A 56,122-nucleotide genomic window follows, 5' to 3' on the forward strand; every position below is an offset into this window, starting at 1 on the left:
GGCTCGCTGCTGATGCTGGCCACGTTCCGGTTCCACGCGCGTCGGTGGGTGCTGGGCGCGGCGGGCGTGTGGCTGGCGGTGATGGGGTTCTTCTACGCGGGCGACGGCTTCACGCTGATGTTCTGCCTGGGCACGGCGGTGGTGATGGCGCTGGGCGCGCGGTTCCTGCCGGATGGACTGGTGGACGCGGTGAACCTGTTCCTCGCGGCGTTCACGGCGCTCTACGTGCTGTTCGACCTGCGCGATGACCTGTGGAACAGCGCGGTGCGCGCGCACAGCGACGCGGCGCTGCTGGCCGAGCTCACCTGGGTGCCGTCCATCATCTGGGCCGCGGTGTGGTCACTGCTGTCCGTGGCGCTGCTGGGACTGTTCGCCTACTGGTCCCTGCACGCCCGGCCGCGCAGCGGAGTGCAGATGCCGCCCGTGCCCCGAGCCCGGCGGGCCTGACCCCGGGCCTCCTGAGCGAAGTCCTCGGTCCTGTCGCGGCCGGAAGCACACTGCTGGCGCGCCGGCACCGACATGGCCGCGATGCCCCCGCCCAGAATCACCGTCCCCGGGTCGCGGTGAGGCCCGCGGAAGAAATCCTCGAGAGAAAGCCCCCCGCCCAACAGGAAGATGAACGCGAAGACGCCCACCTGCATCCAGAGCTGGGGGCACGCCGCGGGGGCGAAATACGCTTGCCACCACCCGAGCATCCTCGGACCTCACTTCCTCGGGCGCATGCGGAACGCGACGAACGAGGCCACGTCCGGGAACGCGAAGTAGGGGTTCGTCTTGCGCACCAGGTCCATGCCGGCCACGGGCACGTCCGCGTAGTCATGTCCCGGGAACAGCCGCGCGGTGTCCGGCACCTTGCCGAGCACCTGCGACAGCGAGCGATACATGTCCTCCGGATTTCCCCCTTTCATGTCGCACCGGCCGCACCCACTGATGAACAGCGTGTCCCCGGACACGAGCGCGTCCTGAGCCAGCAGGCAGTGTGAGCCCGGGGTATGACCCGGCGTGTGCAACGCCTGGAACGCGCGTGCACCCACGAGCACGGAGTCCCCCGCGCCGAGCCGGCGCAACGCATCACCGCCCACGTCGCGCAGCTCCGGTGAGAAGTCCACCTCCGCGCCCTGCGCGTAGACGGGCACGTCGTGGCGGGAGAGCAGCTCGCCCAGCCCATTCATGTGGTCGAAGTGGCTGTGAGAGATGAACGCGCCCGCCACCCGCTTGCCGTCGGCCGCGACCGCCGCCTCGATGGCGGGCACGTCCCACGCGGGGTCCACCACCACGACCTCGGAGCCGTCCGCCGGCCCCACGAGGTAGACGAAGTTGTCCATCGGCCCGAGCTTCAGTTGGCGCACGTACGGCGTCGGCATGGTCGCCTCCAATCGGCCCACTCTACGCGGAAGGCTTGAAGGCGAGGGCCGCTCCCACTTGAATGCGTCCCCTGCCCCGCTCCCGCCAGGAGGTCTCTCCCGTGATTCGTCTGCCCGCGCTGCTCGCCTGTACCCTGCTCCTTGGAGGGAGCGCCGCCGCCGCGGGGAAGACCAACGTCACCTTCCGCTACAAGCCGCCCATGGACGAGGAGCGTCCCGTCATCACCGACGCCACCGTGGGCCCGCAGGGCAGCGACTTCGCCATGCGCCTGCGCTTCGACAAGCTGCCCTGGGGCGACGACTGCAAGAACCGCTGCGCCAACGCCACCCTCTTCCTCGACACCGACGCGAACCCCCACACCGGCCTGCGCCTGGGCAACGGCGCCCCGGAGAACGGCGCGGACCTGGCCGTCATCATCCAGGGCGCTCGCGACTACAAAGAAGGCGGCACCTCGTCCGCCTTCCTGCGCGTGAAGGTGCGGCAGCTCGGAGACGAGGCCAAGAGCGCGGATGACGGCGAGCTGCTCGCCGAGCTCAACCACCGCCAGGACCCCGAGCGCGTCCAGTCGGACGGCACCACCGTCTACGTGCTCGTGGACGCCACCACCGCCACCCTGCCCTCCGGCCGCAAGGTCCGCGTCATCTACCACCCGCCCGGAGCCAAGCCCGTGCAGGGCACCGTCTCCGGCATGCTCGGCAGCGGGGCGGGCAGCAGCGTGCAGATCTTCAAGGGCACCAACAACGGCAAGACGAGCGGCAAGGCGGGCAACTGGAGCCGCGCCCCCGCTGCGGGCACCAAGTAGCCCCTCGGTCCTCCGCCTCCCTTCCGCCCCCCCAGCGACGGCCCTCCAGGCCGGTCGCCGGGCACCCTGTTCCCCACGATTCCCAGGGGTTGCGCGAGAGCCCGGGCCGCGGATAGAACTGAACAAAAGTTCAGATAAAGCTGCGCGGAGATGACGCAACCTCCCGAATTCGTTCTCAATGTCGGGGGGGCGTGGTAGTTCCGCCGCCCTCATAGAGTTGTGCCACCCAGCCCGCGGAGTGCGGAAGGCGCCCACCGCGTTGGGTACGGAACGGACCCATCTGGATTCCATGACCATGCTCGCAGACGCCGAAACGAAGACGCGAAAGAAGCAGGGGGCCTCGGGCAGCGGCGGAGGCGGCTCCTCCGCGTCCGGCGGCGGCGGTGACGGCAACGGGGTGCCCGCGTCCCTGGGCGAGGAAGCGCGCCGGCGCTACCTCAACTACGCGCTCTCCGTCATCACCTCGCGCGCCCTTCCGGACGTGCGCGATGGCCTGAAGCCGGTGCAGCGCCGCATCCTCTACGGAATGTGGAACGACCTGAACCTGTCGTTCGACACGAAGTACCAGAAGTGCGCGCAGGTCGTCGGCGCCATCATGGGTCGCTACCACCCGCACGGCGACGCCTCCATCTACGACGCGCTCGTGCGCATGGCGCAGGACTTCTCCCTGCGCTACCCGCTGGTGGACGGGCACGGAAACTTCGGCTCGCTCGACGGCGACTTCGCCGCCGCCTACCGCTACACCGAGTGCCGCCTGGAGAAGCTGGCCACGGAGCTCTTGCGCGAGCTGGAGAGCAAGACGGTCGACTTCCGGCCCAGCTACGACGGCACCCGCAACGAGCCCATCGTCATCCCCGCGCGCGTGCCGCAGCTGTTGATGAACGGCACCACGGGCATCGCCGTCGGCATGGCCACCAACATCCCGCCCCACCACCTGGGCGAGCTGCTGGACGCGTTGATGGCCCTCATCGACGCGCCCACCCTGGCCACCAAGGACCTGCTCAAGTTCATCAAGGGCCCGGACTTCCCCACCGGTGGGCAGATCCTCAACAGCAAGCCCGAGCTGCGGGAAATCTACGAGACGGGCCAGGGCAGCGTCCGCATCCGCGGTGAGTGGAAGACCGAGGAGCTCAAGCGCGGCGGCCTGCAGATCATCGTCACCTCCATCCCCTACACGGTGAACAAGTCCACCCTGGTCGCGAAGATTGGCGACCTGGTGCGCGAGCGGAAGCTGCCGCTCATCGTCGACGTGCGCGACGAGTCCACCAAGGAGGTGCGCATCGTCCTGGAGCTGAAGAAGGACGCCAATCCCGAGCTGGTGATGGCGTACCTCTACAAGCACACCCCGCTCCAGACGAACTTCGCGGTCAACCTCACGTGCCTCGTGCCCTCGGAGAACCCCGAGGTCGGCACGCCCAAGCGGTTGGACCTCAAGACCATCCTCCAGTACTTCCTGGACTTCCGCTTCGACATCGTGACGCGGCGGCTCCAGCACGAGCTGGCGGAGCTGAAGAAGCGCGTCCACATCCTCGAGGGCTTCGAGAAGGCCTACGACGCGCTGGATGAGATCATCCGCATCATCCGCCAGTCCGAGGGCAAGCAGGACGCGGCGCAGAAGTTGATGGCGCGCTTCAAGATGGACGAGCTTCAGGTGGACGCCATCCTGGAGATGAAGCTCTACAAGCTGGCCCGCCTGGAGATCCTCGTCGTCCAGAAGGAACTCAAGGAGAAGCGCGCGGAGATCAAGCGCATCGAGGGCGTGCTCAAGGACAAGAAGAAGCTGTGGGGCACCGTCAAGGACGAGTTGGGCGAGATTCGTCCCTACGCGGACAAGCGGCGCACTCGCGTCGGGGGCGCCGGGGCCGAGGAGATGGAGTTCTCCGCGGACGCGTTCATCGCGGACGAGGACGCCCACGTGGTGCTCACCCGGGACGGGTGGATCAAGCGCGTGCGCGAGGTGAAGGACCCGTCCACGACTCGCTTGCGCGAGGGCGACGCGGTGATGACGGTGCTCGCCGGCAGCCTCAAGGCGAACCTGGTGCTGCTCAGCAACTTCGGCACGGCCTACGTCACGCGCTTCAACGACGTGCCCGCATCCACGGGCTACGGTGACCCGGTGCAGAAGTTGTTCAAGTTCGACGACGGCGAGCGCGTGGTGGGCGCCCTCTCGCTGGACCCGCGGCTGCATCAGCCGGAGAAGCTGGTGGCGGTGACCAAGCAGGGCCTGGGGCTCCGCTTCCTGCTCGCGCCGCACACGGAGGTCTCCACGCGCGCCGGACGGCGCTACGCCAAGACGGGCGAGGGCGATGAGATCATCGGCACGCAGCCGGTGGGCGAGCGCGACCTGTTGGGCGTGCTGACGGAGAAGACGCACGCGCTCGTGTGCAAGGTGGCGGAGGTCAACGAGCTGGCCGGCCCGGGCAAGGGGGTCACCGTCATCAAGGTGGAGGACGGCGACCGGGTGGTGGACTTCCTGGCCGTGGCCCCGAACCAGAAGGACGCGATGCTCGAGTTCGAGACCCAGAAGGGCCGCAAGCTGCACCTGACGCCCGCGAAGAGCGAAGTGACGGGCCGAGGCGGCAAGGGCCACGAGATGTCTCGGCGCGACGCGGTGAAGGACGTGCTCCGGCCCGTCACCTTCGTGCCGCTCCCCGAGAAGAAGGAATAGTCGGAGGACCCCATGGCGAAGAAGGAAAGCTACACAGGCGCGGACATCCAGGTCCTCGAGGGCCTGGAGCCGGTGCGCAAGCGGCCGGCCATGTACATCGGGGGCACCGACAGCACGGGCTATCACCACCTGCTGTGGGAGATCCTCGACAACTCGGTGGACGAGGTCATCAACAGCTACGCCACCACGGTGGAAGTCACCCTCCACAAGGACGGGCGCACCATCACCGTCGTGGACAACGGGCGCGGCATCCCCGTGGACATCATGCCGCGCTTCAAGAAGCCGGCCCTCGAGGTCATCCTCACCACGCTGCACTCGGGCGGCAAGTTCGAGCAGGGCAACTACATCCACTCCGGCGGTCTGCATGGCGTGGGCAGCTCGGTGGTGAACGCGCTGTCGCGCAAGATGCAGGTGGAGATCAAGAAGGACGGGAAGAAGCACGTCCAGACGTACGCGCGCGGCAAGGCGACCTCCACGCTGAAGGTGGATGGCGCGGCGCGCGGCACCGGCACGTCCATCACCTTCGAGCCGGACCCCGAGATTTTCGGCGAGAAGCTCAAGTTCGACGCGGAGCTGGTGCGCGAGCGGCTCGAGGCCAAGAGCTACCTGCACAAGGGCATGACGGTCGTCTGGAAGGACGAGACGGCCAGCCCCGTGGTCAACGCCACGTACAAGCACGACGGCGGCATCGCCGAGTACCTCACCAAGGTGGTGACGGAGCGCAAGAAGCCGATGGTGCCGGAAAGCAGCACGGCCTTCTACCACTCGCGCGACAACGGGGTGCGGCTGGAGGCCGCGCTGGCGTGGACGGAGGCCACCGACGAGCACATCCGCAGCTACGTCAACGGCATCCCCACCGGCATGGGCGGCACGCACGAGGCGGGCCTGCGCAGCGCCGTGGTGAAGGCGGTGCGCAACTACATCGAGACGCACGACCTGACGCCCAAGGGCGTGACGCTCACCGCGGAGGACATCCGCGAGGGCATCACCGCCATCCTGTCCGTCTACGTGGTGGAGCCACAGTTCCAGGGTCAGACGAAGGGCCGCCTCAACAACCCGGAGGTGGCGGGTCAGGTGGACGGCGTCATCCGGCCGGCGCTGGAGAAGTGGCTCAACGACAACAAGTCCATCGCCGAGACGGTGCTCGCGCGCATCATCATCGCGGCCCGGGCCCGCGAGGCGAGCCGCGCGGCCTCCGCGGCGGTGACGCGCAAGACGGCGGTGAGCCACCGGCTCAATCTGCCGGGCAAGCTGGCGGACTGTTCGTCCACGGATCCGAGCGTCAGCGAGCTGTTCATCGTGGAGGGTGACTCCGCAGGCGGCTCGGCCAAGCAGGGGCGCGACCGGCGCACCCAGGCCATCCTTCCGCTGCGCGGCAAGGTGCTCAACGCGGAGCAGGCCTCCACGGACAAGGTCGCCACCAACCGCGAGTTGCAGGACATCGTCAGCGCGCTGGGCTGCGGAATCGGCGCGGAGTTCGACAAGTCCAAGCTGCGCTACGGCCGGGTCTTCCTCCTGATGGACGCCGACAGCGACGGGCACCACATCGCCACGCTGCTGTTGACGTTCTTCTACCGGCACCTGCGCCCGCTCATCGACAGCGGCGCGGTGCACATCGCGCAGCCGCCTCTCTACCGCGTGGACATCGGCAAGGAGACATACTGGGCGCTGGATGAGCCGGACCGCGACCGCATCATCCGCGAGAAGGGCCGCTCCAACTCCAAGCCCAACATCATGCGGTTCAAGGGACTCGGCGAGATGACCGCCGACGAGTTGAAGGAGACGACGCTCGACCCGAAGAACCGCATCACGCTGCGGGTCACCATTGACGATCCGCTGGAGACGGATCGCATCATCAACGACCTGATGGGCAAGGACGTCAGCGCTCGGTACAAGTTCATCACCGAGCGCGCCGGAGAGGTCCAGGATCTGGACGTCTAGGCAACGCGGCCGGGGGGCGGTCGGAGGCCCATGGTCTTCCGCCCCCCGTGTCGGTTAGCATCGCCGGCCGTGCCCTTCGCTCGCCTTGTAATGTTCCTCGCGCTCGCGATCTCGCTGAGCGCTCCTTCCGCCGATGCCGCTTCCCGGACGCGCCGGTCGAAGGCGGCCAAGACGTCCAAGTCCACCAAGAAGCCCTCCGCGACCAAGTCGTCGGCCGCTGACTCCTCCGAGGCCTTCGAGCCGCCGGAGAGCGTGACGCCCTCCGAGCCGCTCGCCGAGCCCGCCCCCACGACGGCGAAGACTCCCGCGACCTCGACGAAGACGGGCCCGGCCGTGGCCACGCCCGTGAAGACGGCGCCGGAGCCCGCCGCGCCGCGCGTGAAGGAAGCGCCCGCGCCCGCGGTGGCCTCTCGCCAGGTGGCGGTGTTCGCCACCGCGCGCCAGCCCCAGGCCGCGGAGGCCGCGGCCAAGCTCGAGGGCGAGCTGATGCGGATGCTGCGCTCGCGCAACGACGTGGAGTTCGTGAGCCTGGCCTCGGCCTTCCCTCCCGCGCCCGCGATGCCGACGCCGAAGGCCGACGCGCTCTTCGATGAGGGCCGCTCCGCGTACGACAACCTGGACCCCGAGGCCGCCGCCGCCAAGTTCAAGGCCGCCGCGACCGCGTACACCCAACAGCCGGCGGACATGCGCGCCGAGAAGCTGGGCGAGACGTACCTGATGCTCGGCGCGTCGCTGCTGCTCAACGGCGACATGCCCGGCGCCCGCGCCGCCTTCACCCACGCGCTGGTGGCCGAGCCGACGACGCGGCCCGACACGGCCCTCTTCGGCCAGGACGTGCAGAAGGCGTTCTCCGAGGCGCAGGCCGAGCTGGCCAAGCAGGCGCCGGGCACGCTCACGGTGGAGTCCGTCCCCGAGGGCGCCACGGTGCTCGTGCGCGGTCGCGAGGTGGGCACCACGCCGCTCAAGGGCGTGACGCTGCCTCCGGGCGGCTATCCGGTGGTGGTGCAGCTCGCGGGCTACACCGCGTACGCCACGTACACCGAGGTGAAGGCCTCGGGCGCGGCGGACGTGAAGTCCAAGCTGGAGCCGTCGCCGGCACACTCCGCGCTGCGCGAGGCCGCCGGCCGCGCGTCCACCGCGCAGGCCTTCGACGCGAAGGAGGCGGCGCCCGAGGTGGGCGCGCTCGCCGAGCGGCTGGGCGCGCGCTACGTGGTGCTCGCCGCGGTGAGCCAGGACAAGAAGGGCCGCTTCCAGTCCGAGTTGCAGGCGTGGGACCTGCGCACGAAGAACCGCCTGCGGGGCCTGGAGGTGGAGCTGGCCGCGCGCGATGGCAAGCACAGCCTCACGTACGCGGCGGACCAGGTTCACACCTTCCTCACCGGTCCGGTCGTCCCGGTGGACAGCGGCTCGACGCCCACCGCGTCCTCGGCGGTGTGGCGCAAGCCGTGGTTCTGGGCGGCTGTGGGTGGCACTGCGGCGGTCGCCGCTGGAGTCGTCTTCGTGGCGACGCAGGACAAGGGCCGTGGCTTCAACCCCATCAGCGGCATGCCGGGCGGCGTGACGTTCTGACAGCAGCCTGCCAGGATTCCCAGCCATGAAAGTCCTCGCGCTCGCCCTCCTCCCGGCCCTCGCGCTCGCCGCCGCCCCCGCCGCGCCCAAGCGCACCGCGGCGCTCCTCATCCCGATGGATCCGCCCTCCGAGTCGGCCAGCGTGCAGATGGAGGGCTACATGAGCGACGCGCTCGGGCAGTTCGCCAACTTCTCGGTGCGCAAGTCGTCAGACCTGTTCGGCCTGCCGGATGACGAGGCCGCCCAGGCCTCCCTCCAGCGCGCGAAGAAGGGCTACGAGGAGAGCGTCAAGTCCTTCGACGCCAAGGACTACGAGGACGCGGAGCACAAGGTCCGGGCGACGATGAAGGAGCTGCAGACGGCCACGGCGGCCATGCGCTCCTGCTCGCCCCTGTGCGACTCGCTCGCGCTCTATGGCGCCATCCTCCAGCTCCGCGGCGACGTGGAAGAGGCGAAGCTGGCCATCATCGACCTCATCGCCCTGGCGCCGACCTTCGAGCTGAATCCCAAGCGCTTCAGCCGCGACTTCATCACCTTGCGCGTGCAGGTGGCGACGAGCCGCACCTCGCAGCTTCGTGGCAGCGCGAACATCAAGTCGCGCCCGGCCGGCGCCCGCGTGTACGTGGACGGCGAGCCCCAGGGTTACACACCGCTGACCATCTCCGCGATGACGGTGGGCAAGCATCTGGTGCGAATCGAGCGCCCGGGCTTCCGCCAGCACGGCGAGGTCATGGAGGTCACCCCGGACGACGTGGAGGTCAACGCGAACCTCTCCCCCACCCCGGCGTACAAGGCCTATGACGCACAGCTCGACCGGGTGGCGGGGGACGTAGGCCGCACGAACGTCCCGAGCTCCGCCGCGGTGATGAACCTGGGCAAGTCGCTGAAGTTGGACCGCGCGCTGCTCGGCACGGTGCGCGCGGTGGGTGACGGTACGTCCGAGCTGACGGTGTCGCTCTTCGACACCACCTCCGGCAAGCGCCTGGGCTCGCGGCGCATGGTGCTCCAGGGCGACGAGTTCGGGCAGCTCAAGTCGGAGATGGAGCGCGTGGTGAACCAGATGGTCAACACGGTGGAGGGCGGCGAGAAGGTCGTTCGCAGCTCGGATCCGCTGGACGGCCGCGCGGGCACCGAGGACTGGGGCGCCGAGGACCGCGGTGGTCGCACGCGACAGTCCGAGAAGAAGCGTTCCGGCAAGGACCCGTTGGACGGGGTGTCGGGAACCGAGGAATGGTGAGGCGCGGCGCTTGTCCCCGGGGCCTCGCGGCCTAGAGTCCCGGGGCGTATGCGCCTCCTCCCCCTGCTGTCGCTGCTGCCGTCGCTCGCGCTGGCTCAGACGAGCGACATCGTCCAGGACGCCGTTCCACCGCGCGGGGTGACGCTGCCCCCCACGGGCATCGCGCTGTCGGACGAGGCTCCGTCCTTGACGCTCAACCCGGCGGGCCTGGGCTTCATGGACGCCGCGCAGCTCTTCTACCTGCACGAGCGCGACGTGGACCGGGACGCGCTGGGCGATGGCGTCTACCTGGGCGCGCGGCTGCTGGGCCTGGGCGCGGGCTTCTCGCTCGAGTGGATCCGCGGCCACGGCGAGCCGAACTACCGCAAGACCTCCTTCGGTCTGTCGCTGGGGCCGCGCACGCTGAAGCTCGGCTTCGCGTACCACGACTTCAGCTCGGACACGCGGAGCATTGACCGGCTGTCCACCTGGGACCTGGGCCTCACGGCGCGCCCCAGCCGCGCGCTGTCCCTGGGAGCCGTGGTCCAGGAAATCAACGCGCCGGACGAAGACGGCCTGAAGCTGCGGCGTCGCTACGGGTTCGGCGTGGGCCTGCGCCCCCTCGATGAGCGCTACACGCTGGGCATCGACTGGCGCTTCACGGAAGGCGCGTTCCGCCGAGGACAGGCCACGTACACGCTCCAGGCGGAGATGACGCCGGGGCTGCGCGTGGGCGCGGGGGTCTCCCACGGCTTCGAGCACGGCGTGCCCCTGGCGCTCCAGGTGTCCGCCACCCTGGACCTGGGACATGCGGGCCTCACGTATGCGCTCGGCGGCTCCGATGGCGGGCTGGACCACGTGATTGCCGTGCGCCTGTCCAGCGAGCGCTACCGCGGCCTTCGCTCGCCCGGTGGGGTCGTCACGCTGTTGGATCTCAACGATGCGCTGTCCAGCAACGTAAGCCCGGCGCTCGCGCTGTTGGGCGTCAGCGAGACGGACCCGTACCTGCGGCTGATGCGCTTCCTAGATCTGGCCGCGCGCGACGAGCGGCTGCGCGGCGTGGTGGTCAAGATGGAGGGCCTGCCCGGCGTGGGCTGGGGCACGGCGGAGGAGCTGCGGCAGGCGTTCCTCCGGCTGCGCGCCGCGGGGAAGAAGGTCGTGGCGGTGTTGCTGTCCGCGGACGACAAGGCGTACCTGGCCGCGTCCTCGGCGGATGGGGTGTACGCGCTGACCGAGGCGTCGCTGCCCATCAACGGGCTGGCCGTGTCCATGATTTCGCTGGGCGGCACGATGGAGAAGCTGGGCGTCACCTGGGACGTGGCGCGCGTGGGCGAGTTCAAGACCGCGCCCGAGCAGTTCACCCGCACGGACCTGAGCCCCGCGCAGCGAGAGACCATCAACGGCTACCTGGACACGCAGGTGGCGCACTACGAGCAAGCCGTGGAGGCCGGGCGCAAGCTGTCCCCCGAGCGTCAGCGCGCCGCGTGGGCCCAAGGGCTGCTGTCACCTCGGCGCGCGTTGGCCGCGGGCCTGCTGGACGGCGTCATCTCCGCCACGGAGCTGGACGCGCGCGTGGCCGAGTGGGTCCCCGGCGCGAGTTTCGATCCGACCTACTCCCCGCGCGACGAGCGAGAGAACCGCTGGGGCCACCGCCGCCGCATCGCCATCGTCCCGGTGATGGGCGACATCACGGGGGGCAGCAGCCGCGAGGATCCGTTCGGACTGGCGCGCATCGCGGGCGCGGAGACGGTGCTGCGCGGGCTGCAGGACGCGCAGGATGACCCGTCCGTCGTCGCCATCGTCGTGCGCGTGGACTCGCCGGGCGGTGACGTGCTCGCCTCGGACCTCATCTACCGCGCGGTGCTCGAGGCCCGGAAGCACAAGCCCGTCATCGCCTCCATGGGCGACGTGGCCGGCTCGGGCGGCTACTACGCCGCGGTGGGCGCCGACGAAATCCTCGCCGAGCCCACCACGCTCACCGGCAGCATCGGCGTCTACTACATCAAGCCCGCGCTCCAGGGGCTGGGCGCCAAGCTGGGCGTGAACGAGGAGACCGTGGTGCGCGGCCCCATGGCGGACCTGCTCGGCACGTGGCGGCCGTGGACTCCCGACGAGCAGGCCGCGGTGCAACGGTGGGTGGAGGACTCCTACGACGTGTTCATCACCGAGGTCGCGGCCCGTCGGAAGCTGGACAAGGCGCGGGTGGACGCGGTCGCGCGCGGGCGCGTCTGGAGCGGCCAGGACGCGTTGGCCCGAGGACTCGTGGATGGCATGGGCGGCCTCTTCGATGCCGAGGCCGCGGCGCGCAAGCGGGCGGGCGTGAAGGAGTCAGAGGAGTTGGACGTGGTGGTGATGGGCGGCGCCAAGGGGCTCCTGTCCCGATTGGACGGAGAGCCGGGCGTGCACATGCTGGCGGGCCTGCTGCTCCCCCGCCCGCCCCCGGGTCCCCCGGAGGCCTTGTCCGCGCTCGCCCGCGAGCTGGGGTTGGACTCTCCCGAGGTGCTGCGCGGGGGCCTCAAGGCCATGGTCCCCTTCACGCTCACCTTGCACTGAAGAGGTCCGACGGCGAACACGCACGCCGGGAACGCGAAATTCTGGGAGCCCCCGGCCCCGGCCTCTGTTAGGGTTGCGAATGCCTCCCGGCCGGCTCTCGGGCCGCCGGGGTGCTCCAGGGACGGGCGGTTCGGCCTCCTCGAAGGCCCCGCGTCCGTCACCCTGTCCCACCAACCTGCATCCTGGCGTCCCCGGCCTCCCTACGGGAGCGCCCACGCAAGACGCGCAGCGTGGAGCCTCATGAGCGAGAATCCCGACAACGACCCCCGCGTCCCCCCACCGCCCGCCGCGGCGGCTCGACCGCCTCCGCCCCACGACGCGGACGACGACGGGGGTGACGACGAAGGCGACGACGGCCCCGATGAGGGCGAGTCGCCCGCGGGCGGCCCCGCACAAGCAGGCGGCCCCGGCGGGCAGCCGAGCGGCCGCCGCCGCCGCCGCCGCCGCCGCCGCCGTGGTGCCCAGGTGCTTTTCACCCCGGACGGGCAGGCGTACCGCATGCAGGCGGGCCCGGACGGCCAGCAGGTGCAGGTGTTCCTCACCCCGCAGGAGCTGGAGCAGTACCGGCAACGCCAGGCCCAGCAGCAGCAACAGCAACAGCAACAGCAGCAACAGCAGCAGCAGCAGCAGGGAGGCGGGCAGCCCCAGCAGACGCAGCAGCAGCGTCCGCACCACGGCGGAGGCCAGGCCGCGCCCCAGCAGAACCTGTCGCCAGTGGAGGGCGTGCTGGACACGGAGGCCAAGGGCCCCAACGCCTTCCTGCGTCAGGTGAAACGCAACCTCTTGCCGGCGCCGGACGACCCGGAGCTCCCAAAGAACCTCGTGCAGAAGCTGCGGCTGCGTCAGGGGCAGTACCTGACCGCGTTCGCGCAGATGCGCGGCCACAAGGGCATGGTGCAGAAGGTGGACACGGTGGACGGCCGCCCGCTGGACTCCGCGCCGCGCCTCCCCCACTTCGCCGACCTCACGTCGGTGGACCCGCTGGAGCGCCTGAAGCTGGAGAGCGGCCACCGCGAGATGGTGACGCGGGTGTTGGATCTCATCTCGCCCATCGGCAAGGGGCAGCGCGCGCTCATCGTCGCGCCGCCCAAGACGGGCAAGACGATCATGCTCCAGCGGATCGCCCAGGCCGTCATCACCAACCACCCCGAGTGCCACGTCATGGTGCTGCTCATCGACGAGCGGCCCGAGGAAGTGACGGACATGCGCCGGAGCATCAAGGCCGAGGTGCTGGCCTCCAGCTCGGACCGGCCCACGGGGGACCACCTCAAGGTCGCGGAGCTGGCGCTGGAGCGGGCTCGCCGCCTGGTGGAAGCAGGCAAGGACGTGGTCGTCCTCCTGGACTCCATCACGCGACTGGCGCGCGCCTACAACAAGGAAGTCGACAGCTCGGGCCGCACCATGACGGGCGGCGTGGACAGCCGAGCCCTGGAGCGCCCCAAGCGCATCTTCGGCGCGGCGCGCGCGACGGAAGAGGCCGGCTCGCTCACCATCATCGGCACGGCGCTCATCGACACCGGCAGCCGAATGGACGAGGTCATCTTCGAGGAGTTCAAGGGCACGGGTAACTCCGAGGTCACGCTCGACCGGCTGCTCGCGGAGAAGCGCGTCTTCCCGGCCATCAACATCGCCCAGTCCGGCACGCGCAAGGAGGAGAAGCTCTTCACCCAGCGCGAGTACGAGAAGGTGAAGAAGCTGCGGCAGATGCTCTTCGCCGTGAAGCCGGTGGAGGCCATGGAGGCGCTCGTCAAACGGCTGTCGCGGTACACGTACAACGACGAGTTCCTCGACGAGCTGTAACCCCTCGCGGGGGTGGTGTGGCGGGCCCGGGTGTGCGTAAGGTGGAGCCATGATTCAGGGCTCGGGCCGCTGCCACTACCACCCGGACCGCGCCGGCCTCGGCGTCTGCGTGGAGTGCCGGCGGGTCATCTGCCGCGAGTGCACCACGCAGTTCGAGGGCATCAATCGCTGCGCCACCTGCCTCCAGCGTCGCCTCCAGGCGATGGAGGGGCCGGCCGCGCGCAGCGATTGGAGCGCGGGCCATGTCCTGCTGGCCTTGGTGGGCGTGGCCCTCGTCTGGGGCGGCATCTTCCTCGCCGCGCACGTGGTGAGCTGAGCGATGGCCGTCTCCGCCCTCGAGCTGCGCCCCCGAGGCGCGGTGGACCTGATGGACGCGGCGGTGCGCCTGTGCTCGCGCAACAGCGGCGTGTGGGCCCTCACCCTCCCGGGCGGCGCCGCCGTGGTGGCCGCCCTGCTGCACCTGGTGGACGCGGTGAAGCGGGGCTTGCCGCTCGCGCTGCCGGCGCTGGGCCTCACGCTCGCGTGGTTCCTGCGGGGACTCTGCCAGGGCGCCGCCACGCACTATGTGCAGGAGCTCCTGCTGGGGAAGCAAACCGAGGTCGCGCTGGGCCCCTCGCTGCGCGCGGCGCTGGACCGCGCGCCCAGCCTCTTCATCGCGGTGGCGTACCTCGCCCTGTTCCAGGTCATCACCGTGCCCCTGACGCTGGGCATCTCGCTCATCGTGATGTCCGCGCAGTCCGTGGGCTACGCGGTGACCATGCACGGACGTGGCAATCCGCTGCGGCTCTATTCCTTGTGCACCCAGCTGCTCGGCCCGGCCCGAGGCACGGCGGTGGGCGTGCGCTTGCTCATGACCGTGCAGCTGTTCGCCCTGCTCAACCTTCACATCGGCGCCAACTTCCTGCTGCTGCTCGGGCGTCAGCTCCTGGGCGTCGACCTCACCTTCGCCGAGCGCTTCGCCTCGCTGGACAACACGTCCTGGCTGCTGTTCCTCGCGGCCATCACCTTCGCGTTGTTCGAGCCCGTGCGCGCGACCACCGCCACCCTGTTGCTGGTGGATGGGCGCGTGCGGCAGGAAGGGTTGGATCTCCTCGCCGCCGTGCAACAGCTCCCGCCGCGGAGCGCCGCGCGCTCGCACTCGGGTGTGGCCGCGCTGGTGTTGGTGCTGGTGGGCGCGCTCTTCGTGGGCACGCCCGCGAACGCCGAGACCGCGCCGAGCGTGCGCGAGCGCCTGGAGGCCGTGGCGCGCGCCTGCGAGGCCCCCGAAGTTGCGCAGGACGCGCGGCTGGGCACGGTGGACGCGCTGCAAGCCACCGAGCGAGGGGCGCTGGAGCGACTCGCCAGCCGTGTGGAGCAGCTCGCCCAGGACGACGAGGACTGTGACACCGCGCTGAGCGTGATGGAGCAAGGTCTGGAGCAGGCCCTGGCCACCGCGAAGCTGACGCCGCACACCGATTCACGGAACGCGGCCGAGCGCGCGCGCGACATCCTGGCGAGGCCCGAGTTCCAGGTCGCGCCTGCCGACGAACCCAAGCTCGACGACCCGGCGCAGCCTCCTCCTCCCGGCTGGCTCAATCGCTTCATCGACTGGCTGAACGAGTTCTTCAAGCGCCAGAAACCGCCCCCAGCGCCCGACATCCCCATGTCGCCGTGGGTGTCCGGAGACACCATGGCCAACGGGCTGGTGGTGGTGCTCGTCGGCGCGACGCTGTGCGTGCTGGCGTGGGTGCTGATCCGCACCCTGCGCTCGCGCACACCCCAGGATGCCGAGGGCGCGCTGGACGTCACGGCGAACGCCACCGACTCGCAGGCCGCGAATACGCAGAACGCGCTGTCCCGGCCGCCCGAGAGCTGGGCCCACCTCGCGGACGAGCTGGCCGCGCGCGGCGAATACCGCGAGGCGGTGCGAAGCCTCTACCTGGCGCTGCTGTCCCGGCTCCATCGCGACGGCGCCATCTTGTACGACGTGACGCTGAGCAACTGGGACTACCTGCGCACCTTCCGGGGCCGCGCGGAGTGGAAGCCCTCCTTCCGAGAGCTGACGTACCGCTTCGACTTCGCGTGGTACGGCAACACGGCCGTGGGGGCCGAGGGCTATCGCGAGTTCCGCGCGCTCACCTCCCCCTTCCTCGCGCCAGCGCCGGAGGTCTCCGGTGCGTGACCGTTTCCCACTGCTCGTCATCGGGGCCCTGCTGCTGACGGCGGTGCTGGGCACGCTCCTGGTGCGGAGCGCCGCGCGCGCGAGCTTCGCGGATCCGTTGTCGACCTACCGCGCGGAACAGAACGGCACGCGCGCGCTGTTCCTGCTCGCGAAAGAGAGTGGCCTGCCGGTGGTCCGCCGCATGTCGGACCTGCGCCTCCTCAACGGCCCCGCGTCGCTGGTGCTGCTGTCGGTGGAGATGAACGAGGCGCACGAGCAGGACCCCGACCAGACGCAGCTCGCCGCGCAGAACGACGCGGGGCTGAGTGACGAAGAGACGCCCCATACGGGCTTCAACACGTACCGCGCCCACCCCGTGGACGCCGCGGAGCTGAAGCAGCTGCTCGCGAGCGTGGAGGCGGGTGGCACGCTCGTGTACGTGCCGTGGGGCTCACAGGAGAACGCGCTGCTCGACGCCCTCCACGTCACGCTGGACAAGGCGGACACCTCACTGCCCATGCGCACGCTGGTGCCGGCCATGCCCACGCCCTACACACGCGGCGTGGAGCGCGTGGAAGCGCGAGTGCAGGCGTATCTGCGGCTGCCGGAGGACGCCATCCCGGTGCTCGACGACGAGCGGTTGGACCGGCCCGTCGCGGCGCTCGTGCCGCATGGAGAGGGACAGGTGCTCATCCTCGGCGCGCCCGAACTGGCGATGAACCAGGCCCTCGCGCGCGCGGACAACGCGCAGTTCTGGTTGAGCACGCTCGCCGCGATGGGCTCGCGCCCCATTGAGTTCGACGAGTACCACCACGGCTTCACCAACGAGCGCTCCATCATCGACTTCGCGCGCCGGTATGGCCTGCACTTCGCCGTCGCGCAGCTCCTGCTCGGCGTGGCGCTGTGGGCCGTGTCGCTCAAGCGCTTTGGCCGGCCGCTTCCTCCCGCGGAGGCCGTGCGCGTGGGCTCCACCGATGCCCTCTTCGCCATGGGGCGGCTGTACCGCGAGGGGCGCCACCACGCCTTCGCGGCCGGGCTCATCGCCCAAGGGCTGACCCAACAGCTCGCCCTGTACGCGGGGATGCCGGCCCAGTCGCCGGCGCGCGCGGTCTCGCAGGGCCTCTCCGCGCGAGGGCGCGAGGACCTGGCCCAGGGACTCCTGGCCGTCGCGAATGCCGCCTCCTCCGCGACCACCGACACCGCCCTCCAGCACCTCGCCGCGCATGCCGCCCGCGTGCGTGAGCGCATCCACCCGGCCGGGGACTCCCGGCCCCTCACTGGTACGCCATGAACGCCACCCCTCCCGTCCCCTCCTTCGTCCCGGCCGGTTCCGCCGTGCAGGCGGCCCACGCCATCCGCGAGGGCGTGCTCGCCGAGGTGCGCAAGGCCGTCGTCGGTCAGGACGAGCCGCTGGAGCTGATGCTGTGCGGCCTGCTCGCGGGCGGCCACGTGCTGTTGGAGGGCGTGCCGGGCGTGGCCAAGACGCTGATGGCCAAGGCGCTCGCGCGCAGCGTCAGCGCGGACTTCAAGCGCATCCAGTTCACGCCGGACCTGATGCCCACGGACATCCTGGGCACGAGCGTGTTCGACCTGAAGTCCCAGTCCTTCGTGCTGGTGCGCGGCCCCATCTTCACGGACCTGCTGCTGGCGGATGAAATCAACCGCGCGCCCGCCAAGACGCAGTCCGCCCTGCTGGAGGCCATGCAGGAGCGCGGCGTGTCGCTGGAGGGCCGCCACCTGGCGCTCTCTCCCCTCTTCACCGTGTTCGCCACGCAGAACCCGGTGGAGTCCGAGGGCACCTATCCGCTGCCCGAGGCGCAGCTCGACCGCTTCCTGCTCAAGATTGACGTGGGCTACCCCGCCCCTGACGAGGAGGACGCCATCCTCGCGTCGGTGCACCGAGGCTTCGACTCGGGCGACCTGGCGCGCGCGGGCGTGAACCCGGCGGTGACGAAGGAGGGCTTGCTCGCGGCCCGTGCGGCGCTGAGCGAGGTCAACGTGGAGGCGCCCGTCCTGGCCTACATCCGCAAGCTGGTGTCCGCGACGCGGACCTCCAGTCGGATCCGCCTGGGCGCCGGCCCGCGCGCGGGCGTGCACCTGTTGCTGGCCGCCAAGGCCCTGGCGGCGCTGCGAGGCCGAGGCTTCGTCACGCCGGACGACGTGCGCTTCCTGGCGGGCCCCGTGCTCAAGCACCGCCTGCTCCTGTCGCCGGACGCGGAGCTGGACGGCGCCACGCCCTCGGACGTGCTGCGCGAGGTGGTGCAGAGCGTGGAGGTCCCGCGGTGATTCCCACCGGGCGCCTGTGGGCGCTCCTCGCGCTGCTGGCGCTGCCCATGGCGGCGGCGGGCTTCTTCCCGGGGTTGGGAGGCGCGGTGCTGGCCATGGACGCGGTGGCGCTCGCGCTCGCCGCGCTCGACCTGGGGCTCGCGCGACGGGTGCGCCTGACGGTCGAGCGCGCCCTCCCGCAGCGCCTCAACGTCGGTGTGCCCAACAAGGTCGAGCTGCGCTTCGTGCTGCGCTCGGAGCGCCCGGTGGTGGCGCACGTGAAGGACGACGTCCCCGCGTCCTTCACCGCCGTTCCCGAGGACGCCCTGCTGCGCCTCGCGCCCGACAGCCAGACGCGCTGGATGTACCGGGTGACGCCCGAGCGCCGAGGCCGATTCGGCTTCGGCGACGTGCATGTGCGCGTCGCGGGTCCCCTGGGGCTGATGCTCCACGAGCGCACCTATCCGTCCGCCCAGAGCATCTCCGTCTACCCGGACCTGCGCGGTGCCAGTCGGCTCCTCTTGTCCGGCGCGGCGCTGGACCTGGTGAACCTGGGCCTGCGGCAACTTCGCCGCGACGGGCGCGGCAGCGAGTTCGCGCGCCTGCGGGACTACGCGCAAGGCGACAGCGTGCGCGACGTGGACTGGAAGGCCACCGCGCGCCGAGGCAAGCCCGTCACGCGGGTGATGGAGGCGGAGCGCTCGCAGACGCTGCTCATCTGCGTCGACTCGGGCCGCGCGATGGCCGCGCGGGTGGACGGGCTCACCAAGCTGGACCACGCGGTGAACGCGGCCCTGTTCCTGGCCTTCGTGGCGGTGCGCAACGGAGACCGCGTGGGACTGGCCGTCTTCGCGGACGGCGTGAAGACATACCTGCCGCCAGCGGCGGGGCGCGGGCAGTACCGGAAGATTGTCGACGCGCTCTACTCCGTCACGCCGAGCCTCACGTACGTGGACTACCTGGCGCTCTTCAAGGAGTTGAACGTCCGGCTCACGCGGCGCAGCTTGCTGTGCGTCTTCACGGACTTCCTCGACGAGGAGCAGTCCTCCACGCTCGTGGCCCCGCTGCATCGACTGGCGCGGCGCCACGTGCCGCTGTGCCTGTCGGTGAAGGACACCGCGCTGCAGAAGCTGCTGGCCACGCCGCCGCCCAGCGCGGAGGAGGCCTTCCAGCACGCGGTCGCCTCGGAGCTGCTCGCGGACCGCGAGGTGCTCAAGGCCCGGGTGAGCCAGGGCGGCGTGCAGATGCTGGACGTCCAGCCGGACGAGCTGCATCTGGCCGCCGTGAACCGCTACCTGGACATCAAGGCCCGAGGCGTCCTGTAGCGCCCTCGGCCCGCAGCTCGGGCAGCGGCAGCCACCCCACGAAGCGCGTGTCCGTGGCGTTGCCGCGCGCCAGGTGCAGCACGCGCTTGAAGATGGCGTAGATGCGGAAGAACGCCTCCAGCCCCAGGCGCTGGACGCGGCTCATGTCCTGAGCGCTGCACACCACCTTCGGGTCTCCGCGCCCCGCATCGATGAAGCCCAGCACCGCGACGACGCGCAGGCGCACATGGCTTCCCCGGCGCAGCCGAGCGCCCAGCACGATGGCATCCAACGGGTCGCCATCGTCCGCCACGAGGCCGGGGATGGAGCCGTAGTTGTACGGGCACGGCACGGGGGACACGAAGTCGACGGTGCCGTCGGAGCGGCGCTTCATGAACGAGAAGCGCGGGCACTCGATGACGACCTCCGGCGCAACGGGCAGCGGAGGCAGGGACAGGCGAGGCGACTCGGGCACGCGGGCGGTCCTATCACGGGCTGGGCGCCCTGTCCGGACACGGCACGCCCTCAGCTCCGCGCGCGCTCCGCCTTCGCGCCGCGCAGCCCGTCAGACAACAGGTAGGCGTACACGCCCGCGCCCACCACCAGCGCGAAGGAGATCTTGAACGCCACCGAGAGCCTCGGCGGGTGGATCTGCGAGATGGAGCCCTCGATGCAGCCCGCCAACACGAACAACGCGAGCGTTCCGAACAGCAGCTTCACCGCGGTGATGGCCTCCTGCCGGAGCGCCTGGCGGCGAGACAGGCCCCGAGGCGCCACCATTCCCCGCGCGATGACCAACCCCGCCGCGCCCGCGATGCAGATGGCGGTGAGCTCGGGAATGCCGTGCGGGAGGATCCACGCCCAGAACCAGCCCGCCAATCCCTTGGCCGCGTACACCTGCGCGAGCGCGCCGAGGAACAGGCCGTTGACGAACAGCATCACCGCGGTGCCCAGCCCGAGCGTCACGCCGAGCGCGAAGCAGAAGAAGGCCACCTGGATGTTGTGCGTGAAGAGGAAGGACGAGAACTGGGCCTGGTCCTGCACCGTCATGCCCTCGCCCGAGGCCTCGCGGTCGGCGCGCGCGACAGGATCGAGTTCGCGGTGGTCGGCGGGAACCAGGTACTGCGCGGCGTCGGGGTCCACCAGCATGCCCACGTAGCCGAAGCCCACCCCCGCGAGCATGAGCAGCACCGCGGCCACGTACATGCGCCACTCGCGATGGAGCACGGCTGGGAAGCCTCGCGACACGAAGCTCCAGACATCCGCCCACCGCGGGCGCTGTCCCGGATACGTGAGCGCATACGCCCGGCCCACGAGGTCGTTGAGATAGGCGCTCACGTCCGCGGAGCCGCTGCGCGCGCGAACCCAGAGCAAGTCACTGGAGACGGCCCGATAGAGCCTCCCCAACGAGCGGGCGTCCTCCAGGCTCAAGCCACGCAACCCGCCGCGCTCCGACTGGTCCAGCAGGGACTCCAGCTTCTGCCAGCGCGGCCGGCGCGACTCGATGAACTCCGCCATCTCCATGGCGCGCGAGTCTACCGCATCCGGGTGCTCCTTCCGTCTCGCACGAACCTCGTGCGAAAACCCACGGATGACCTGGCGTTCGACCTGGCTGTGGGTGGGAATGGTGGCACTGGCGTCCGGCTGCGCGACGTCTCGCGCCCTGTGTCCCGAGGAGGGAGGCCGACCCTGGCGTGAGGTGCGCAGCCAGCACTTCCGGGTCCAGACGAACCTGGAGTCGAACGCGGCGGCGAAGTCCGCGGTGGAGATGGAGGAGTTCCGCCGCTCGCTGCTCCTCGCCTGGGGCGATGAGTTCGATCCGCCCGGAACCCTGGACGTCATCCTCGTGAGCAACCTCGACGAGCTGCGGGAGTTCGCCCACGACCAGGTGGGCGGATTCGTGGCGACCACCTCCACGGGCTTGACGATGGTGATGACCGGGGCGGGTGGATACCTGTTCGCGGACACGTCGGGGGACAAGGCCACGCAAGCACACGAGCTGGCGCACTACCTGAGCGCGTTCGCGCTGCCTCGCCAGCCGCGTTGGCTCGCGGAGGGACTGGCTGAGTACCTGGAGACCGTCACCATCAAGCCGAGCACCCGCGACGTGGTCCTCGGCCGCGTCGATTTGCGCAACGTGGGCTACCTGCGTGCCCACGGCTGGTTGAGCGTGGAGGAGCTTTGGGATTGGGACAAGAACACCGATCTCGACGCAGCGGAGCAGCGGCGGCACTACGCCTCGGCCTGGCTCTGGGTCCACTACCTCATCAACGAGCACGGCGACCGCTTCGCGGACTTCGAGAACCGGCTGGCTCGAGGCGAAGAGCCGCGAAACGCCTACAGCGCGGCGTTCAAGGGCGTGCCGAACCCGGGGGAGGGCCTTCCGAACTACATCCAGATTGGTCGCTACGCTGTCCTCACCCAGCCGCTTCCCGCGGTGAATTCCCAGGTGGAGGAGCACCCGATGACGCCAGCGGAGGTGCACACCGTCCGAGCGCGCCTGTTCGAGCTGGCGCCCTCGAAGCGCACGCCCCAGGAGACCCAGATACTCGTCGAGCGAGAGCTGGCCCAGGCACTGAAGGAGGACCCCACGAACGTGACCGCCAACCAGATGTACGCGGAGACCCTCGATAAGCCCGAGCAGCGGCTGGCGCGCGCCAGGCCCCTCGTTCAGCAGCACCCCGAGGATGGACGGGCGTGGTTGCTCCTCGCGGAGTCCTTGTTCGCGGCGGGAGGCGACGCCGAGGAGCAGGAGAAGGCCTTCCAGCGCGCGGTGGAGTTGCTCCCCAACAGCCCCACCGCCCACAACGGCCTCGCCTGGTACTACGCCCACACGACGCACCCCGAGCGCGGCCTCGCCGCCGCGGCCCGCGCGGTCTCGCTCAAGCCAGGGGACTCCGCCATCCTGGACACCTACGCGGCGGTGCTCTTCCAGTCCCACCGCTGCCCGGAGGCACTCGCGATCCAGCAGCGCGCCGTGGACATGATTCACGAGCGAGCGTCGGCCAGGTTCCGAGGCGTCCTGGAGCAGCGCCGCGCGGAGTACGCGGCGGCCTGCGCCAAGCCCACCACCGCGAAGCCCTGAGGCCCGCGCGGTCTCGCGCACTCCGCAACGAAGAAGCGCCGGGGGTTCCAGTTCGGGAACCCACCGGCGCTTCGGGTGCAACGGGCCTCCCAAGGAATCCCCAAGGGAGGCTGCTGGCTACTTCAGCAGCTTCTCGAGTGGCTTGGCCTCGGTGGTCGCCTGCTTCTGCGTCCAGTCCACCACCGGCGTCTGCCACGCCATGCCCGTCTCGGTCGGCTCGCTGTCGAACTTCTCGAACTCGAAGCCGTCACCGCCGAAGTAGAGGTACTCGACGGTGGCCACGGTGTACTCGGCCTTCGGGTCGAGCGCCTTGCCCTTCGCGTCCTTGAACTTGCCCTTGCCCGCCGCGGTGAAGCCCGCGAGCAGCGCGTTCGGGTTCGCCAGTTGGGACACCAGGTCCGAGCCCTTCAGCTTCACGGTCATCAGCGAGTTCTCGAACGGCATGACCGAGTAGACGGTGCCGCGGGTGATGGGGCCCGCCGGCAGCGCGCCACGGATGCCACCCTTGTTGAGGATGACGCCGTCCGTGCCGAGCACGTCCCGCACCGAGCCCGCGACCCACTTCGCCATCTGCGGCGAGTCCTGCGCGATGCCCGCCTTGCTGAAGCCGATCTGCTGGCCCAGGACCTCGTCGATCTTCGCCTTCCAGCCCGCGATGATCTTCGCCGTCTCGGCGTCGGGCGTGCCACCGGCCACGTCCACCACCTGGGTCTCCGCGGCCTTCACCTTCTCGCCCGCGGGCTTCGCCGCGTCGAAGGTGATGCGCGTGCGCGCATAGTTCTCGAACCCGCGGCGCAGGGACACGAACGTGGTGTCCCCCACCTTCTTGGGCTCGGTCGGCTGATGGCAGCGGCCACCGGCCACGAGCGCCAGCTTCCACTCGGGGTGGCTCGCGACCGCGGCCTCCAGCTCGGTGGGGCACAGGTCCGCCACGACCACCACGGCGTCGGCGCCCGCCTTGCGCGCCTCGGGAATCGCCACGGCCAGCGCGTCGGCGGCCGGCGTCACCTCGAGGCCCTCGGCGCGGCCGGACATCGCCGTGCGCACCGTCTTCGGCGAGGTGATGCCCACCACCGCCACCTTGAAGCCCCGGCGCTCGAACACCTGGAACGCAGGAACCGAGAGGTCACCCGCCAGCGAGGCGTCCTTCACCTTCAGGTTCGCGGCCAGGAACGGGAAGCCGCCCGCGGCCCGGTTCTTGAGGAAGGGCTCCTTGCCGAACGACAGCTCGTGGTTGCCCAGCGCGGAGGCCGCATAGCCCATGTGGCCCATGACCTCGGCCATCGGGGCGCCCAGGAAGAAGGACGAGATGGCCGGTCCGTTCCAGTGGTCACCCGTCGCGAGCGCCAGCGTCCCGGAGTCCGGGCACGAGGCCTGGCCATCCTTCAGCGGGCCCGGACAGTGCTTCTCCTCGGTCACCCAGCGCCCCATGAGCTCAGCCGCGCCACCCTTGCCATCGGCGGGCAGCAGCTGCCCCCACGCCCCCCCCGTCACCAGCAACGTGACCTCGGGAGGAACCGTAGGCTTGGCCTGCGCCTCGGCCTGCGCCGCGGCGGGCGGAGGCGGTGCCGGAGGAGCACTCTTCTCACAGCCAACGAGCGCGCCCAGGGCGAGGACCAGCGCGCCGGACGACAGCCGAGGCTGGCTTGGGGAACGACGGGACGGACGGAAGGGAGGAAGTTTCTGGCTCACGGCACCGCCTTTAGCACATTCAAGGCATGGTAGCGTGAGGGCGATGGCCGGTACGGAAGGCAAGAATTCCAGGCATTTACGAGGTAACGGAGACGTCTCGGCACGTGCCCAGCAGCTCTGGGCTGAGGTGCGGGATGGAGCGGGTCACTTCCAGTCCTGGAGAGGCCAGACGCCGCGCGGTTGGCTGCGGCAGTTCGTCCATGGGTTGAGTCTGCCCTTCCATATCGTGCGTGAGGTCCTGCGCACCCCGGAGGCGCAGCGCCGCTACCTGCGCGTCTGTCTGACACAGACAGCCGCGACGCTGCTCGTGGCGCTCGTCTTCACGGGCGTCAACAACAGCGACAACGACTCGGACGACGACGTCCCCCGGAAGAACATCCAGGCGCAGGTCGAGAAGCAGCGCAAGCGGGCCGAGATCCTGCGCCAGCGCGCCCATGCCCGCGCCCAGGCGAAGGACCCCAAGCTGGAGGCGGCGGCGCTCGCCACGCAGCGCTCGGCGGAGGCCCTGGCGGATGGCGGCTCGCCGCTCGCGCTGGCACAGGCGGTCAGCGCGCTGGTCCAGGAGGCCACCCGCTCCGCCGCGGAGTCCGCGCAACAGGAGCACGACGCGTCTGGCACGCACGGCCCCCAGGCCGGAGCGACGCCGCTCGAGGGCGAAGCGCTCCCCGCCCCGTCCACGGCGCCGCCACACGCGAACGCCGACGACGAACGCCCCCACTCGAAAGCCCCCGAAGCCGACTCGGACGACGGCGAGGACGACAACGAGGACGGGGCGGACCTGGATGAAGCCATCAACGCGGCAGCGAACTCCCTTGAAGCCAGGATCGACAAGCCGCCCTCGCACGGCTTCACGACCGGGAGCCTCGCGTTCTGGGCCGCGCTCTTCGGCACCATGCACATCGCGCAGTGGATCGTCCTCGCGCTGTCGCGGGACTACCACACGGCCATCGCCCGCGACGCGAGCCTGCTGACCGGAGTCCCTCCCGAGGACGACGACTTCTCGCCGCGCGTCCGCCTCAACACGGTGTGGCTGCGCAGCAAGCTGAAGCGGAGGATCCGCGCACTGCTCCACTTCGCCGTAGGACTCCCCTTCGCCGCGCTGGTGGCGGCGCCCTTCCCGTTCAAGCACGAGGTCTTCACCACCCTCAGCTCGCTCTGGGGACTCTGGTGGCTGTGCGTCTACACCACGGCCAAGAGCGCGCGCGCCTGGGAGAACCCGACGCCCAGGGACCCCTGGTTCCTGCGTGGCTGGGATTGGGTCACCACGCACGTGCCCGGCTTTCGGTGGGGGCTGCCACGCGCCTACGGGAGACTCTTGCGGCGCCTGACCCAGGAGGTCCGCTCCCCCATGGCAGCGATGGAGCGGCTGCCCTGGTCCTACGCGGGACTGGCGCTGGTGCGGTTTGTCGGCTCGGTGCCGCCGCTCAAGTTCTTCACCCGGCCCCTCATCCCCGTCTCCTCGGCCCACCTGCTCGTGGCGCAGAACGCCAGCAAGCCCATCGCGCCCGAAGCCATCTCCTCGGCCGAAGCCACGCTGGAGTAGGCGCCGAGCCGCCTACGCCTCGGGAGTCGTGCCGCCCGAGGGCCCCCCCCCGCCCTGAGCCGTCGGGGCGGGCTGAGCCGCCGCCGGCTGGGTGCCCAGCTCCAGGCGTCCACCCGCCTCGCGAAGCGCGGGCAGGTCGATGACGCTCTGCAACTGCTGGCTCACCGAGCGGAAGAAGCCGGTGAGCAACTCCGGCCGGTCCGCCAAGAGGTCGAGGAAGTCTCGTCGGTCGATGACGAGCACCCGCGTGTCCAGCGCCGCCACCATGTCCGTGGGCCGCGGAGCGCCATCCAGGAGGCTGACCTCACCGATGGCCTCCTTGCTCTGGAAGCGCAGCACGTGCTCGCCGTTGCGCAGGGCATCCACGGCGCCATCGACGATGACGTAGAGCGCGTCGCCGGGGTCGCCCTGGCTGTAGATGCGCTCTCCCGCGCGGAACGAAGCCTCGCGAGCCACGGCGGCGATGGCCGCGATGTCATCCACGTCGCTCTGCGAGAAGACACTCACGCCCTCGAGGGCGAACATCCGTTGGACCACGCGGTCGCTCAAGTCACCCTCCTGCGGCAACACATCCAGCCCGTTCAACCGCGCCACGTGCCGCGCGCACGCACGCAGCACCACGTCCTCGCTCTGCACCAGCGCGGCCAGCCTGCGCCACAGTCGGCCCGGCGCTCCAGGCGGCAATTCGCGGTGATGGGCCTCCACCTGCTCCATCACCAGCTCGCGGTCCGCCTCGTCGACCAGGTTCTCCATCAACTCCAGCGCGTACGCCCGGCGCCGGCCGTCGTGCCCCACGAGGTGCTGGTGGATGCGGCGCATGGCCTGCGGTGGATGCAGGAGTCCCAGCAAGAAGAAGGACAACTCCAGCGCCTGGTCGAGCCGGTCTCCCACCGCGCGCGTCAACAGTGAGCGGTCCCCCAGCGCCGCGCGCACATCGCGGAACACCCCCACCAGCTGCCGGTACGCATCGCGCCGGCGGCCCAGCGCCTCGCGCACGCGCTCGACATCCACCGGATGCTCGGGGTGCTCATCCCGCAGTCGAGACAGCTGCGCGCCGATGCGGAAGTGCAGGCTCGCGTCGTCGCGGACGTTGGAGAACAGCAGCGCGTTGAGCGCGGCCGAGGAGCCGATGCCCCGCAGGACGCGAGGCAGTTGCAGCCGCATGGCCAGGGGCGCGCCCTTGTTGTTGAGCTGAAGCTCCAGCAAGGGAGTCAGCGCGTCTCCCAACTCGACGAGCGCCTCGCGGGCCGCGCGCCGCTCCTCGCGCCACGTGAGGAACGGCAGGAGCCGCGGAGCCAGCTCCACGTAGCCGCCCTCCCCCACCGCCGCCAGCGCCACGCGCCGCACGGACACGTCCATGTCATCCAGGTAGCGCGACAACGGCGACGCGAAGCGCGTGTCCTTGAGCCGCCCGAGCAGCTTCGCCACCTCGCGCCGCTCCGCCACGGGCGCTTGCTCGCCACGCGCCAGCAGCTCCTGCAAGGACTCCAGCGCGGCGGCGCTCCCCTGGGTGCGCACGAGCGCGCCAATGGCCGCGCATCGGAGCCCCGCGTCTGGACTGCTCAGCAAGGGCGGCAGCAGTCGCGCGGCGCGCTCCGGGGACAGGCGCGCCAGGGCCCAGACCGCCAGGTCTCGCGGGCGCCGAGGCCCCTCTTCGACCAACCGCTCCAACGTGGGCGCCAGCTCCCGCGCGTCCAGGTCCAGCGCCAGTTGGACGCCGCGCTCCATCACCCGCTCGTGCGGGTGGCGCAGCAGCGCGGGCAAGTGGGCCCGCAGCGGCACTTCCGCCTGCGTCAGCATGTCCAGCGCGCGCAGCACACGCTCGGGCGAGCTGGCGTTGAGCGACTCCACCAGCAGCCGCTCCTCCTCGCCGCGCAGCTCGACGTCTTCCTCCTCGTGCGCGCCCACCTGCTCGCCCAGCGCGGACACGTACGCGGGCTTGAGGCGCACGAGCAGCAGCACGCCGAGCGCCGCGCACAGGGCCACCACCGCCACCGCCATGGTCAGACCATTGGCGGCGCGCCCCGCGCCGATGAGCAGCAGGCCCGCCAGCACCACGCCGCCCTTGCGCAGCAGCCCATCCACCGCGCTGCGAAGCCCTTCACGGTGGCCATCCGGCAGCGCCGCGTAGAGCAGTTGGATGCCCACCGGAAGGATGGAGTAGCTGACGGCCGTCTCCACCAGCCGCAACAGGTGCACGGGCCACAGGCGCGGCGTGACGAGCGTGGCGATGGCGAGTGGCGCGAGCACCATCGGCACCAAGGACAAGTACGTGAGCAGCCCGAGCCGCTTGAGGAGGCGCTCCGCCGCCAAGAGCTGGAAGGCGACGCAGAAGAGGCCAATCCAGAGCTGGAGCTGCCCGAAGAGCGCCGCCAGCCCGTCCTCGCTCAGCGTCCCCTCCACGCGGAGCCGGAACAGGTAGTCCACGAAGGACGACAGCACCGCGAACGCGATGCCCAGCGCCGCCAACACCTGCGCGTACGGGCTCTGCGCCAGATAGCCCCAGGCCGCGAACGAAGCCGCCAGCGGGCGCGTACCGGGCGGCGGAGGCGGGGGCGCAGTCTTGTACAGGTGATGGAAGATGGCTCCGGCCGCCAGCAGGCTGAGCGCGCCGCTGGCCACCACCGCGGGCGTGCCCAGGGGAAGCGCCAGCCCCTGCACGAGCAGACCGCCCACGATGCCGCCGCCCATCGCGAAACCATTGAGCGCGGTGAAGGCCCGGCGCGCCTCGCGCGCATCGAACGCGGAGGCCATCCGTCCCCAGAAGCGCAGCGACACGAACGTGCTGAACGTGTCCGCGAACAGGTACAGCGCGATCGCCGGCATGCGCTGCCCCGTGGACAGCGCGGCGGCCAGCCCCAGCGCGATGAGCCCGCCCAGGCCCGTCAGGAGGCCGGGAGACTCCGTGGCGGACGACGGCCTCGCCCGGGGCAGCATGGTGAGCGCCGCCGTCATCAACGCCCCGAGCAGGTACAGATACGGCAGGGCCTGGGACTCAAAGCGCGACAACACCAACGCGTTGGCGGCCGTCTTCAACTGGGTCACGCCCGCGATGAGCGCGAACTGGAAGGCGGCCGCCGGCACGATGCGGCGGTTCCAGGCGGATGAGGGGGTCGGGGCGGCCACGGGTACGGGAGTCCTGGGAGGATAGACCAACACCCCGACAGCCGGGAATAACACCCGGCCCCCCTCCAGGGGCGGGGTGCTCGGAACGAACATCGACACCGTGGACCGCCACGGCGCGCGGCGGCTGCCCTACACTGGTCCGGTGACGCCCGCCAGCGATACCCTGCTCGACGGCACCCACACGGTGCTGACTCCTGAATACGTAGAATTCCGCTTCACGCTCGCGGGCGTCTATTCGCGCTTCCTCGCCTGGCTGCTGGACGCGCTGCTCGTCCTCGTCGGGACGGGGGCGGTGCTCATCGTGCTCCAGTTCGCGATGGTCGTCTTCCCGGGCTTCGCGAGCGCCATGGCCATCGTCGTCTACTTCCTGATCGACTGGGGCTATGCCATCGCGCTGGAGTCGGTGTGGAGTGGCCAGACGGTGGGCAAGCGCATCATGGGCCTGCGCGTCATCCAGGAGAGCGGCGTGCGCATCGGGTTCTACCACGCGGCGCTGCGCAACCTGGCGCGGCCGGTGGACCGCCTGCCGCTCTTCTATCTGGTGGGCGGCGTGGCCGCGATGGCCTCGCGCGCCAACCAGCGGCTGGGCGATCTGCTGGCGGGGACCATCGTCGTGCGCGAGCGGCGCCTCAAGGTGCCCTCGGCGCTGGGCACCACGGGGGACGAGGGGCTCTTGGCGGATCCGCTGTTCGTCTCGCGGGTGAAGCGGCTCACCACCGAGGAGCGGGAGCTGGTGCTGTCAGCCGCGGTGCGCCGCGAGGAGCTGGGCATCGAGGCCCGCCTCCGGTTGTTCTCCGCGCTCGGGGCGCGGCTACAAGATGCCCTGGCGATGGAGAAGCCGGCCCACCTCTCGGACGAGAAATGGGCGCTCCTGGTGGCCACGGCCCTGCTGCCGCGCCCGGCGCGCAACGCAGGAACTAGAAGTACGCCGCCACGCCCGCCGAGGCCGTCAGCGACTTCTGCGTCTTCTCGTTGAGGGCGATGTAGAAGTTGTACTGCGCGCGCAGGCCCATGCTCACGGTGTCGCTGACGAAGTAGTCCACGCCGATGTTGGGCCCGATGCCCACGAAGTTGCTCGTCGTGTTCTTGAGGACCACCAGGTAGCTGATGTCCGAACCGATGTAGGGCCGGATCGACTCCTCCATGAACAGGTAGCGGATGCCCAGGGAGGGGGCCAGTCCCACCACGCGCTTATCGTCGGCGACGGAGCGGGGGAACATGATCTTCGTGAGCGACACCAACTCGAAGCCGCTCTCGATGTAGAGGCTCGCGTCAATCCCGAGGAACGGAGTGCCCTCGAGGCCCGCGGTGCGCTTGAAGTCCATGTAGCCGAGCGAGACGCCGATGCTGTGATTGGCGAACTGCGCCCGAGCGGGAGTCGCGCCCAGCAGAGCAGCGACGATGGCAACGGAGAAGAAGAAGGTACGCATGGCAGCGGACTCTAACGCCAGCCTAACCCTCGGAAAACAGCTCGGATTCGAGCCCACCCGGACGTTGCTTCACGGGGGGGCGCTCTCCTACACTCTGCCCGCCATGCGTCTTCACCGCCTTGTCCTCGCGCTGTCGGTCGCCGCCATGCTGCCCTTGGCTGCTTGCTTGAATACCCCTCCGCCGCATGAACGGGCGTTGATCAACAACGAGCTGTGCGCCCAGGAGCTCCAAAAGGGGGACTACCAGCGCGCGACCGTCTACTGCGATCTCGGTCTGGAGTTCTCGCCGCAGTACGCGGACCTCTGGGCGAACAAGGGCATCATCGCCATGGCCCTCGACGACAAGAAGCGGGCCAAGGAGTATTTCATCAAGGCCCTGCGCTACAACCAGGAGCACCTTCAGTCGTACCAGAACCTGGGCACCATCTACTTGGAGGAAGGCGCCTACGGGAAGGCGCACGACAACTTCCGCCGCGCCCTGCAGGTGAACCCGGACAACCTGGAGTCGCGTTACGACCTCGGGCTCACCTTCATGAAGATGGACAAGCTGGACAAGGCGAAGAAGGAGTTCAACACCATCCTCGCCGTCAATCCGAACGTCTCCAACGCGCACCACAACCTGGGCATCATCGCCTTCCAGGAGCACGACCTGGACACGGCCGCGGACCACCTCGCCCAGGCCGCGCAGCTGACCCCGGACGCGTCGGAAGTGTGGCACGACCTGGGCACGGTGCTGTTGGACCAGAGCCGCTTCGTCGAGGCCCGCGAGGCCTTCGGCAACTGCGTGCGGCTGGATGAGCAGAACTCGAGCTGTCTCAACAACCTGGCGGTCGCCCAGCGCAAGGCGGCGCTGACGGACTCGGCCCTCAAGGAGCTGAAGGACACGCAGACGGCGGAGAACAGCGCGCCGGCGCTGTATCTGCTCGCGCGGCAGTACAAGGACAAGGGCCTGCTCTCCGAGGAGGAAAGCGCTTACAAGAAGTGCGTGAAGCTGGACGCGAAGTTCGCGCCCTGCCACTTCGGCCTCTTCCAGATCTTCTCGGAGGCGCACAAGCAGCCGCACGCCGAGGCCGCGTGCAAGAACTTCATGAAGTACGGCACGGCCGAGGAGTTCCCTACCGAGTACCAGACGTGCGAGAAGTTCCTCAACAGCGCCGCCTTCTAGGCCCGCCCGTTCCCTCCGGTATCGACTCTTCGCGATGAGCGTTCGTCTGACCGTCACGCAGCGCAGCGACGCAGGGGCGAGCCCAGGCACCGAGGTCGTCCTTGACGACGCGGTCATCACCCTGGGCCGGGACAAGTCCTGCCAGGTCGTGCTCCCGCAGCAGGCCGTGTCGCGCAACCATGCGCGCATCGTCCAGGAGGGAAGCATCTACTTCCTGGAGGACCTCGGCAGCGCCTACGGCACGCAGATCAACGGCAAGGCCCTGCCCAAGGGCGAGAAGCGCCTGCTGCGCAACGGGGACGTCATCGCCGTCGCGCAGTATGATGTGCGCTTCGAGCGCGTGACGGAGCTGGCCGCGGAGTCGGGCTCGGAGAAGACGTCCTTCATCGCCCGAGGCATGGTGAAGGATGTCATGCGCGGGCTGGCCAACTCGGACGAGCGTTACCTGCGCTACATGAACGGGCCGCGCGAGGGCCAGCGCATCGAGATCTCCGACGCCAAGGAGTTCGTCTTCGGCCGGGACGACAAGGATGCGGACATCGTCCTGAAGGACGACCTCGTCTCGCGTCGCCACGCCAAGGTTCGCCGCGACTGGTCCGGCACGCACGTCGAGGACCTGGGCAGCCGCAACGGCATTCGCGTCAACAAGAAGCGGGTCAACCGCAAGGCGCTCAAGGACGGAGACGAGTTGGAGGTGGGCAGCACGCGGCTGCTCTACGTGGACCCCACCGAGCCCGCGGAAGAGTCCGTCTCGCTGTCGGCGGATGTTGCCGCACCGGCCCCAGCCCCCTCCCCGCCTCGGCCGTCCGCGGTGCGCCGCGACGCCAAGGCCACGGAGGCTTCCGAAGAGTCCGCCCCTGTCGCCGAGGAGCCCGCCCCAGAGCCCGTCGCCGAGGAGCCCGCCCCGCCCGCGGAAGAACCCGCCCCGGAGCCGCCCCCCGAGCCCGAGCCGCCCCCCCCGGAGCCCGAGCCCGAGCCCGCCGCCCCCAGCGGCATCCGGGCCGCCCTGGGAGACAAGCAGAAGCTCGTGCCGCTCGTCGTGATGGGCGTCGTGGGGCTCGTCTTCCTCATCCTGATGATCGCCGTGCTCGTCGGAGCCTGAGCGCTTCGGCGCCGCCCGCACGAACGCGGACAGCGCGCGTCGCAAACCGGCTCCGCACGCGGCGCGCACGGGCGCCTCGCACATGAACGTGTGCTGGGCGGCCAGCACGGCCCACACGCGGACACCTCAGCGTGCCCGCAGGCCGTGCGAGCACGTGGCCTTCAGCGCCTCGCACATGAACGCGTGCGGAGCACGACACGGGCAACGCAGCGTGCTCGAAGGCCGTGCGAGCGACCTCCCCTGTGTTGAGACAGGCTGGAGTCCGCGAGGCAGCGCGGGCCGGCCCACCACGAAGGGGGCCGGCCATCGCGCGAGGCGCTACCGCGAGGTCGAGATACGGGCGACCGGCTGGATGTTCAGGTCCGGCGACAGCTCCTGGTAGCTGAGCACGGAGAACGACGGCGTGAACTCGTACTCGAGCAGCTTGCGGACGTAGCGCCGGATGTCCATGGCGGTCAGGATGACCGGGCGCTGCGCGCTGGGCGGCAGGTGTCCGCACTCCGAGCGCACGGCCTGCACAATCTCCGCGGCGATCTCCGGCTCCAGCGCGAGGTGCGCGCCCGCCGAGGTCCGCTTGATGGAGCTGCGGATCGCCTCTTCAATCTGCGGGTCCAACAGGTAGACGACCAACGTCCCCGTTCCACGCGCGTACTTGTGCGAGATGTACCGGCGCAGCGAGGCACGGACATGCTCGGTGAGCATGACGTTGTCCGCCTCCACCTGCCCGTACTCCGCCAGCGCCTGGAGGATGCCACGCAGGTCGCGGATGGAGATCTCCTCCTCCGTCAGGCGGCTCAGGATGTCCGTCAGCTTGAGCACGTTGACGACCTTCGGCACCACCTCCTTGACGATGGCGGGGAAGGCCTTCTCCAACTGCTCCAGCATCGTCTGCGTCTCCTGCACTCCCACGAACTCGCGAGCGTTCTTCCGCAGCAGCGCGGCCATGTGCAGGATGATGTAGCCGGGCACGTCCCACGTGGTGAGGCCCGCGGCCTCCAGCGTCTCGCGGTACTGCTCCGGCACCCACGCGGCGGGCTGACGCGTGGCGGGGTTCACCGCCTCGAAGCCCTGGATGTTCATCAACCGCAGGCGCTCCACCGTGTCGTTGACCAGGATGTGGCCCAGCGTGGCCTGGCCCGTGACGATGGGGACTTCGTTGAGTTGAATCTGATACGCGCCCGGCGGCAGCGAGCCGTTACCGCGCGCCCGCACGCCCGGGAAGCGAACACCCAGCTCCACGAAGAGACCGTCGCGCATGAACGGGACGAGCTCGAAGAGGAACTTGCCGTTGTCCTGCCGCGAGTCCACGTAGGGCACGAGGGCATCGGACACCTCGAGCACGATGGGCGTGACCACCGGGATGAACAGCTCGGAGTCCGGATTCATCGACTCCTTGGGCGCCGGCTCCGACGACATCGGCGTGCCGTTCTCCATCTCCATGGACGGCGGCGCGTCCTCGCCGGCGGCCTCGGCATCCTTCGCCTTCAGCATCTTCCAAGCGCCAAAGCCCGCGCCCGCGCCCAGGAAGAAGAACGGAATCTTGGGCAGACCGGGGATGAGGCCGAGCGCGATGAGCATGCCCGAGGCGATGGCGATGGCCTTCGGGTACGCGGTGAGCTGGCTGCCCACGTCCTTGCCAAGGTGGGCTCCCTCCTCCTCGCCACCGACGCGCGTCACGATGATGCCGGCGCAGGTGGAGATGAGGATGGCCGGAATCATGCCGACCAGACCGTCACCGATGGTGAGCAGCGTGTACTTCTGCGCCGCGTCGCCGACCGCCAACCCCTTCTGGGTCACGCCGATGATGAGGCCACCGACGATGTTGATGACGGTGATGATGATGGACGCGATGGCGTCGCCCTTCACGAACTTCATGGCGCCGTCCATGGCGCCGAAGAGCTGACTTTCTCGCTCCAGGTCGCGGCGCTTCTTCTTGCCCTGGTCCTGATCGATGACGCCCGCGCGCAGGTCCGCGTCGATGGACATCTGCTTGCCGGGCATGGCGTCGAGGGTGAAGCGGGCGGCCACTTCGGCCACGCGCTCCGAGCCCTTCGAGATGACGATGAAGTTCACCACCACCAGGATGAGGAAGATGATCATCCCGACGATGAAGTTGCCCTGCACCACGAACTTTCCGAACGCCACGACCACCTCACCCGGGTCGCCGGTGAGGAGGATGAGTCGGGTGGTGGAGATGGTCAGTGCCAGCCGGAACATCGTGGTGATGAGCAGCAGCGTCGGGAACACCGACAGGTGCAGCGCGGCGGGCACGTAGAGCGAGATGAGGAGCAGGACCACCGAGATGCTGATGTTGAGCGTCAGCAGCACGTCCAGCAGCAGTGTGGGCAGCGGGACGATCATCATCCCGACGATGGCCACGACCACGATCGCCAGGACGATGTCGGAGTACTTGGACAGGAAGCTGTTCGGGTTGGCGGTAGCCATCGGCGGGCTGCCATCCTAGTCCGCGCGGGCCATCAACCCCAAGGGGCAGCCCGCGGCGGAGAGAGGAAGTTCCTGGACCTCAGGAACGGGAGGCGGCGCCCGAGGCACCGTCGGAGGCCTGAGCCTCCTCGGCGCTCTCCAGCGCTGCGGCGGCGAGCATCCGGGCGCGGTTGCTCAAGGGGTCCTTGTTCTCCGGGTCCAGCGACACGGCGTGCTGGAAATCCTGGGCCGCGTCCATCACCCGCCCTTGCCGGAGATACGCCTCGCCCCGGTTCACGAACGGCGTGAGGTCCGTGGGATCCAACTCGATGGCGCGGTTGAAATACGACACGGCCTGATCCAGGTCCTCGAGCGCCAGGTAGCACGCGCCCAGGGCGGTCTGGAAATACGCCTCCGTCGAGTCCATGGCCGCCAGCGTCTGGAAGATCGCGAGCGACTCGCTGAACTGCCCATCCTGGAACAGGTTGAAGCCCTCAGTGGCCCGCTCGAGCATCTCGGGGCCGGAGAGCGGCTTCGGGGTGTCGTTCGACAGGGGGTCCTTCGATTCAGTCGTCATCTGCGCGTTCACCGGGGCGAGGGCAGCAGCGGCCGGGAGTCTAGCGTGAGGCCCCCGCGCATCCAAACGGGGGCAACTCGGAAGCGATTCTCCGGCTACCAGGACTGCTCGGCCTGCGCCTTCGCCTTCGCCATGATGTCGTTCATCGACTTGTCGATGATCGACTTGAAGATGTAGGCCGAGGAGGACTCCTTGCTGTAGATGTCCTTCACGTTCTTCTTGATGTCGTCGAGCGACGCGTTGGGGTGGTCACGAAGATACTCGTTGACCTTCTTGTCGATCTTCTCCTGCGTCGCCTTGCCCGTCGCCTCGCCCAGGTTGCCCATGAAGCTGGCGTAGGCGTTCTTCGTCTGGCCGACGACCGCCTGGGTGTACTGCTCCCGGTTCTCCGGCGTCAGGCTCTCCGAGGGGGAGCTCTCCATCATCTTCTGGTAGGCCTGGAAGACCGCGTCCTGCGAAGCCGCCGTCGGATCCGCGCTGTTCGACTTCGGAGCCGGCGTGGTGCGGTTGGTCGCCGTGGTCGCGGTGGTGCGGGGAGCGGAGCTCGAAACCGAAGGGGGAGCCATGGATTGCTTCCTCGTTTTCCGATGATGCGTTTTCCTGATTATCGCTCGGACTGGCGGAGAAGTTGCCAGTCCCACAGGGCACATACGCGAGCAGGCACGCGGGCTGGCGCTGGGCCCCGAAACGCCGCCGGCCCCGCCCCAGCATCCCCAGGAGGGACGCCAGAACAGGGCCGGAAGGTGCCGACTCGAACCTGATTACTTCAGGTTGCCGATGGCCGCCTTCGCCATCTCGTCCATCTTCTTCATCAGGTTGGTGATCATCTCCATCACCTGCGAGTCCTGCTGAACCTTCTTCTGCGCCTCCAGGAAGCCACGCTGCTCCGGCGGGGCCTGGGCGATCATCGCATCCATCGAGGACTTCTGGGACGACGCGGTCGAGATGGCGGTGGAAACGATGTTGCTCATGCCGCTGGCCATGGATTTGCCCTCTGTCTGCGAGAAGTGTGGAGAAGCTTTGAAGAGGTTATCGCAACGGCCTCCGCAGTGTTGCGTACTCGATATTTTTTCTTTGTTTTTGTCCGCGCCGTGGATCAGCCGGGCCCCTTGAGCGCCCAGGGGTCCGGGCCCCGAAACGCCGCCGGCCCCGCCCCAGCCTCCCCGAAGGGACGCCAGAACAGGGCCGGAAGGTGCTGACTCGAACCTGATTACTTCAGGTTGCCGATGGCCGCCTTCGCCATCTCGTCCATCTTCTTCATCAGGTTGGTGATCATCTCCATCACCTGCGAGTCCTGCTGAACCTTCTTCTGCGCCTCCAGGAAGCCGCGCTGCTCCGGCGGGGCCTGGGCGATCATCTCGTCCATCGAGGAGCGCTGCGACGACGACGTCGAGATGGCGGTGGAGACGATGTTGCTCATTCCGCTGGCCATGATTTTTACCCTCTGGATTCGAGATGCGTTGGGAAGCTTTGTACTGATTATCGGTGAAGCCTCGGGGCAGTTGCGTCCTCCCGATTTTCCCCGCCTTTTTCACCCTACCCCCTGGATCAGCCAGAGCCCGCAGGGGCGCGGGGCTCCAGAACGGCCCGGGCCCCGAAACGCCGCCGGCCCCGCCCCAGCCTCCCCGAAGGGACGCCAGCACAGGGCCGGAAGGTGCCGACTCGAACCTGATTACTTCAGGTTGCCGATGGCCGCCTTCGCCATCTCGTCCATCTTCTTCATCAGGTTGGTGATCATCTCCATCACCTGCGAGTCCTGCTGAACCTTCTTCTGCGCCTCCAGGAAGCCGCGCTGCTCGGGGGGAGCCTGGGCGATCATCTCGTCCATCGAGGAACGCTGCGACGACGACGTCGAGATGGCGGTGGAGACGATGTTGCTCATTCCGCTGGCCATGGTTCTACCCTCCAAGAAAGTGCAGCGAGTGGTTTGGAACGCGAGGAAGCTACAAGCAGATTATCCGAGGGCGCCGCTGGGAGTTTCGTGGGGATTTTCCAGTTTTCTTCTTTCCCACGTTCAGCGGGTCTCCAGCCGCGCCCTGGTCGCCTAACCCTTCAACTTTCCGAGGCTCGGGTTCTTCATCCAGGCCTTGAAGGACTCGAGCTGCTGCTGCTCCGCCTTTGGATCAGACGAAGGCGCGGTCGAGGTGCCGTCCAGCGACATCGGACGCTTACCACCTGACTCGAAGCCGTCCTTGGCCCCCGTCGCCGGACGGTTGCCGGCGGCCGGAGCCGGGGCGGCGGGCGCGGCACCCGCGGGAGGCGTGATCGCCAGCTTCGCGCCGATCTCCGGGTTCATCTGCATGACCGCCGTCTGGATGGTCATGCCGTAGGTGGTGATGCGGTACTGGAGGTACTCCACCACCTGGCCGAGGATGGGCGGCGGCGGCAGGATGGGGTCCTTCATGAAGCGGTTGAGCGCGTCCTTCACGTCACCGTAGAGCTGCTGATCCAGCGGCGCCGTGGGGGCCGTCGCGGCCACCAGCTTGCGCATGTTGCGCAGGACCTGCTGGAAGGTCCCCGTGGCCACCTTGGCCTGGGCCTCCAGGTCGACCAGCAGCTTCTCGCGCTTCACGGCCAGCTCCGGCGGCTCCGGCGGAAGCGGCGGGGGCTGCTTGGCATTCGTCGGGGTGGTCATTGCCTCTCCAATGGGTTGAGGTGATTACTCCAAGCTTAACAGACTATCCTGGACTCACATTCATTCGCGCGTCCGCTCACCGACGCCCGAGGGCGGAGAGCATGGCGCCGGCCTTGCGGATGACGGGATCGTCCTGCGGGGTCATTGCCGCGGCACGCCGCAGGTCCTCCATGGCCTGCTGCTTCTGGCCCATGGCCAGCTTGACCTCGGCGCGCCCGACGTAGACAGAGGCGTCCTGCGGGGCGAGCTTGGCGGCGACGTCAAAGGCGGCCAGCGCGCCCTGCCCGTTTCCAGCGGCCATCTCCACCACGCCCAGCGCCTTGGCGAAGTACACGTCGGTGGGGTTCACCGCATACAGCCCCTGGAAGAGCGTGCGCGCCTCGCTCACCCGGCCTTGGTAGAAGAAGTAGTAGGCCGTCTTGGCGATGGCGTGCAGCTCCTCGTCCGAGTAGCCGCGGACGTCGCGCAGCGTGGCCTTGCCATCGGCCCACCGCTGCAGCGACGCGACGAGCTTCGCCTCGTCCTGGGGATTCTCCGGGTCCAGCACCGCCATGCTCAGAAGCCCTCGTCCTTCTGCTCCGCCCACATGCGGCGGAGGATCTCCTGCGTCTCGCTGTTCACCTGGCCCACCAGGTTGAGCATGGCGGACTCGCGGCTGAGCAGCGCCTTGAGGCGGTCCAGGCGGTCCGGCGGCGCGTTCACCTTGGAGAGTCCGCGCTCCAGCATCCGGCGCTGATCGCCATCGCCTCGGCCCGCCACGCTGGCCAGTTGGGGCCGGTCACTGAAGCCCTCCAGGTCCGCGTCGTGCCCCTCGGGGTGCGGTGGCAGCGGCAGCCGCAGCTCCTCGGAGGAGTGCGCCGGCCCGATGAAGTCCAGCAGGGCCGCGGAGGCCAGGGCCGGGTTCTTCGGGTTGCCCGCCTTGCGAAGCTTCTTGCGCTCGAGCTGGGCCGGATCCACCAGCCGCTCGCGCACGCTGCGAGGTCCCCCCCAGGGCCACAGGGGCGCCTTGGGAGGCTGGTTGTTGATTCTGGACATGGTGGGAGAACCTCACTCCAGGTGGGGGGGTGGCGTCCAGTCCCGTTCAGCTCCCGCCCGCCTGCTCATTCTGGAGGGCGAAGACGAAGTTGAGGACCTCGGCGACCGCGTCATACAGCTCTTCGGGAACCTCTTGTCCCACGTCCACCCGATACAGGGCGTTGGCCAGGGACACGTTGCGCATGACGGGGATGCCGTACTGCTTGGCAATCTCACGGATCTTCTCCGCCTTGAGGCGCATCCCCTTGGCCACGACGCGAGGGGCGCCGTCGGTCTGCTTGTCGTACTTGAGCGCGATCGCAAGCTCGGCCTCGTCTTCACTGCTCATGGCGCCCTCTTCTGGATGGCGATGATAGCCGCATGGCCGCTCACGCGCGCGCGGCCGGCGACGGGTTCTTCAACCCGTAGACGAAGTTGAGGACCTCGGCCACCGCGTCATACAGCTCCTCGGGGACCTCATGGCCCACCTCCACGCGCAGGAGCGCGTGGGCCAGGGGAACGTTGCGCAGGGCGGGCACGTCCGCCTCCCGGGCAAGGGCCTTGATGCGCTCGGCCCGCGAGTCCATGCCCTTGGCCAGCACCCGAGGCGCGCCGTCCGCGTCCCGGTCGTACTTGAGCGCCACGGCGACGTGGTCCGGGTTGGTCACGATGACGTCCGCGTCCTTCACGGCCTCCATCTGCGCGCCCTCCATGATCTCCTGATGGAGTTCCTTGCGCTTGGCCTTGTGGTGGGGGTCGCCCTCGCTCTCCTTGTACTCCTTCTTCACCTCCTCCTTCGTCATCATCATGTCCTTCATGAAGGACTTGCGCTGCCACCAGATGTCGAAGATGCCGAAGAGGAGGAACAGGAGGCCGATGCGAACGCAGACCCGGTACACCAGCTCGCCCATGATGCCCATGATGGCGCGCGTGTCCTGACGCACCGTCTCCACCACCAGGGGCATCGCGTCACGCACGACGCCGTAGACGACGTAGGCCGCGACGGTGATCTTGATGAGGTTCTTGAGCAGCTCGACGATGGCCTTCTTGTTGAACATGTTCTTCAAGCCGGCCAACGGGTTGAGCTTGTCGAACTTGGGGATCAGCGGATCCATGGTGAAGAGCGAGCCCACCTGGAGAAACTCCAGCAGGCCCCCCATCACCGCCGCGCCACCGGCCACCGGAACCGTGAGCACGAGCAGCGTCCGCACCGCCAGATACAGCGACTGCGAGGTCGCCTCGGCCAGCGTCTCGGGATGCGCGATGTGATCGAACGTGAAGTGGAACAGCGAGGTGACTTCCTGCTCCACCGAACTCCACGTGCCCTTCACGATGCCCAGGCCCGCGATGAACACGGCCACGCCAGTCAGGTCCTTGCTCTTCCAGACCTGACCCTTCTTGCGCGCGTCATCGAGCTTCTTTTGCGACGGTTCTTCTGTCTTGTCGCCACTCTCGTCGGACATGGAAGAGCCCTCGGGAGCGCCTAGGCGAGCAGCCGGATGGCGTCCTGCAGCATGCGCAGCATGCCGGCCATCTCCGTCTGCATCCGCTCGATGACGAGCTGGATGGCGATGAACGCGATGAGCACGCCCACCAGCGGCTTGATGGACATGGAAATGAAGAAGACCTGAATCTGCGGCGCCACGCGGTTGATGGCCCCCAGCGCCAGGTCCGTGAGGAACGTGGCCAGCATGGACGGCGCGGCCAGCGCGAGGCTCACCTTCAGCAGGTCCGCGAACACGCGCATGATGACGTTGAAGAACGGCCAGATGCCGTGGCTGAAGTGAGGGAAGCCGTACAACGGCACCGTCATGAAGCTCTCCGCCAGCGCCCGGATGACCATGTGGTGGCCATCCAAGGTGAGGAACAGCACCACGGACAGCTGCACGTTGAGGCTGGAGAAGAGCGAGACCTGCTGGCCGAGCTGCGGCACGTAGAGCTGTGCGTTGTTGCTGCCCGCCATGGTGTCCGCGAGCGTCCCCGCCACGCGGGCCGCGTCAAAGACGGTGTTGACGATGAACGCCAGCGCCATCCCGAGGAAGACCTCTTTGATCAGCAGCGCCATGTACGGCAGCGCGCGGACGGGGATGTTCTCCATGCCCTCGCTGGCCACCGGGAAGAGCACGACGGCGAGCAGCAGGCCCACGCCCATCTTCACTTCGGACGGGACAACCTCTCCGCCCAGGAAGGGGCTGAAGATGAGCACGGGCATCACCCGGCACATCACCAGCGCCACCGTGAAGATGACGAGCGAGAGGTTGGTGCGCCCGCTCAGCTGGGCGAGGGCTTCCGCGACGTTCATCGGGAAATGAGGGCCGGGAACCGGTCAAACACGTGGAACGTGAAGCGCAGCAGCTGACTGCCAATCCACGGCCCCGTCATCGCCAGCACTCCGAAGACGATGATGACCTTGGGCGCGAACGTGAGCGTCTGCTCTTGAATCTGCGTGGTGGCCTGGAACAGCGAGATGAGGAAGCCCACCAGCAAGCTGATGAGCACCGGCGGCGCCGAGACGACGAGCACCAGGAACAGCGCCTCCTGGGTGACGACCGTGAGCTGATTCATGGGGGCGAGTGCTCCTTACAGGTAGCCGATGACCAGGCCCTTGGCGATGAGGTACCAGCCATCCACGAGCACGAAGAGCAGCAGCTTGAAGGGCATGGAGATGGTCGTGGGCGACAACATGTGCATGCCCAGGGCGAGCAGGATGTTGGCCACCACCATGTCGATGACGATGAACGGCACGAAGAGCAAGAAGCCGATCTGGAAGGACTCCTTCAGCTCGGAGACGACGAAGGCCGGGACGATGACCATGAAGTCCTTCTCCTGCACGTCCTGGCGGTCCTCCTCCTTCCGCATCTTCTTGGCGAGGCTGTAGAAGAGCGTGCGGTCCTTCAGGGTGACCTTCTTCAAGAGGAAGTCGCGCAGAGGCTCCTTGGAGCGGTCCGCCGCGCTGAGCATGGTGCCCACCGTCTCCGAGGAGAAGACCCCGGGCCCCCGCGCCCAGATGTCCACACCACCCGCCCGGTACATCTCCTGTCCCACCGGGGCCATGATGTAGACGGTGAGGATGACCGCCAGGCCGGTGATGACCTGGGTGGGCGGAATCTGCTGGGTGCCCAGCGCCGAGCGGACGATGGAGAGCACCACGGAAATCTTCACGAAGCTGGTGACCATCATCAGCGCGAACGGCACCAGCGACAGCGCCGCGAGCGCCAGGACGAGGATGAGTGGGCGCGACGTGAAGGAGTCGGAGCTCACCGTCTCGTTGACGACGTGGTCCGGAACCACCGGCCCTCCTGCGCCGGGCTTCTTGGCCGCCAGCGCGACGAGGGGGTGCAGCGAGACAGCGGCCGCGAACAGCCACGGCGAGACGCGGGAGACACGGCGGGCTGCGGGCGACGAGGAGTTCACGTGACGACCTTCAGACTCCCGGCGGCGTCGAGCCACCGGTCCGGCGGGAGAGGAGCTTCTGGAGGAAGGGACTCAGGGACACCACGTTGGAGGGCGGGCGCTCGGCGCGGATGCGCTCCACGGCCTCCCGGTCCAACTTCGACAACAACTGGAGGCCGCTCTCGCCGCCTCCGCCGCCCACGAGCAGGTATTCGTCCGCGGCCTTCACCACGAACAGCGTGCGGCGCTGATCCAACGGGACGCGCTCCAGCACCGAGATGACCGAGGGACGCCCCATGGGCACGCCCTGCAAGCCCATCAGCCGGCGCAGGCCCACGTTCAGCGTCAGGTAGATGGACGCCACCACCGCGCCGAGCACGGCCAGCGTGCGCACCAGCGTCCACGCGAGACTCTCGGGCTCCTCGCTCACGCCGGGAGGCGCGCCCGCGCCCAGCTCCTGGGCCAGCTCCGCCTGGCGCGCCGCCGCCGAGTTCGCCCCATCCACCGCGGCGGGCGAGGCCACTGGGGCACTTGCTGGCGCATGCGCTTCACCGACACCCGCATCCACGACGGCCGTGGGCACAGGGGTGGGGACCGAGGGACGGGCCGCGGATGCGCCGGGGGCGGGGGCCTGAGCCAGCACACCCGACGGAGCGAGCACCAGCGCGGCGCCGATCGACAGGCGCGACAAGAAGAGACGGAACACTGCCATGGCTGGGGGGCGAGCCTAGTTCACCGGACGACGGACCGCCACGGTCCCCCACCCTTCCCGAGCGGTCCTGGCCGCCTGCCCGGGTCCACCCGGCTCACCCCGCCAGGGAGAGGATCCGCACGCCAAGCTGGCCCTCCATCTCGACCAGCTCGCCTCGCGCCACGACCTTGCCGTTGACGGACAGCTCCACGGGCTCACCCGGCCCGCGGTGCAGCTCGATGACCTGACCCGAGCGCAGCCCCACCACCTGCTCGGCGGTGACCGGCACCCGCGCCAGCTCCACGGCGACCTGCAAGGGCACATCGCCCAACAAGTCGCTTCCCTCCGGCTTGTTCACGTCGTCCAAGGCCGCCCCTTCGAGTTCCGGAGGCATGTCCAGCTCCGGGTTGGTGAACTCCTCGTCTTCTTCGCCCTGCGCGCCCCCCTCGGCCTCCACCACCGCGCGCGGGTGGCCCGGCTCTCCGAGGATGACGTCCGTGATGCGCGCCTGGTACTGCCCGTCCTCGAGGATGACCTCGGCGGCCATGTAGCCAGCGCGCCCCGAGCCCAACCGCAGCTCCGCGGTGCCGTTCTCGCCCCGGTCGGGCCGCGCCGACAGCGCGTCCACCAGCAGCACGTCCTTGACGCGGAGGCTCGCCAGGTCCTGGCCGGAGATCTCCGCCACGCCAATCTCCGCGCGCAACCAGTCCCGCAGTGTGGACAGCCGCCGGGCATGGGCCGCCCAGTCCGCCCGGGCCTGGGTCCGCCGCTGCTCGCTCTCCACGGTGGGCTCGGCCGCCGCCAGCACCGCGGACGGCACCACGAAGCGAATCATCCCGGAGTGCGCCCCGAGCGACGCTTGCAGGTGCACGGCCAACATGGGGCCGTCCTCACCGAGCCGCGCGGAGACCTCATCCACGCCTCGCGACATGCCATCCAGCCGAGGCCGGGGCACTCCGGGCTGGAGTCCGGGCGACAGCACCTTGAGCGCCTCGAGGATGACGTAGCCCATCACGCCCTCCTCGATGTCCGTCAGCGGCCTCAGGCCCACCGTCTCACCGGCGCCCCCCAGGAGCAGGTCCACGGTGGCGTGCGCCAGGGCCAGCTCGACTTCCATGACGGCGCGGCCCTTGAGGGCGCCCGGAGCCAGCACCGCGAGGAACGCGGGGTCGCCCAGGAACCGGCGCAGCTCCGCCATGGGCCGCACCTGCACGGACTCCACCGACAGGCGCACCTCGACGTCGAAGAGGGCCTTGAGGCGCGCGGCCACCGCCGCCAGCGTTCCCTCGGCGGGCTGCAACCAGCGCAGGCGCTCCGCCAGGAGGCCCTGCTCGCGCGACACCTTCTCCAGGTTCTGGAACGTGAAGGGCCGCCACGCCTTCTCCGGAGGCCGCAGCTTCCGGAGGTCCACCAGCATGGTGCGCTCGTTGACTCCCGGCTCCTCGTCGGGCCCGCCCATGCTCATGCCTTGGCCTCGAACTTCAGCTGCTCCAAGGTCAGGCCGCGGCCGCCCAGCGCGCTGCGCAGGCCCTCACCTTGCTCCTCCAGCATCTTCAGCACCTGGCGATCGCTGCCGCTGAAGACCGCGCTGATCTTCCCGTTGCGCGCACTGACCTTGATGGACAGGCCGTTGAGCACATCGCCGCGCAGGTCGAGCTGGAACTCCGCGTTGCCCGCCGCGTTGGTGCCAATGCGCACGCGCTCCACGATCTTCTGGGCGATCTCACTCGCCATCGCGCGCAACCGCTCCGAGCCCGCCGCGGACGGCTTGGGCTTGGCCACTGGCACGGGCGCCATCAGCGCCGGATTGAAGCGGAACCCCGCGGCCACCTCGCCGCCGCCCTCCTTCTTGCCGTCCTTGCCGCCCCCGCCGCCGCCCTTGCTCCCGCCCGAGTCCGACTCGGCCTTGAGTTCGCCCTTCTCCGAGCTGGCGCGTCCGGCGCTGGCGCTCGCCTTGGACAGGTCACCGTCGCGGGTCTCGGTGCTGCGGCGGTCCTCACGCGACTCGACGTGACGGGACTCGGCGCGCGCCTCGGCGCTGCTCGCGTTGGCGGAGGCCTGCTGGCTGGCGCTGCTCGTCCCCTCGCGCCCCGAGGTGCTCTCCGTCTGGGACTTGCCGCCCTGGTTGGCGCGCTCGGCCTCGCCAGACTGCTTCTGGGCCACGCGCTCGTCGAAGGTCTTCCCCTGCGTCAAGCCGCTCTGCGTGGCGCGCGCGAGCACCGCCCGGGCCAGGCCCTGGGGCTGGTGCGTCTGGGTGGCCTTCTCGGCCTGTCCCTGCTGGACGAGCTTGGAGAAGACGGACTCGCCTTCCTGGCGCTTCTTGGTCTTGGCCTCGGCGAGCTTGCGCTCCTGGATGAGGCGCTCGGCCAGCCTCGCTGCATCGCGATCGTCGTCGACTCGGCTCATGGCGTCATACCCGGGTACGAGGGGAGCGCGGGGAGGTTACTTGCGCTGGCGTGCCAGGAACAAGGCATTGCCAATCTCCTCCTGCGTCAGCTCCTCGCGCTGCTGGCGCTCGGCCCGGACCTGTTTCTGCCAGGTCTCCTTGTTCTTCTCGATGGCCTTCAGCTCCTTGGCGGCCTCGGCCATGACGTACCGGCGCTGCTCCACGGCCCGTTCGGCGGCCTTCACCAGTTCCTTCTGGTGATCAATCTGGAGCGCCACCTGCGCCTCGTCGTCCTTGAGGCGCTCCTCGAACCGGTTCATCAGGTTCATGCCGTTGATGCCGGCGCCCTTGGCCATGACCTGCTGGAGGTACTCGGCCACGCGCGCCTTGCGCTCACGCTTGCGGCGCTCCAGGTCGGCCTCCAGGCGCTGCTGCTCGACCTTCTCCTTCTCCAAGACCTTGAGGGCGGCGGAGAAGGCCTGCTCCGCCTCCTCCTTGGCCTTGGTGCGCATGTCCAACAGGGCTTGCAACCGATACGGGGGCATGGGGTCCCCATCCTATCCCGGATTGCGGCGCGCGCGGGCCTCCCCGTGGACGGAAGGGGTCCCTCAGTCCTGGAACAGCTGGATGAGCTGCTCCACCGTGTCCTCGTAGGCCGAGTTCGAGTGGGTGTCCTGCTTGAGGAACTCGATGATGGAGTCGTACTTCTCGATGGCGTAGTCGGTGCGCGCGTCCGCGCCGGACTGGTAGGCGCCCAGCAGGATGAGGTCGCGCTGCTTCTCGTAGGTGGCGAGCGTCTCGCGCAGCTTCCCGGCCGCCTTCTTGTGGTCCTTGGAGACGATGCCGCTCATCACACGGCTGAGGCTGGCCAGCACGTCCATGGCGGGCCACTGGTTTCGCTCGCCCAGGGCGCGGTTGAGGATGAAGTGGCCGTCGAGAATACCGCGGACCTCGTCCGCGATGGGCTCCTCCATGTCACCGCCGGCCACGAGGCACGTGTAGATGGCGGTGCACTTGCCCTTCTCCGAGTTGCCCGTGCGCTCCAGGATGCGCGGCAGCATGGAGAACACACTGGGCGGGTAGCCCTGGCGGGCCGGCGGCTCGCCCACCGCGAGGCCAATCTCACGCTGGGCACGCGCCAGACGCGTCACCGTGTCGAGCATGAACAGCACGTTGCCGCCCCGCTCGCGGAAGTACTCGGCGATGGCCGTGGCGACGTAGGCGGCGCGCAAGCGCACGAGGCTCGGCTGATCCGACGTGGCGCACACGAGCACGGAGCGCTTCATGCCCTCCTCGCCCATGGCGTCTTCGATGAACTCGCGAACCTCGCGACCACGCTCGCCGATCAGCGCGACGACGCAGAGGTCGGCTTGGGTGTTGCGGGCGATCTGCCCCATGAGGGTGGACTTACCGACGCCGGAGCCGGCGAAGAGTCCCACGCGCTGGCCCTCGCCCACCGTCAGCAGGCCGTCGATGCAGCGCACGCCCAGGGGCAACGGGCGCTCGATGCGCTGGCGCGTGAAGGGGTCCGGACAGTCGCGGTCCACGGACCAGTCGATCATCCCTTCCGGCAGGGGGCTGCCGTCCATGGGCTCGCCGATGCCGTTGAGCACGCGCCCCAGGAGCCCCTCGCCGCACTTGATGCTCAAGGGGCGCCCGGTGGGGATGACCTCGCTGTCGGGGCCGATGCCGAACAGCTCGCCCAGGGGCATCAGCATGACCTCGTCGCCCTGGAAGCCCACGACCTCGGCCTTCACGGCGCCGCGCGTGCGGCTCTTGATGAGGACCAGCTCGCCCACGCGGACGTTGGGCACGCTCGCCTTGATGACCAGTCCGGTCAGCTCGGTGACGCGACCGCGGACGCGCACGAGCGAGGCGTCCTTGATCAGCTCGAAGTAGCGCGACAGGTCGATGGCCATGGCGGTCGCCTCCGCCGGCCTAGGCCGGCCCTTCCTTCTTGGCCGAGTCCGGCAGGAGGATGTTCTGGAGCATCTCGAACTGGGTGGGCAGCTGCGCGTCCACCGTGCCGAACTCCGTCTGGACGATGCAGCCCACCGGAGCGACCTCCTGGTCCTCCTTGATGGCCAGGTCGACCGCGCGGCCGATGAGCTCCATCAGCACTGGCTTCTTGGCGCGCAGCACCGCCGCCGTCTTGGGGTGCACGCGCAGGACCATGGAGCGGGCGTTGCGCAGGTTGTCGATGGCGGACGCGCACATGTCCACCAGCAGCTCCGGATCGCGCTCCAGGTCGCGGCCGAGAATCTTCTGGGCCACCTTGAGCGCCAGCTCGATGACGTCGCGCTCGTGTGAGGCGAGGATCTCCCCAGCCTGCATCTTCGCGCGGAGGATGATCTCCGAGGCCTGGGCGAGGCCCTCCTGACGGCCCTGCTCCCGAGCCCGGGCGATCGTCTCCTCACGCTCGCGCTGGGCCTCCGCGAGGATGCGCTCCTTCTCGCGCTGGGCATCTTCCAGGATGCCATGCGCGCCCTGGCGGGCCTCAAAGACCTCGGCGTTCATCACGCCGGCGCGGGGAGGACGCAGCACGGGCCGCTCCGCCGGAATGGCTGGCTCCGCGGTCCCATCCCCCTTGATTACCTTGCCGATCGCCATGGGCTGCTCCTTGGGGGCTCGATGCTAGCGCGTTCCGCCGCGCGGTCCACGCCCTCCTGGAGGCGGAGGTCCCTGCCGCTCGACACCCGAGGACCCTCGGCGCCGCCCCACCGCGGTCCCCTCGTGGCCCGGGCGCAGCGCGGCCATGGACGCCGACGTGGCGGAGCGCCCCGCCACCACCCGTGGAGGACGCTCGGGCTCCTCGGCCGGGCGCGCCACGGGACGAGAACCGCTGCGTGAGCGGAACACCCGCGAGCCATCCGGATCGCCCTCGGGGGCAGGTGCATCCGGACGCCGCTGGACACGAGAGCCGGCGTCAGGCTCGGCCGCCCCCGGACGACCCGGCCGCCCCACCCGCGACGCCGTCCCCTCCTCACGACTTGGAGGCGCCCCCCGAGCGGCCCCGAGCCGAGACGGAGGCGGTCCGATGCGCGCGCCATCGGGATCCGGCCGCGCGGCGCGCCCCTCACGCGCGGGGATCTCGCGGCGAGGCGGCGGTCCAATCGACGAACCCTTGTCGGCAGGAGGAGGACGGCGCACGCGAGAGCCATCCGCCGCCCCCTCGCTCTCCGGCCGAGGCATCGCCGAAATCGCCGAGCCCCGCTCCAGAGGCAGGGGACGGCGCACGCGAGAACCATCCGCCGCGCCTTCGCCCTCCGGTCGTGGCATCGCAGACACCGCGGAGCCTCGGTCCGGGGGGGGACGCCGCACCCTCGAGCCATCCGCATCGTCCTGCCGGGGCATCGAGGAGACCGCCGAGCCCCGCTCCGGAGGCAGGGGACGACGCACGCGAGAACCATCCGCCGCGCCTTCACCCTCCGGTCGTGGCATCGCCGAGACCGCCGAGCCGCGCTCCGCCGACGGACGCGGACGTGACTCATCCGCCCCACCCTCGGGACGTCCCCCTGGACGGAACGAGGCGGCTCCAGCGCGGCGCGCGGCGCGCTCGGCCATGAAGTCACGCCGAGGCTCGCCTTCCGCGCTGCTCGCCGTCTCGCTCCGCGCGCCCACGCCCCGCTGGGCGGAAGGTGGCCGCAGGGCCCCCGCAGGTCCGCGCAGCGCCCCAGCGGGTGCGCGCAGAGCGCCCCCCGGCCCTCTCGCCGCCGGGTTGGCCCCGCGCTCCGCCTCGCCCGGAGCACCCGCCGCGGGACGCGCAGGAGCGGCGCTGGGCGCCTCCGCGCGAGAGACCTCCGCCCGAGGCGGCGCACCGGCCGCGGGCTTGCGGGCACCGGGAGGCGGCGGCAGGACGGCCATGGGACGCGGCGGAGGAACCATGAGCCGAACAGGCCGCTCGATGAGGCCGCGCGCCACGAGCCGCTCCAGGTCCATCACGATGTCCGTGCGGCCGCCATCACCGCGCGCCGTCGGGCGAGAGCGCTCCTCTCGAACCCAGCGCGCGAGCAGCTGCCCGAACTCCCCGCGGTGCTTCTCCAACATGCGCGCGGCGAACTCAGGGTTCTGGGCCACGCACGCACGCGCGAGGCGCTGCACGCCCGCGCTTCGGATGGCCCCCGCCAGGCTCGCCACACCGCCGTGCGCGTCCAGCTGCGCCCGCGACTCCTCCTCGGGGAGCTTGCGCGGAGCGTTGGCGGCCACGGACTTGGTCGCGAGCACGCGCAGGTCCGGAGGCAACTGCTCGATGGAACCGTCACGCTCGCCCTCGGGCAAGCCCGCGAGGGCGGGCCCCAGCACGCGGGCCCCGAGCCGATCACACACGGTCAGGAGCTCTCGTGTCTGGAGCAGCAGCACGTCCACGAACTTGAAGCCCGCCGCGGCGGCCCCACCCGCTTGCCGGGCCAGGACCTCCTCGAGCTTCCACCGGACGATGTCGAGGACCTGCGGCCGGACCTCTCGCGTGAGCTTCACGCGGGACGGCGGCAGGTGCGAACGGACCGCCTCCGCCACCGAGCCCGGGAGCGCGCGCAGCACCACCTCGGCCAGGGCACCACGCTCTCGCTGGAGCAGCGCCGCCACGCGCTCCGGATCCGCGCTCCAGAGCTGGCCTCGGCGGTCCTTCACCAGGCGCTTGATCTCTTGCACCAGCGCCGGCAGGCGCTTCTCACGGGGGACCTGGAGGAGTTCCTGCGCGCGATGCCGCAAGAGGTCTCCCTCTTCCTCCGGGAGATGCTCCAGCGCCGACAGGCTCTCCTGTCCACCGAACGTGACGGCGGTCAGCAAGAGCATCGTCTGGCGCTTGTTGAGCGAGGTGAAGAACGTGTCCAACAGTCACCTCGCGGGCCCGGCTGGAGCCCGCTGGAGGGGGGAGAGGCGGCCCAGGAAGAAGCCGCGGTGGATGCCCGGCGGAAGGGCTCGCGTCATCCCTCCGGAGGACGGCCCCGTCCCCGAGCAGGCCGCGCGGCGGGAGCGGCGCTCGCGCCTCCGCGCATGAAGGTCCACGCCGTGAGGCCCAGCATCGCCAGGACGAGCAGGAAGGCCCCGCCCATCATCATCTTGAAGGTCCCCGCGCTGGAGGCCGTCATGCGCAGGCCCAGCACGTCCTGAAGCCGGCTCTCCGAGTCCGTCTCCGCCGACGGAGGCAGCGCCTGCGTCATCAGCACCGTCACCGCGTCCGGCTTCATCTCCGGCACCGCCGTGGCGACGAACTGCTTCACCGCGTTCGGCTCGATGGGCGGCTTGCCGCCATCCCCCGGCCGGTACTTGATGAACACGGAGGCCGACGGCATGGGCCGGTTCTCCGGCTGCGTGAGGTCGTTGTTCTCCGGCACCATCACGATGGCGCGCGCTTCCAGCACGCCGTCGATCTGGTTGAGCGCATTGGAGACCTCGCCACCCATCGCCTTGAGGAGCATCGCGCGCTCCTCGGTGGCGGTGGGCACCATGCTGCCCTTGGCGAAGTGAGACAGGCCCTTCTCCACCGGCCGCGGCAACGAGTTGAGCTTGAGCAGCTCCGCGGCCTGCGCCGCGTCCGTCTTGGGCACGGTGATCATGAACCGGACTTCGTTGCCTCCCTCCTCCTTCTCCTTCTTGGCGTTGATGCCGTTCTTGCTGAGCAGGACGTAGATCTCGTTGGCGTCCGCCTCGTTCAGCTCATGCTGAAGCTCGATGGAGCAACCCGTGACGAACAGCAAGGCGAGGAGCGGCGCGGCAAACGCGGACGGTCGGCGATTCATGGGCGGAACGTAGCTTACAGGCGCCCTGGAAAACGCGGAAGGGCGACCCCTCGTGTCGAGGGACCGCCCTTCGCTTCCGCCAGGGACCGGCGGGTGGATGACTCAGACCTGCGTCTTGACGACGTCCTTCAGGCCGCTGGTGGCCTTCTCCACGACCTTGGAGGTCAGGTCCATCTCCTGGGAGTACTTGTACATGGACGCCTGGAGGGACAGCAGCTCGCCGTTGGAGAAGTTCTTGCCGGAGCCGGCCTGGCTGATGAGCTTCTCGAGGTTGAGCTGACCCTTCTCCAGGTCACCCACCATCTTCGACATCATCTCGCCGCCGCGCGACGTGCCGGCCTTCGCCGTCTCCGTCTTGGCGTCCACGGGCTCAGCGCCGCGAGCGGTGGCCGGATCCTGCGCCGCGCCGCTGACCTTGTTCAGGCCCGCCTTCTCCGTCTTGTTGACCGTCTCCACCTGGCGCACGGCGTCCGCGCGCTGCGTGGCCTGAGCCGCCTGGGCCTTGTTCACGCCCTGGGCCGCGTCCACCTGCCCCGCGCCCTGGGCCTTGTTAGCGAGAACTCCGTCGAACTTCGAGGCGCCCTGCTTGTTCGTCTGCTGCGCGCCCTGATCCTGCAGCTTTTGCTGCGCTACCTGACCCGCGGAGATGCCGCTCATCGGAGCCGCCATGTGACACCCTCCTTGCATCCGCCGAGGGAGGAAGTTCCTCTTCCTCGGTCAAAAGTTCCTTGAGCCTATCAATGGCGCGCGCGTGAAGCCGCGACGCCCAGCTCTTCGATTGCCCAATCTCCGCGCCCGCTTCTTCCAGTGTACGGCCCTGGAAGTAATACCCCTGCAGGAGCTTGCGCTCCTTCTCCGGCAGCTTCTCGATGGCCGAGCGGACCCGGTTCTTCAGTTGCTCGGCCTCCATCCGCTGATCCGCCGGAAGAGACTCGTCCACATACCCCGCCGCCTCCGCCCCATCCTGGCCCGCAGCGAAAACCAGGGCCAGCCCCGCGACAGCATTCGAGATGTCACTGACATCATCGTCAAATGAGGTGCCGCGGTTGCTTGCGCCCTGCTCACGATCGGAAAGATTTCCGAGATACGCCGCCGCCCGCTCGCCTTGGTACGCCGTGCGGGCGTCCGCGCCCCGCAACACGCCCATCTTCCTCAGGCCGTCAAAGATGGCGCCCTTGATGCGGTAGTGGGCAAAGGTGAGGAAGTTGGCGCCGACCTTCGCGTCAAAGCGCTCGGCGGCCTCCAGCAGGCCAATCTGTCCATAGGCCATCAGTTCATCCAGCTCGAGCTGGGCACTGAACTGCTTGCGCACGGTCGCCGCGAGCGACCGTACGTAGGGCCCGTACTTCTCCAGGATGACCTTCCTGTCTTCACCCAGAGGCAAGCGGAGCGCTCACTCGGCCTTGGACCACAGCCGCTCGAGAACCTGGTTCAGCCGGGGATCATCCTGCAACGCATCCGCGATCCGGCTCGTCAAGGCGTCCGACTTCATGCGCAGTTTCTCCTCAAGCACCTCGGAGACGAGCGCCTTCGTCGCCTCTTCCTTGTTCTTGAAGCCCCCGTTCTTCAGCCGCCGGGCGATGGCGAACGCCTGCGCCGCGATCGGATCCATGGGCTGGGGGCCCTGAACGTTGCTGGAGCCTACCAGACCTGAGGGCCCGACAAGAGACTCCGCGCGGTCCACCTTGGCGCCAAAGGACGCGCCCGCCGCGGGTGCGCCACCGGACGCCCCCTTCGCGCCACCCGCGCGGCCCTTTCCACCCCCACGTCCGACGCCACCGACAGCCATCAGCGCACCCCCTTACTTCTTGGGCGGAGGCAGGGCCCCCGCGTCCTTGGCCTGGATGAGCGCCTGGGCCAGACGACCGCCGTCACCCTCCGGATCCAGATCCATGGCGGACTTCAGCTCCTTGAGCGCCTCGGGCACCTTCCCCATGAAGAGGAGCGCCTCGCCGGCGTGGGCGCGCGGCAGCGCGGAGTGCGGCGCGAGCCGCTGGGCGGCGCGGTACGCCTGGAGCGCCTTGTCATGCTTGCCCTGCGCGAACTCCACCGCGCCCAGGCCAATCTGGGGGACCTCGCTGCGCGGCATCAGCACCGCGGCGCCCGCGAACAGCTCGCGCGCCTTGTCGTAGTGGCCCATGTCCAGCCACAGATAGCCCGACTCCAACAGCACCATGGCCTGCTGGCGCGTGAGGGGGACGAAGCTGTTCGAGATCTCCGAGGTCTCCGCCATGGGACGCCGCGCTTCCTTTCCAAGGGCCGGAAGCACGGAAGGCGGCCGTCGTGGCCGCCCTCCTTGCTCCGGTCAGTCGCCGCCAGCCGTTGAGGCTAGCGGACGTTGCCGATCGAGTTCTTGATCGTATCGTGCCGCGACTTCATCACGTTGGAAACCGCCGTGAAGACCTGCGACTCGTGCTGCATCGCGGCCTGCAGGTTGAGCAGCTTCACGTTGTCGTTCTGCATCTGGCCCAGGCTGAAGTTTCCGTTCACCTGGTCACCGACGCTGCCGCCCACGCCGCTGGTGCCCAGCGTGCTGGGGCTGCCCGTGGAGCCGCCCACATTGGTGGACGCCACCGCGCCGGAGCCGGCCAGCAGCGACGCCGAGCCCGCGCCCGCGCTCATGGTGCCCGCGTACGGACCGCCCGCGATGCCCGAGCCCGCGCTGCCGGAGAACGTCTGCGCGGACGACACCGCCGCCGAGACGATGCTGCCGCCGGGGACCATGCCGGCCACCGCGCCGACGCCCGCGCCCACCGCACCCGCCGCGTTGTTCAGGCCCGACTGAACCCGAGCGCCGAAGGTGGTGTTCGGGGTCTGACGCGCCGTCGTCATCTGGGTGTTCAGGCGCATGTTGCTGGGGCCCATCATACCGCCGTCGATCTTCACGCTCATCACTGCCTCCACGCGCTGGTGCCAGCGAAAACCGGGAACCGCTGGATGATCCAGTGGCTCTTTTCTGAATTATCGGTCCGAGGGGATTTCAGGTTGCTTGGTGCGGATGAGAAAAGTGCCCGGGCTCACCCGACCCCCAGTCATTTCTTGCCTTTACCGCTCTTCGATTCCGCCACGAGGCGCTCGCGGACGTCCACGAGCATGCCGAGCAGTTCCTCGGAGCGGGCGATCGCAGCCTGGACTTTCTTGCCCTGCTCGGCGCGCGGGCCCTTGAGGTCCGTGAGGGCCGTCTTCACCGAGCCGAAGAAGGCGCCGACCTCCTCCGGGGTGGCCCGCTCGATGTACGACTCGATGGCGGGATAGGACGGAACCGGCAGCTCCGGGGCGGGCGACGGCTTGGCGGGCGGGGGCATCGCGGGGACGGTCTCCTGGCAAGGTGCCGGCCAAGAGGCCGGGAATGCACGTCTTGCGAACGGTAGGGGAAAGCCCCGTCCGCATCAAGCCACCCCGGCGCCTGCGTTCGACTCACCGACACGCGCGCCGGGCCCCTGGCCCGTGGGCCGGTGTGGGGGCGGACGCGCGACCCGGGCGCCCGGGGCCTGTGCCCTCCACACCCCGCACCTAGCTTTGACCTGGCGGGGGGCCCACGCCCCCCTCCCGTCCCACGTCACCACGAGGAGAGATTCCATGAAGAAGCTGGTTGGGGTGTTCGTATCGATGGCCATGTTGGGCTCGGGCGCGGCCCTGGCGCAGGGAGACAGCGCCAGCCAGGACACGCAGCAGCAACAGTCTTCGGGCGCGGCGCAAGGTGGCTCCGGCGCGGCGGGCTCGGACAGCATGCAGGGCACGTCCGGCTCGGGCTCGATGGATCAGGGCGGCAGCGGCAGCGCGGGCAGCGCCAGCAGCATGACCCAGGACTCCATGGGCCAGCAGGAGTTGACGGGCAAGGTCGTCAAGGCGAACAGCAAGATGGTCTGGGTGGACCACATGGGCGCCGTCGTCCCACTCGAGGTGGACAGCAAGACGCAGTTCACCGACCCGAGCCTCAAGGCCGCCAAGAACCTGAAGGAAGGCCAGGAGATCCGCGCCAGCTTCGAGGTGAAGGACACCAAGAACGTGGCCAAGAGCATCGCGCCGAGCAGCGCGCCGAGCAGCGGCTCCAACACGACGGAGGGCACCTCACCCGACTCATCGCTCCACCACGGCACCGGTGGCTCGGGGATGGGCACGTCGCCCGAGGACCAGGGCACGAGCGGCTCCAGCCACGACAAGGGCATGAACCCCGACACGAAGTCGGGTTCGTCCAACTCGCCCGACACGTACTAGCGGCGCCGCGCTCACGCCGCCCCCGAGACCCCTCGTCTCCTCCGTGGAGACGAGGGGTTTCGCTTGTCCAGAGGTCGCGCATTCGTGACACGGCGTTCAGTTCATTCAGTCTTGACTGAACGAACTGAACTCAATAAACGCGGCACTCGGCGTTGAGTGACGCGAGGGGCGGCTCGGAGGCGACATGCAGCAGTTGAAGGCGGCTGAGCAACGCTTGGTCGAGGCCATGGGACTGCACTTCGAGGCGCAGGGTGCCACGCGCATCGCGGGGCGCATC

At 69.4% G+C, this 56,122-nt stretch carries 54 protein-coding genes (2 of these 54 running past the window's edge); 20 read left to right on the forward strand and 34 right to left on the reverse strand.

What is annotated here, in order from left to right:
- On the forward strand, window positions 1–447 hold the 3' portion of the coding sequence (locus KRR26_RS05065; RefSeq protein ID WP_120201333.1) for a M50 family metallopeptidase. 291 nt of this gene lie to the left of the window's left edge; the window shows 447 of its 738 coding nt (coding positions 292–738); its start codon lies off the left edge, out of view; the stop codon is at window positions 445–447.
- A gap of 257 nt (window positions 448–704) precedes the next feature.
- Here KRR26_RS05065 and KRR26_RS05070 read toward each other — a convergent pair whose 3' ends face one another.
- Window positions 705–1,364, reverse strand: coding sequence for an MBL fold metallo-hydrolase (locus KRR26_RS05070; RefSeq protein ID WP_120201337.1), 660 nt, complete (start codon window positions 1,362–1,364; stop codon window positions 705–707).
- Window positions 1,365–1,426: 62 nt separating this feature from the next.
- On the opposite strand from KRR26_RS05070, the gene KRR26_RS05075 reads away from it, so the two are divergent.
- From KRR26_RS05075 to KRR26_RS05130, 12 genes are all read left to right on the forward strand, one after another.
- A complete protein-coding gene (locus KRR26_RS05075; RefSeq protein WP_236068320.1) occupies window positions 1,427–2,167 on the forward strand; it encodes a hypothetical protein in 741 nt (246 codons plus the stop codon).
- A gap of 295 nt (window positions 2,168–2,462) precedes the next feature.
- Entirely contained in the window at window positions 2,463–4,835 is a 2,373-nt protein-coding gene (locus KRR26_RS05080; RefSeq protein ID WP_120202275.1) for a DNA gyrase/topoisomerase IV subunit A, read from the forward strand.
- A gap of 12 nt (window positions 4,836–4,847) precedes the next feature.
- Window positions 4,848–6,776: a DNA gyrase/topoisomerase IV subunit B gene (locus KRR26_RS05085; protein ID WP_217079237.1), complete on the forward strand. Its 1,929-nt coding sequence runs from the start codon at window positions 4,848–4,850 to the stop codon at window positions 6,774–6,776.
- A gap of 90 nt (window positions 6,777–6,866) precedes the next feature.
- Window positions 6,867–8,345 (forward strand): PEGA domain-containing protein, encoded by a 1,479-nt coding sequence (locus KRR26_RS05090; RefSeq protein WP_217079238.1) that lies wholly within the window; start codon window positions 6,867–6,869, stop codon window positions 8,343–8,345.
- A gap of 25 nt (window positions 8,346–8,370) precedes the next feature.
- Window positions 8,371–9,582, forward strand: coding sequence for a PEGA domain-containing protein (locus tag KRR26_RS05095; RefSeq protein ID WP_120201343.1), 1,212 nt, complete (start codon window positions 8,371–8,373; stop codon window positions 9,580–9,582).
- A 48-nt stretch (window positions 9,583–9,630) separates the two neighbouring features.
- Complete coding sequence (sppA, locus tag KRR26_RS05100) at window positions 9,631–12,114, forward strand: signal peptide peptidase SppA (RefSeq protein WP_120201346.1); 2,484 nt, start codon at window positions 9,631–9,633, stop codon at window positions 12,112–12,114.
- 240 nt (window positions 12,115–12,354) lie between these two features.
- Window positions 12,355–13,914 carry a transcription termination factor Rho gene (gene rho / locus KRR26_RS05105; RefSeq protein ID WP_217079239.1) on the forward strand — a complete coding sequence of 520 codons (1,560 nt, stop codon included), beginning with the start codon at window positions 12,355–12,357 and terminating at the stop codon, window positions 13,912–13,914.
- A gap of 49 nt (window positions 13,915–13,963) precedes the next feature.
- Entirely contained in the window at window positions 13,964–14,230 is a 267-nt protein-coding gene (locus tag KRR26_RS05110) for a hypothetical protein (protein WP_120201350.1), read from the forward strand.
- Between the two features lie 3 nt (window positions 14,231–14,233).
- Window positions 14,234–16,075, forward strand: a complete 1,842-nt coding sequence (locus KRR26_RS05115) for a DUF4129 domain-containing protein (RefSeq protein WP_217079240.1) — start codon at window positions 14,234–14,236, stop codon at window positions 16,073–16,075.
- On the forward strand, window positions 16,068–17,345 hold the full coding sequence (locus KRR26_RS05120; RefSeq protein WP_120201354.1) for a DUF4350 domain-containing protein: 1,278 nt from the start codon (window positions 16,068–16,070) through the stop codon (window positions 17,343–17,345). The genes KRR26_RS05115 and KRR26_RS05120 overlap by 8 nt, the downstream gene beginning before the upstream one ends.
- Window positions 17,342–18,340, forward strand: a complete 999-nt coding sequence (locus KRR26_RS05125) for an AAA family ATPase (protein WP_120201356.1) — start codon at window positions 17,342–17,344, stop codon at window positions 18,338–18,340. The genes KRR26_RS05120 and KRR26_RS05125 overlap by 4 nt, the downstream gene beginning before the upstream one ends.
- A complete protein-coding gene (locus KRR26_RS05130) occupies window positions 18,337–19,644 on the forward strand; it encodes a DUF58 domain-containing protein (RefSeq protein ID WP_217079241.1) in 1,308 nt (435 codons plus the stop codon). The genes KRR26_RS05125 and KRR26_RS05130 overlap by 4 nt, the downstream gene beginning before the upstream one ends.
- On the opposite strand, the gene KRR26_RS05135 is transcribed toward KRR26_RS05130, so the two are convergent.
- A complete protein-coding gene (locus tag KRR26_RS05135; RefSeq protein ID WP_120201360.1) occupies window positions 19,622–20,098 on the reverse strand; it encodes an inorganic diphosphatase in 477 nt (158 codons plus the stop codon). The two genes, KRR26_RS05130 and KRR26_RS05135, sit on opposite strands and share 23 nt — an antisense overlap.
- A gap of 50 nt (window positions 20,099–20,148) precedes the next feature.
- Complete coding sequence (locus KRR26_RS05140; protein WP_120201362.1) at window positions 20,149–21,147, reverse strand: stage II sporulation protein M; 999 nt, start codon at window positions 21,145–21,147, stop codon at window positions 20,149–20,151.
- 67 nt (window positions 21,148–21,214) lie between these two features.
- Between KRR26_RS05140 and KRR26_RS05145 the strand changes: the two genes are divergently transcribed.
- Window positions 21,215–22,708 (forward strand): DUF1570 domain-containing protein, encoded by a 1,494-nt coding sequence (locus KRR26_RS05145; RefSeq protein WP_217079242.1) that lies wholly within the window; start codon window positions 21,215–21,217, stop codon window positions 22,706–22,708.
- 117 nt (window positions 22,709–22,825) lie between these two features.
- Here the strand turns inward: KRR26_RS05145 and KRR26_RS05150 are convergent, their stop codons facing one another.
- Complete coding sequence (locus KRR26_RS05150) at window positions 22,826–24,400, reverse strand: bifunctional metallophosphatase/5'-nucleotidase (protein WP_120201366.1); 1,575 nt, start codon at window positions 24,398–24,400, stop codon at window positions 22,826–22,828.
- Window positions 24,401–24,527: 127 nt separating this feature from the next.
- On the opposite strand from KRR26_RS05150, the gene KRR26_RS05155 reads away from it, so the two are divergent.
- Window positions 24,528–25,943, forward strand: a complete 1,416-nt coding sequence (locus KRR26_RS05155) for a hypothetical protein (RefSeq protein WP_217079243.1) — start codon at window positions 24,528–24,530, stop codon at window positions 25,941–25,943.
- A gap of 12 nt (window positions 25,944–25,955) precedes the next feature.
- Here KRR26_RS05155 and KRR26_RS05160 read toward each other — a convergent pair whose 3' ends face one another.
- Complete coding sequence (locus tag KRR26_RS05160) at window positions 25,956–29,069, reverse strand: cyclic nucleotide-binding domain-containing protein (RefSeq protein WP_328707059.1); 3,114 nt, start codon at window positions 29,067–29,069, stop codon at window positions 25,956–25,958.
- 142 nt (window positions 29,070–29,211) lie between these two features.
- Between KRR26_RS05160 and KRR26_RS05165 the strand changes: the two genes are divergently transcribed.
- Window positions 29,212–30,045, forward strand: a complete 834-nt coding sequence (locus tag KRR26_RS05165; RefSeq protein ID WP_120202279.1) for an RDD family protein — start codon at window positions 29,212–29,214, stop codon at window positions 30,043–30,045.
- On the opposite strand, the gene KRR26_RS05170 is transcribed toward KRR26_RS05165, so the two are convergent.
- Complete coding sequence (locus KRR26_RS05170; protein ID WP_120201372.1) at window positions 29,987–30,499, reverse strand: DUF2715 domain-containing protein; 513 nt, start codon at window positions 30,497–30,499, stop codon at window positions 29,987–29,989. The two genes, KRR26_RS05165 and KRR26_RS05170, sit on opposite strands and share 59 nt — an antisense overlap.
- A 166-nt stretch (window positions 30,500–30,665) precedes the next feature.
- Here KRR26_RS05170 and KRR26_RS05175 point away from each other — a divergent pair, with 166 nt between their 5' ends.
- Together KRR26_RS05175 and KRR26_RS05180 are read left to right on the forward strand one after the other, a co-directional pair.
- A complete protein-coding gene (locus tag KRR26_RS05175) occupies window positions 30,666–31,664 on the forward strand; it encodes a tetratricopeptide repeat protein (protein WP_321202737.1) in 999 nt (332 codons plus the stop codon).
- A gap of 34 nt (window positions 31,665–31,698) precedes the next feature.
- Window positions 31,699–32,766 (forward strand): FHA domain-containing protein, encoded by a 1,068-nt coding sequence (locus tag KRR26_RS05180; protein ID WP_217079245.1) that lies wholly within the window; start codon window positions 31,699–31,701, stop codon window positions 32,764–32,766.
- A gap of 318 nt (window positions 32,767–33,084) precedes the next feature.
- Here the strand turns inward: KRR26_RS05180 and sctV are convergent, their stop codons facing one another.
- From sctV to KRR26_RS05320, 28 genes are all read right to left on the reverse strand, one after another.
- Entirely contained in the window at window positions 33,085–35,211 is a 2,127-nt protein-coding gene (sctV, locus tag KRR26_RS05185; protein ID WP_217079246.1) for a type III secretion system export apparatus subunit SctV, read from the reverse strand.
- 79 nt (window positions 35,212–35,290) lie between these two features.
- Complete coding sequence (locus KRR26_RS05190) at window positions 35,291–35,767, reverse strand: tetratricopeptide repeat protein (RefSeq protein WP_120201378.1); 477 nt, start codon at window positions 35,765–35,767, stop codon at window positions 35,291–35,293.
- A gap of 95 nt (window positions 35,768–35,862) precedes the next feature.
- Window positions 35,863–36,333 (reverse strand): hypothetical protein, encoded by a 471-nt coding sequence (locus tag KRR26_RS05195; protein ID WP_120201380.1) that lies wholly within the window; start codon window positions 36,331–36,333, stop codon window positions 35,863–35,865.
- Window positions 36,334–36,528: 195 nt separating this feature from the next.
- A complete protein-coding gene (locus tag KRR26_RS05200) occupies window positions 36,529–36,738 on the reverse strand; it encodes a hypothetical protein (RefSeq protein WP_147422845.1) in 210 nt (69 codons plus the stop codon).
- A gap of 239 nt (window positions 36,739–36,977) precedes the next feature.
- The gene (locus tag KRR26_RS05205; protein WP_120201387.1) at window positions 36,978–37,199 is read right to left on the reverse strand and encodes a hypothetical protein; all 222 of its coding nucleotides are present in this window, start codon (window positions 37,197–37,199) and stop codon (window positions 36,978–36,980) included.
- Between the two features lie 240 nt (window positions 37,200–37,439).
- Window positions 37,440–37,661: a hypothetical protein gene (locus KRR26_RS05210; protein ID WP_120201387.1), complete on the reverse strand. Its 222-nt coding sequence runs from the start codon at window positions 37,659–37,661 to the stop codon at window positions 37,440–37,442.
- 150 nt (window positions 37,662–37,811) lie between these two features.
- Entirely contained in the window at window positions 37,812–38,402 is a 591-nt protein-coding gene (locus KRR26_RS05215; RefSeq protein ID WP_120201389.1) for a hypothetical protein, read from the reverse strand.
- A gap of 76 nt (window positions 38,403–38,478) precedes the next feature.
- The gene (locus KRR26_RS05220; RefSeq protein ID WP_120201391.1) at window positions 38,479–38,955 is read right to left on the reverse strand and encodes a SycD/LcrH family type III secretion system chaperone; all 477 of its coding nucleotides are present in this window, start codon (window positions 38,953–38,955) and stop codon (window positions 38,479–38,481) included.
- Window positions 38,956–38,957: 2 nt separating this feature from the next.
- Window positions 38,958–39,437 (reverse strand): hypothetical protein, encoded by a 480-nt coding sequence (locus KRR26_RS05225; RefSeq protein WP_120201393.1) that lies wholly within the window; start codon window positions 39,435–39,437, stop codon window positions 38,958–38,960.
- A 46-nt stretch (window positions 39,438–39,483) separates the two neighbouring features.
- Window positions 39,484–39,765, reverse strand: a complete 282-nt coding sequence (locus tag KRR26_RS05230) for an EscU/YscU/HrcU family type III secretion system export apparatus switch protein (protein ID WP_120201396.1) — start codon at window positions 39,763–39,765, stop codon at window positions 39,484–39,486.
- A 40-nt stretch (window positions 39,766–39,805) separates the two neighbouring features.
- Complete coding sequence (gene sctU / locus KRR26_RS05235) at window positions 39,806–40,879, reverse strand: type III secretion system export apparatus subunit SctU (RefSeq protein ID WP_120201398.1); 1,074 nt, start codon at window positions 40,877–40,879, stop codon at window positions 39,806–39,808.
- Window positions 40,880–40,899: 20 nt separating this feature from the next.
- Window positions 40,900–41,718 (reverse strand): flagellar biosynthetic protein FliR, encoded by an 819-nt coding sequence (locus KRR26_RS05240; RefSeq protein ID WP_120201400.1) that lies wholly within the window; start codon window positions 41,716–41,718, stop codon window positions 40,900–40,902.
- Window positions 41,715–41,981, reverse strand: a complete 267-nt coding sequence (fliQ, locus tag KRR26_RS05245) for a flagellar biosynthesis protein FliQ (protein ID WP_120201402.1) — start codon at window positions 41,979–41,981, stop codon at window positions 41,715–41,717. Before fliQ ends, KRR26_RS05240 begins: the two co-directional genes overlap by 4 nt.
- A gap of 15 nt (window positions 41,982–41,996) precedes the next feature.
- Window positions 41,997–42,830 (reverse strand): type III secretion system export apparatus subunit SctR, encoded by an 834-nt coding sequence (gene sctR, locus KRR26_RS05250; RefSeq protein ID WP_217079247.1) that lies wholly within the window; start codon window positions 42,828–42,830, stop codon window positions 41,997–41,999.
- A gap of 10 nt (window positions 42,831–42,840) precedes the next feature.
- Window positions 42,841–43,521, reverse strand: coding sequence for a flagellar biosynthetic protein FliO (locus KRR26_RS05255; protein ID WP_217079248.1), 681 nt, complete (start codon window positions 43,519–43,521; stop codon window positions 42,841–42,843).
- Window positions 43,522–43,615: 94 nt separating this feature from the next.
- Window positions 43,616–44,965 (reverse strand): type III secretion system cytoplasmic ring protein SctQ, encoded by a 1,350-nt coding sequence (gene sctQ, locus KRR26_RS05260; protein ID WP_217079249.1) that lies wholly within the window; start codon window positions 44,963–44,965, stop codon window positions 43,616–43,618.
- Window positions 44,962–45,906 (reverse strand): flagellar hook-length control protein FliK, encoded by a 945-nt coding sequence (locus KRR26_RS05265; RefSeq protein WP_120201410.1) that lies wholly within the window; start codon window positions 45,904–45,906, stop codon window positions 44,962–44,964. Before KRR26_RS05265 ends, sctQ begins: the two co-directional genes overlap by 4 nt.
- Window positions 45,907–45,942: 36 nt before the next feature.
- On the reverse strand, window positions 45,943–46,431 hold the full coding sequence (locus KRR26_RS05270; protein WP_120201412.1) for a flagellar assembly protein FliH: 489 nt from the start codon (window positions 46,429–46,431) through the stop codon (window positions 45,943–45,945).
- Window positions 46,432–46,494: 63 nt separating this feature from the next.
- On the reverse strand, window positions 46,495–47,805 hold the full coding sequence (sctN, locus tag KRR26_RS05275) for a type III secretion system ATPase SctN (protein ID WP_120201414.1): 1,311 nt from the start codon (window positions 47,803–47,805) through the stop codon (window positions 46,495–46,497).
- A gap of 19 nt (window positions 47,806–47,824) precedes the next feature.
- Window positions 47,825–48,496: a FliH/SctL family protein gene (locus KRR26_RS05280; protein WP_120201416.1), complete on the reverse strand. Its 672-nt coding sequence runs from the start codon at window positions 48,494–48,496 to the stop codon at window positions 47,825–47,827.
- A gap of 24 nt (window positions 48,497–48,520) precedes the next feature.
- A complete protein-coding gene (locus tag KRR26_RS05285) occupies window positions 48,521–50,719 on the reverse strand; it encodes a hypothetical protein (protein ID WP_217079250.1) in 2,199 nt (732 codons plus the stop codon).
- 92 nt (window positions 50,720–50,811) lie between these two features.
- Window positions 50,812–51,627, reverse strand: coding sequence for a type III secretion protein (locus KRR26_RS05290; RefSeq protein ID WP_120201420.1), 816 nt, complete (start codon window positions 51,625–51,627; stop codon window positions 50,812–50,814).
- Between the two features lie 102 nt (window positions 51,628–51,729).
- Window positions 51,730–52,296: an ATP-dependent helicase HrpB gene (locus tag KRR26_RS05295; RefSeq protein ID WP_233576527.1), complete on the reverse strand. Its 567-nt coding sequence runs from the start codon at window positions 52,294–52,296 to the stop codon at window positions 51,730–51,732.
- Window positions 52,178–53,011 (reverse strand): sigma-70 family RNA polymerase sigma factor, encoded by an 834-nt coding sequence (locus tag KRR26_RS05300; RefSeq protein WP_120201423.1) that lies wholly within the window; start codon window positions 53,009–53,011, stop codon window positions 52,178–52,180. The genes KRR26_RS05295 and KRR26_RS05300 overlap by 119 nt, the downstream gene beginning before the upstream one ends.
- A 9-nt stretch (window positions 53,012–53,020) precedes the next feature.
- Window positions 53,021–53,239: a hypothetical protein gene (locus tag KRR26_RS36625; RefSeq protein ID WP_233576529.1), complete on the reverse strand. Its 219-nt coding sequence runs from the start codon at window positions 53,237–53,239 to the stop codon at window positions 53,021–53,023.
- A gap of 189 nt (window positions 53,240–53,428) precedes the next feature.
- The gene (locus KRR26_RS05310; protein WP_120201427.1) at window positions 53,429–53,860 is read right to left on the reverse strand and encodes a tetratricopeptide repeat protein; all 432 of its coding nucleotides are present in this window, start codon (window positions 53,858–53,860) and stop codon (window positions 53,429–53,431) included.
- A 95-nt stretch (window positions 53,861–53,955) separates the two neighbouring features.
- The gene (locus KRR26_RS05315; RefSeq protein WP_120201429.1) at window positions 53,956–54,519 is read right to left on the reverse strand and encodes a hypothetical protein; all 564 of its coding nucleotides are present in this window, start codon (window positions 54,517–54,519) and stop codon (window positions 53,956–53,958) included.
- Window positions 54,520–54,659: 140 nt separating this feature from the next.
- Window positions 54,660–54,932 (reverse strand): hypothetical protein, encoded by a 273-nt coding sequence (locus KRR26_RS05320; protein ID WP_120201431.1) that lies wholly within the window; start codon window positions 54,930–54,932, stop codon window positions 54,660–54,662.
- Between the two features lie 274 nt (window positions 54,933–55,206).
- Here KRR26_RS05320 and KRR26_RS05325 point away from each other — a divergent pair, with 274 nt between their 5' ends.
- Complete coding sequence (locus KRR26_RS05325) at window positions 55,207–55,845, forward strand: hypothetical protein (protein ID WP_217079251.1); 639 nt, start codon at window positions 55,207–55,209, stop codon at window positions 55,843–55,845.
- A gap of 184 nt (window positions 55,846–56,029) precedes the next feature.
- Window positions 56,030–56,122: the beginning of a GbsR/MarR family transcriptional regulator gene (locus KRR26_RS05330; protein WP_120201434.1), read on the forward strand. 384 nt of this gene lie beyond the right edge of the window; the window shows 93 of its 477 coding nt (coding positions 1–93); its start codon is at window positions 56,030–56,032; the stop codon falls past the right edge of the window.

Source organism: Citreicoccus inhibens (assembly GCF_019039035.1).
Taxonomy (GTDB): domain Bacteria; phylum Myxococcota; class Myxococcia; order Myxococcales; family Myxococcaceae; genus Citreicoccus; species Citreicoccus inhibens.

Coding starts and splice junctions, on each gene's coding strand:
- KRR26_RS05070 (WP_120201337.1), bottom strand. CDS start 1,364: ATGCCGACGCCGTACGTGCGCCAACTGAAGCTCGGGCCGATGGACAAC.
- KRR26_RS05075 (WP_236068320.1), top strand. CDS start 1,427: ATGCGTCCCCTGCCCCGCTCCCGCCAGGAGGTCTCTCCCGTGATTCGT.
- KRR26_RS05080 (WP_120202275.1), top strand. CDS start 2,463: ATGCTCGCAGACGCCGAAACGAAGACGCGAAAGAAGCAGGGGGCCTCG.
- KRR26_RS05085 (WP_217079237.1), top strand. CDS start 4,848: ATGGCGAAGAAGGAAAGCTACACAGGCGCGGACATCCAGGTCCTCGAG.
- KRR26_RS05090 (WP_217079238.1), top strand. CDS start 6,867: ATGTTCCTCGCGCTCGCGATCTCGCTGAGCGCTCCTTCCGCCGATGCC.
- KRR26_RS05095 (WP_120201343.1), top strand. CDS start 8,371: ATGAAAGTCCTCGCGCTCGCCCTCCTCCCGGCCCTCGCGCTCGCCGCC.
- sppA (WP_120201346.1), top strand. CDS start 9,631: ATGCGCCTCCTCCCCCTGCTGTCGCTGCTGCCGTCGCTCGCGCTGGCT.
- rho (WP_217079239.1), top strand. CDS start 12,355: ATGAGCGAGAATCCCGACAACGACCCCCGCGTCCCCCCACCGCCCGCC.
- KRR26_RS05110 (WP_120201350.1), top strand. CDS start 13,964: ATGATTCAGGGCTCGGGCCGCTGCCACTACCACCCGGACCGCGCCGGC.
- KRR26_RS05115 (WP_217079240.1), top strand. CDS start 14,234: ATGGCCGTCTCCGCCCTCGAGCTGCGCCCCCGAGGCGCGGTGGACCTG.
- KRR26_RS05125 (WP_120201356.1), top strand. CDS start 17,342: ATGAACGCCACCCCTCCCGTCCCCTCCTTCGTCCCGGCCGGTTCCGCC.
- KRR26_RS05140 (WP_120201362.1), bottom strand. CDS start 21,147: ATGGAGATGGCGGAGTTCATCGAGTCGCGCCGGCCGCGCTGGCAGAAG.
- KRR26_RS05145 (WP_217079242.1), top strand. CDS start 21,215: ATGACCTGGCGTTCGACCTGGCTGTGGGTGGGAATGGTGGCACTGGCG.
- KRR26_RS05170 (WP_120201372.1), bottom strand. CDS start 30,499: ATGCGTACCTTCTTCTTCTCCGTTGCCATCGTCGCTGCTCTGCTGGGC.
- KRR26_RS05180 (WP_217079245.1), top strand. CDS start 31,699: ATGAGCGTTCGTCTGACCGTCACGCAGCGCAGCGACGCAGGGGCGAGC.
- sctV (WP_217079246.1), bottom strand. CDS start 35,211: ATGGCTACCGCCAACCCGAACAGCTTCCTGTCCAAGTACTCCGACATC.
- KRR26_RS05190 (WP_120201378.1), bottom strand. CDS start 35,767: ATGACGACTGAATCGAAGGACCCCCTGTCGAACGACACCCCGAAGCCG.
- KRR26_RS05195 (WP_120201380.1), bottom strand. CDS start 36,333: ATGGCTCCCCCTTCGGTTTCGAGCTCCGCTCCCCGCACCACCGCGACC.
- KRR26_RS05200 (WP_147422845.1), bottom strand. CDS start 36,738: ATGAGCAACATCGTTTCCACCGCCATCTCGACCGCGTCGTCCCAGAAG.
- KRR26_RS05205 (WP_120201387.1), bottom strand. CDS start 37,199: ATGGCCAGCGGAATGAGCAACATCGTCTCCACCGCCATCTCGACGTCG.
- KRR26_RS05210 (WP_120201387.1), bottom strand. CDS start 37,661: ATGGCCAGCGGAATGAGCAACATCGTCTCCACCGCCATCTCGACGTCG.
- KRR26_RS05215 (WP_120201389.1), bottom strand. CDS start 38,402: ATGACCACCCCGACGAATGCCAAGCAGCCCCCGCCGCTTCCGCCGGAG.
- KRR26_RS05220 (WP_120201391.1), bottom strand. CDS start 38,955: ATGGCGGTGCTGGACCCGGAGAATCCCCAGGACGAGGCGAAGCTCGTC.
- KRR26_RS05225 (WP_120201393.1), bottom strand. CDS start 39,437: ATGTCCAGAATCAACAACCAGCCTCCCAAGGCGCCCCTGTGGCCCTGG.
- KRR26_RS05230 (WP_120201396.1), bottom strand. CDS start 39,765: ATGAGCAGTGAAGACGAGGCCGAGCTTGCGATCGCGCTCAAGTACGAC.
- sctU (WP_120201398.1), bottom strand. CDS start 40,879: ATGTCCGACGAGAGTGGCGACAAGACAGAAGAACCGTCGCAAAAGAAG.
- KRR26_RS05240 (WP_120201400.1), bottom strand. CDS start 41,718: ATGAACGTCGCGGAAGCCCTCGCCCAGCTGAGCGGGCGCACCAACCTC.
- fliQ (WP_120201402.1), bottom strand. CDS start 41,981: ATGAATCAGCTCACGGTCGTCACCCAGGAGGCGCTGTTCCTGGTGCTC.
- KRR26_RS05255 (WP_217079248.1), bottom strand. CDS start 43,521: ATGGCAGTGTTCCGTCTCTTCTTGTCGCGCCTGTCGATCGGCGCCGCG.
- sctQ (WP_217079249.1), bottom strand. CDS start 44,965: ATGAGCATGGGCGGGCCCGACGAGGAGCCGGGAGTCAACGAGCGCACC.
- KRR26_RS05265 (WP_120201410.1), bottom strand. CDS start 45,906: ATGAGCCGAGTCGACGACGATCGCGATGCAGCGAGGCTGGCCGAGCGC.
- KRR26_RS05270 (WP_120201412.1), bottom strand. CDS start 46,431: ATGCCCCCGTATCGGTTGCAAGCCCTGTTGGACATGCGCACCAAGGCC.
- sctN (WP_120201414.1), bottom strand. CDS start 47,805: ATGGCCATCGACCTGTCGCGCTACTTCGAGCTGATCAAGGACGCCTCG.
- KRR26_RS05280 (WP_120201416.1), bottom strand. CDS start 48,496: ATGGCGATCGGCAAGGTAATCAAGGGGGATGGGACCGCGGAGCCAGCC.
- KRR26_RS05290 (WP_120201420.1), bottom strand. CDS start 51,627: ATGAATCGCCGACCGTCCGCGTTTGCCGCGCCGCTCCTCGCCTTGCTG.
- KRR26_RS05295 (WP_233576527.1), bottom strand. CDS start 52,296: ATGGCGGCTCCGATGAGCGGCATCTCCGCGGGTCAGGTAGCGCAGCAA.
- KRR26_RS36625 (WP_233576529.1), bottom strand. CDS start 53,239: ATGGATCCGATCGCGGCGCAGGCGTTCGCCATCGCCCGGCGGCTGAAG.
- KRR26_RS05310 (WP_120201427.1), bottom strand. CDS start 53,860: ATGGCGGAGACCTCGGAGATCTCGAACAGCTTCGTCCCCCTCACGCGC.
- KRR26_RS05315 (WP_120201429.1), bottom strand. CDS start 54,519: ATGAGCGTGAAGATCGACGGCGGTATGATGGGCCCCAGCAACATGCGC.
- KRR26_RS05320 (WP_120201431.1), bottom strand. CDS start 54,932: ATGCCCCCGCCCGCCAAGCCGTCGCCCGCCCCGGAGCTGCCGGTTCCG.
- KRR26_RS05325 (WP_217079251.1), top strand. CDS start 55,207: ATGAAGAAGCTGGTTGGGGTGTTCGTATCGATGGCCATGTTGGGCTCG.